Below are 54,849 nucleotides of genomic sequence, written 5' to 3' on the forward strand. Positions count from 1 at the left end.
GCCACCGCGGCCGCCGGCCGGCTGCTCGGCCTGGAGACGGTCGGCATCGTCCGGGGCGACGAGCTGGCCGGGCGCCCCCTCAACGACTCCCTGGCCCGCTGCGCCGCCGACGGCATGCGGCTGCACTTCGCCACCCGCTCCGAGTACCGCCGCAAGGCCGACCCGGACACCCGGGACCGCCTGCTGGCCGCCGCCGGGGCCGCGGGGGCGTACGTGGTCCCCGAGGGCGGCAGCAACGCCCTCGCCCTCACCGGCTGCGCGGAACTCGGCCGCGAGCTGCGCGGGGCGTCCGACGTGGTGGCGGTGGCCTGCGGTACGGGCGGCACCCTGGCCGGCCTCGCGGCCGGACTCGCCCCCGGCCAGCGGGCCCTGGGCGTGCCGGTCCTGGCCGGGGGCTTCCTCGGCGCGGAGATACGTTCCCTCCAGGCGGCGGCCTTCGGCGGCCCGGCCGGCGACTGGACCCTGGCGGAGGGCTTCGACCACGGGGGCTACGCCCGCGTCCCGGCCGCCCTCGACGCCTTCGCCGCCGACTTCGAGTCCCGGCACGGGCTCCCGGTGGAGCGGATCTACGTCGCCAAGCTCCTCTGGGCCCTGCACGCGCTCACCGCCGCCGGCGCCTTCCCCCGGGGCACGACCCTGACGGCGGTCGTCACGGGCCGCCCGTAGCCGGGCCTCAGGCCGACTCCTCCCGGTAGGCCGCGGCCTCCTCCAGGTCCAGGCGGCGCAGCAGGGCGCGGAGCATCTCGTCGTCGATGCGGCGGCGGTCGCGGAGCGAGACGAAGACCTCCCGTTCGGCCGCGATCATCTCCCGGGCCAGCCGCCGGTAGACGTCGTCCGCCGACTCCCCCGTCACCGGGTTGACCTCGCCCAGCCGCTCCCACACCGCGTTGCGGCGCCGTTCCAGGACCGTCCGCAGCCGGTCCGCCAGCGGCGGCGGCAGGGTGCTGTTCTCCGGCCGCTCCAACAGCTCCGTCAGCCGCTCCTCCGCCGCCCGCGAGGCCTCGCTCTGCGCCTGCGCCTCCGCGAGGGTCTCCGCCTGCACGTCCCGCTGCGGCAGCTTCAGCACCCTGATCAGGGGCGGCAGCGTCAGGCCCTGGACGACCAGCGTGCCGATGACGGTCGTGAAGGTGAGGAACAGGATCAGGTTCCGGTGCGGCACCTCCATCGGCACGGAGAACGCGATCGCCAGCGAGACGACACCGCGCATCCCGGCCCATCCCACGATCGCCGGGGACTTCCAGTCCGTCTCCGGCTCCCGGTGCCGGATCCGCTCCGACACCCACCTCGGCACGAAGGTCGCCGGGAACACCCACACGAACCGCGCCGCCACCACCGCGAGGAACACCGCGACGGCGTACCAGGCCGCGACCGCCCCCTCGTACTCCCCCAGCCCCTTCAGGACCACCGGCAGCTGGAGCCCGATCAGCGCGAAGACCACCGACTCCAGCACGAAGGCGACCACCTTCCACACGGCCTCCTCCTGGAGCCGCGTCGCGAAGTCGACCTGCCAGTTGTGGTGGCCGAGGTACAGCCCGACGACCACCACGGCCAGCACCCCCGACGCGTGCACCCGCTCCGCCGCCGCGTACGCCACGAACGGGATGAGCAGGGACAGGGTGTTCTGCAGCAGCGGCTCCCGCAGCCGCTTGCGCAGCCAGTGGATGGGGACCATCAGCAGCAGGCCCACCCCGACTCCGCCGACCGACGCCAGCAGGAACTCGGCGACCCCGCCCGCCCAGCCCGCGCCCACGCCGACCACCGCGGCCAGCGCGACCTTGTAGGCGGTGATGGCGGTGGCGTCGTTCACCAGGGACTCGCCCTGCAGGATCGTCGTGATCCGGTTCGGCAGGCCCAGCCGCCGGGCGATGGCCGTCGCCGCGACCGCGTCCGGCGGCGCGACGACCGCGCCCAGCACCAGCGCCACGGGCAGCGACAGCCCCGGCACCAGCAGGTAGGCGGCGTACCCCACGGCGAGCGTCGCGAAGAGCACGTAGCCCACCGACAGCAGCGCGATCGGCCGTACGTTGGCCCGCAGGTCCAGGTACGAGCTGTCCACCGCCGCCGTGTGCAGCAGCGGCGGGAGCAGCAGCGGCAGCACGATGTGCGGGTCGAGGGCGTACGAGGGCACCCCCGGCACGTAGGCGGCGACCAGGCCCGCGGCGACCAGCAGCAGCGGAGCCGGTACGGGCGTGCGCCGGGCGACACCCGCCACGGCGGCGCTCCCGGCGATCAGCGCCACCAGCGGCAATACCTCCATCGAAGATCCATCCCCATCCGTCGTCACCGTCGTCGCGCCCGCACCCCGGCCGTAACCTGGCCATCATGAGCGAGTGCACCCACGTTGCCGAACTGCCGCGCCCCGAACCGGTCCCGCATGCGTTGACCTGCCCTGAATGCGAAGTGCTCGGCAGCCATCCGGTACAGCTGCGCATGTGCCTCGGCTGCGGGTTCGTGGGGTGCTGCGACTCCTCCCCCCACCGGCACGCCACCGCCCACCACCGGGAGAGCGGCCATCCGGTGATGCGGAGCTTCGAACCGGGCGAAACCTGGCGCTGGTGTTTCGTCGACGGTTCCATCGTCTGAGGACCGCTCCTCGACCGTGAAAGGCCGAAGGTTCGATCGGCGGCAGCGGGGTAGGTCAACCCTCCGCCGGTTCCCCCGAATTGGGCCCGCAGACCCCTAGCCACTGTGCGTACTCATGGGCTTACCATCAGTCACCGCACGTGGCGGGGTCGGCCCGGTCGCTCCAAGCGGGCGCCATGAGGGGTGCCGCGACACGATCGCCCGGATCGCGATAGCGTCACCGGCGAACAGAGCTCGTACCACCTTGGAGGTGAGGGTGTCCCAGATCGCAGGCGAGCCCGGGACCCAGGACTTCGTGGAAGTCCGGCTGCCGGCTGCGGGTGCCTACCTGTCGGTGCTGCGAACGGCCACGGCCGGTCTCGCGGCACGTTTGGACTTCACCCTCGACGAGATCGAGGACCTCCGCATCGCGGTGGACGAGGCCTGCGCGATCCTGCTCCAGCAGGCCGTGCCGGGCTCCGTCCTCAGCTGCGTCTTCCGGCTGATCGACGATTCGCTGGAAGTGACCGTCTCCGCCCCGACCACGGACGGGCGGGCGCCCGAGCGCGACACCTTCGCGTGGACGGTCCTGTCGGCCCTGGCCGGCAAGGTCGAGGCGACGGTCGAGGACAACAAGACAGTGAGCATCAGCCTCTACAAACAGCGCGGCGCGGGGCCAGGCCCGGCGTGAGCGGCGGGGAGATCCCGGTGCGGGGCGGGGATCGGCCCCGGGTGAGGCACGAGGTCGACGGCGGCATCCCGGAGCAGCAGCACGCCCGGCCGCACCCGGCTGACGCGGATGCGGAAGACGGCTTTTTGGACTCGGCGGAGCGACGGGCGGGCCCTATGAGCGAGAACCAGCACGACCAACCACAGCCCCCGGAGGCAGCGGCCCCGGAGGTGCCGGAGGCGCCCCTGGCGGTTCCGGATCCGCGGGACCGCAGCGGCGCGCGGGCCCTGTTCTTCGAGCTGCGCCGGCTGCCCGAGGGATCACCCGAGCGGGCGGAGCTGCGCAACCGGCTGGTGCGGATGCACCTGCCGCTGGTCGAACACCTGGCGCGGCGGTTCCGCAACCGCGGCGAGCCGCTGGACGACCTGACCCAGGTCGCCACCATCGGCCTGATCAAGTCGGTGGACCGGTTCGACCCCGACCGCGGGGTCGAGTTCTCCACGTACGCCACGCCCACCGTGGTGGGCGAGATCAAGCGGCACTTCCGCGACAAGGGCTGGGCCGTGCGCGTGCCCCGGCGGCTGCAGGAGCTGCGGCTCTCGCTGACCACGGCCACGGCGGAGCTGTCCCAGCAGCACGGCCGGTCCCCGACGGTGCACGAGCTGGCCGAGCGGCTGGGGATCTCCGAGGAGGAGGTGCTGGAGGGGCTGGAGTCGGCCAATGCCTACAGCACGCTCTCCCTGGACGTGCCGGACACCGACGACGAGTCGCCGGCGGTCGCGGACACCCTCGGCTCGGAGGACGAGGCGCTGGAGGGCGTCGAGTACCGGGAGTCCCTCAAGCCGCTGCTGGAGGGACTGCCGCCGCGGGAGAAGCGGATCCTGCTGCTGCGCTTCTTCGGGAACATGACCCAGTCGCAGATCGCGCAGGAGGTCGGCATCTCGCAGATGCACGTGTCCCGGCTGCTGGCCCGCACCCTGGCCCAGCTCCGGGAGAAGCTCCTCGTCGAGGAGTAGGCGGAGAGGAGTAGGCGGAGGGGCCGCGCAGGAGGGCCCGGCCGGCGGCCGGGCCCCGGCTACCGGGCCTGGTCGCCCGGGCCGATGCCCAGGGCCTCGGTCGCCGTCGGGTTCACCAGCAGCGCGGCGACGGCCACCGCCGCCAGTGCCAGGGCCACGGCGGCGGCGGTCATCGCCCCGCCGGTGGTCCACAGAGTCCAGGCCACCGGCAGCGCCATCAGCTGGGTGATCAGCGCCGGTCCGCGGCTCCAGCGGCGGCCCAGGCGCAGCCCGCGCGCCGCGACCAGCGGGAGCGCGGCGAGGGCGAGCAGGGTGATCCCGCCGGTTTCGGCCTGCTGCGGGGAGTCGGGGTCGCCGGCGATGCCGACGAACAGCATGTAGACGCCGAGCCCGGCCAGGGCCAGTCCCTCCAGCGCGGTCAGCGCGGCGGCGGCGGTCAGCCGGCCCGGCAGCGCTGCGGGCTCGGGGGCGGCGGGGGCTCGGGGGGTCGGCTTCTTGCTCACCCCAGCAGGGTAGCCGCGCGTCGCGGAGCCCGGACGCTACGGCCGGTATGGGCCGCATATGGAGGGGTGGGTACTCTGGCGACCATGCGTGCTCTTCTCGTGGCCAACCCTGCAGCGACGACCACCAGTGCGCGCACGCGCGACGTCCTGACCCACGCCCTGGCCAGCGAGATGAAGCTGGAGGCGGTGACCACCGAGTACCGGGGGCACGCGCGCGACCTCGGGCGCAGGGCCGCCCGGGAGGGCTTCGACCTGGTGGTGGCGCTCGGCGGGGACGGCACCGTCAACGAAGTGGTCAACGGACTGCTGCACGAGGGCCCCGATCCGGAGCGGCTGCCGGGGCTGGCCGTGGTCCCGGGCGGTTCCACGAACGTGTTCGCCCGCGCGCTCGGGCTGCCGAACGACTCGGTCGAGGCGACGGGCGCCCTGCTGGACGCGCTGCGGGAGAAGCGCCGGCGGACGGTGGGCCTCGGCCTGGCGTCCGGCGTCCCGGGGACCGAGGACGAGTCGGTGCCGGAGCGCTGGTTCACGTTCTGCGCCGGCTTCGGATTCGACGCGGGCGTGGTGGGGCGGGTCGAGCAGCAGCGCGAGCGCGGCAAGCGTTCGACCCACGCGCTGTACGTGCGGCAGCTGATGCGCCAGTTCTGGGAAGAGCCCAACCGGCGGCACGGCACGATCACGCTGGAGCAGCCCGGCGTGGATCCGGTGACGGATCTGGTGCTGTCGATAGTCTGCAACACCTCGCCCTGGACGTATCTGGGGAACAAGCCCCTTTACGCCTCCCCGGAGGCGTCGTTCGATACCGCACTTGACGTATTGGCGCTCGACCGTTTGTCAACTCCGGCCGTGGCCAGGTACGCGACACAGCTCCTGACCTCGACTCCTGAGCGCGGCCCGCACGGCAAGCATGCGGTGTCTCTGCACGATCTGACGGACTTCACCTTGCATTCGAAGGTTCCGCTCCCATTCCAGATGGACGGAGATCACCTCGGACTGCGCACCAGCGTTCGGTTCACAGGCGTACGCCGTGCACTGCGTGTGATTGTGTGAGTGGAAGGGCCCAAAGTCCTTTCAGTCGAACGTTTACACGCCAGTCCACCCCCAGGAACTAGGGCTGTGACCTAGTAGACACCGACGAATCCAAAAAAACTTTCCGGAAGGGGTTGTATCCCCGTCCGAGGTTTGCGAATCTCTACATGGCGATCGGGACAGCCCGCAGAACCCGGCACCCACACAGACCGCCAGAACCCCACCACGAATCTTGGACCGCACCAGGCAACTGGGCGTCGGCCCTTCCCTCACGGGGGGATTCGTGAAAGCGTTCACATTCACAAGCAACCTGCCCGCAATACAAGGAGATGGAGCAGCCATGGACTGGCGTCACAACGCCGTTTGCCGCGAGGAAGACCCGGAACTCTTCTTCCCCATCGGCAACACCGGTCCTGCGCTGCTGCAGATCGAGGAAGCCAAGGCCGTCTGCCGCCGTTGCCCCGTCATGGAGCAGTGCCTGCAGTGGGCGCTCGAGTCCGGCCAGGACTCCGGCGTCTGGGGCGGTCTCAGCGAGGACGAGCGCCGCGCCATGAAGCGCCGCGCCGCTCGCAATCGGGCGCGTAACGCCACCGCCTGACATCGACTTTCGAGCCTCGAGCCGCAGCGCGTAGCACCCATACAAGCGCTCAGCAACGTGCTCTTGAGCCCCGGACCGGGAACCTCGGTCCGGGGCTCAGTGCTTTGCCGGCGCAGCACGGACGAACGGCCCGTCACTCTCGGTGACGGGCCGTTCGTCCTACTTCTGCGGGCTGGCGGGTATGTCGAGGACGACCCGGGTGCCGCGCGGCTCGGCCCGGACCATGTCGAAGGTGCCGCCGAGCTCGCCCTCCACGAGGGTCCGTACGATCTGCAGGCCGAGGTTGCCGGCCTTCTGGGGGTCGAAGCCCTCGGGCAGGCCGCAGCCGTCGTCGACGACGGTGATCAGCAGCCGGGAGTCGTTGCGGCCGCTGCCGGAGCGGCTGGCCGACACCTCCACGGTGCCGCCCTCCCCGTGCGTGAAGGCGTGCTCCAGGGCGTTCTGCAGGATCTCGGTCAGCACCATCGACAGCGGAGTGGCGACCTCCGCGTCCAGGATCCCGAACCGGCCGAGGCGCCGGCACTCCACCCGGCCGGGCGAGATCTCGGCGACCATCGCGATCACCCGGTCGGCGATCTCGTCGAACTCGACCCGCTCGTCGAGGTTCTGGGACAGGGTCTCGTGCACGATCGCGATCGAACCGACGCGGCGCACCGCCTCGTTGAGCGCCTCGCGCGCCTGGGGCGAATCCATTCGGCGGCCCTGGAGCCGCAAGAGCGCGGCCACGGTCTGGAGGTTGTTCTTCACCCGGTGGTGGATCTCCCGGATGGTGGCGTCCTTGGTGATCAGTTCACGTTCGCGACGGCGCAGTTCCGTGACGTCGCGGCACAGGACGAGGGAGCCGATGCGGGTCCCCTTGGGCTTGAGCGGGATGGCGCGCAGCTGGATGACGCCGCCGTTGCCCTCGACCTCGGTCTCGCGCGGCGCCCAGCCGCTGGCGAGCTTGACGAGGGCCTCGTCCACCGGGCCCCGGGAGGGGGCGAGTTCGGCGGTGGTGGTGCCCAGGTGCTGGCCGACCAGATCGGCGGCGAGGCCGAGGCGGTGGTAGGCGGAGAGCGCGTTCGGGGACGCGTACGTCACCACGCCCTCGGCGTCGAGGCGGATCAGGCCGTCCCCGACGCGCGGGGAGGCGTCCATGTCGACCTGCTGCCCCGGGAAGGGGAAGGCGCCCGCGGCGATCATCTGGGCGAGGTCGGAGGCGGACTGGAGGTAGGTCAGCTCCAGCCGGCTCGGTGTACGCACAGTGAGCAGGTTGGTGTTCCGGGCGATCACCCCGAGGACGCGCCCCTCGCGGCGGACGGGGATCGACTCGACGCGGACCGGCACCTCCTCGCGCCACTCCGGGTCGCCCTCGCGCACGATGCGGCCCTCGTCGAGGGCGGCGTCGAGCAGCGGGCGGCGGCCGCGCGGGACCAGGTGGCCGACCATGTCGTCCTGGTAGGAGGTGGGGCCGGTGTTGGGCCGCATCTGCGCCACGGAGACGTACCGGGTGCCGTCGAGGGTGGGGACCCAGAGCACGAGGTCGGCGAAGGAGAGGTCGGAGAGCAGCTGCCACTCCGAGACCAGCAGGTGCAACCACTCCAGGTCGGTTTCACTGAGAGCGGTGTGCTGGCGTACGAGGTCGTTCATGGAGGGCACCTTGCGAGCGTACCCCGGGTACGAGGATGACTTTCCCCACCACGAATACTCAGGAGTATCCAGGAAGGGCAGACTCCGCGTACTGTTGGAGGAAGTGACGGGTCGGTAGTCCCCGCACTTGGATGGACAGGACAGATTGGTCTAGTCCACAATTGGGTTTCATGCTTCCGCCCTCCCCGCACAGGAGGACGGATCGAGGTGGCCGCGCGTTCTGCCCTGACCGCGCGGGTTCACCTCCCAAACGGCCGCCGGGCACCGCACACCCTACGGCCGTGAGTACTCCGGGCTACGGTGCCGGGTGGGTTGAGGGTCCCGCCCTGCACCGTGGCCCAGAGGAAATGACCTCTCGTGCGGATTCCCCCCGGCGGATTCCCCCGCGCGGATTCCGCTTGCCTATCGCGGCCAGGCCAGCAGGGCCCGCTCCGCGACGGCCTCCAGCTCCTCGCGGCTCGCCCCGTCGCGCGACTGCTGCGACATCCCCTGGAGCACCGCCCCGGCGAAGCGGGCCAGCGCCCTCGCGTCCGTGCCGGCCGGCAGCTCGCCGCTCGCGATGTCGGCCTTGATGCGGCTCTCGAACATCTCCAGGTTGGCGTTGCGGCGCTCGCGCAGGGCCTCGGCCACCTCCTCCGAGGTGGTGTTGGCGGCCGCGCTGATCACCATGCAGCCCGGCGGGTGGGCGGGGTCGGTGTAGATCTCGGCGGCCTCCCGCAGGATGCGGCCGATGGCCGCGGCGGCGGTGGGCTCCTCGGCGAGCGCCACGCTCGCGAAGTCCCCGTACCGGCTGCCGTAGACCACCACGACCTCGTCGAAGAGCTTGCGCTTGTCGCCGAAGGCGGCGTAGAGGCTGGGCGCGCCGATGCCCAGGCTGCGGGTCAGGTCCGCGATGGACGTGGTCTCATAGCCCTGCTCCCAGAAGGTGAGCATCGCCTTGTCGAGGGCGGCGGCCCGGTCGAAGGAGCGGGGCCTGCCGCGCTGTCCTGTCACCATGGGCGTCATTCTATAGCGGCCGCTACGGAATCTGGTACGGTCCCTTTCTGTAGCGACCACTAGCGAATCATGGAGGGGGGCGCGTCATGGGCGTGCTCAAGGGGAAGACGGCACTGGTCACGGGCGGCAGCCGGGGCATCGGGAGGGCCGTCGCCGAACGGCTGGCGCGGGACGGGGCGCTGGTCGCGGTGCACTACGGGCACAACGAGGCCGCGGCGAAGGAGACCGTCGCGGCGATCGAGGCGGCCGGGGGCCGCGCCTTCGCCGTCGGGGCGGAGCTCGGGGTGCCGGGCGACGCGCAGGCGCTCTGGGCCGCGTACGAGGCCCACCCCGCGCACACCGAGCGGGTGGACGTGCTCGTGAACAACGCCGGGGCGGCGGCCTTCGCGGGCATCGGCGAGACGGACGAGGAGACCTTCCAGCGGATCCAGGCGCTGGGCGCCCAGGCACCGTTCTTCGTGATCAAGCACGGGCTGGAGCGGCTGGCGGACGGGGGCCGGATCGTGAACGTGACCGGCACCCCGGACATCGCCCTGCCGGCGATCCTCGCCACGATCATGACCAAGGGCGCGGTGAACGCGCTGACGGTGTCCCTGGCCGCCGCGCTCGCGCCGCGCGGGATCACCGTGAACTCGGTGGGCCCCGGCATCACGGAGACCGACCTGAACGCGGCCTGGCTGGCCGATCCGCAGGCCCGGGCGCACGCCGCGTCCCGGTCGGTCTTCAACCGGGTGGGCACGCCGGAGGAGGTCGCGGACGTGGTGGCCTTCCTGGCCTCCCCGGACTCCCGCTGGGTCACGGGCCAGCATCTCTCCGCCACGGGCGGCCTCCAGCTGGCCCTGCTGTAACCCTCCGGGCGCGGCGGGTGCCCTGCGGGGCTGGGTCCCCTACCCGCCCTTCCACCGTTCCCCGGGCTCGGCCCGGACCCGTTCCGGGCGCTTCGCGCCCGGTGCGCTCAATCGCCGCGCGGGCTGGAATTCGCGCAGCGAATTTCCAGCCCCGCCGGCGTTTGAGGCGCGGGGTCTGGGGCGGAGCCCCTGGGGGCACCTCCCAGCGGTAGCTGGGGGAGGAACGGGCGAAGGGCGGGTAGGGGACGGCCCCGCGCAGCGGCCCCCGCAAGCCGGGCGGGGTGGTGGGAACGGCGGGACGATGGATGTGCCGGAGGCCCGCCGGGGGCGGGCCCGCTCTGCTAGATTGGTCTATACCACAACCCCGCACCCCACTCAGATCGGCAGGCCCAGCGTGGAAGTTGTCATCGTCCCGGACGCCAAGGCAGGCGGCGAGCTCATCGCGGAGGCCATGGCCGCCCTGGTCCGCCGCAAGCCCGACGCCCTGCTCGGCGTGGCGACCGGCTCTACCCCGCTGCCCATCTACGAAGCCCTCGCGGCGAAGGTCGCGGCCGGCGAGGTCGACGCCTCCGCCGCCCGGATCTGCCAGCTCGACGAGTACGTCGGCCTGCCGGCCGGGCACCCGGAGTCCTACCGCGCGGTGGTGCTCCGCGAGGTCGTCGAGCCCCTCGGCCTGACCGAGGCCTCCTTCATGGGCCCCGACGGCTCCGCCGAGGACGTCCAGGCCGCCTGCGACGCGTACGACGCGGCCCTCGCCGCGGCCGGCGGGGTGGACCTCCAGCTGCTGGGCATCGGCACCGACGGGCACATCGGCTTCAACGAGCCCTGCTCCTCGCTGGCCTCCCGCACCCGCATCAAGACGCTGACGGAGCAGACCCGCGTGGACAACGCGCGCTTCTTCGACAACGACATCGACCAGGTGCCGCACCACGTCATCACCCAGGGCATAGGCACCATCCTCGACGCCCGCCACCTGGTCCTGCTGGCCACCGGCGAGGGCAAGGCCGAGGCCGTCGCGCAGACCGTCGAGGGCCCGCTGTCCGCCCTGGTCCCGGCCTCGGCGCTGCAGCTGCACCGGCACGCGACCGTCGTCGTCGACGAGGCGGCCGCCTCCAAGCTGAAGCTGGCCGACTACTTCCGCCAGACCTACGCCGCCAAGCCGTCCTGGCAGGGTCTGTAAGAACCCTCGCGCATACGAGAAGGCCGGGCCCCCCTCCACGGGGGCCCGGCCTTCTCGTGCATCAGGCGCGGCCGGCGATGACCTCGGCCGCGGCCCGCCCGCAGACGCGGGAGGCGCCGTGCGTGGCGACGTACAGCGCCCCGCGCGGCTCGGCGCGCGGCAGGCCCATCTCCACGACCACGGTGTCCGGCCTGGCCGCGACCAGGGCGTCGAGGACCTCCGTCATCCACGGGTGCCGGTGCGCGTCGCGGACCACCGCCACGACGGTGCGCTCCCCCGCGGCCGCCAGCACGTCGGCGGCGGCGGAGCCCTCGGGGTAGACGCCCGAGCCGGTCCCCGGGAGCAGCTCGGCGAGCTCCGCGGCGACCCCCCACGGGGTCTCGTCGCCGACCGCGATGTTCGCGACGGGCGCGAGGGTGGCGACGTACGGCTCGGAGACCGGAGCCGCCGTGCCGGACACGACGACCGCGCGGCGGGCCGCCGTCAGGCCGATGCCGGACGCGCCGCTCCCCTCCCGCGGCGCGTCCGGGCGGGACCGGAGGGTCCAGTCGGCGAGGGCGCGGACCCGGGCGGCGGCGTCGGCGAGCCGCTCCTCCGGGAGCACGCCCTCGCGTACGGCGGCGACCAGCGCGTCGCGCAGGCGCAGCACGGTCGCCTCGTCGGCGAGGCCCCCGCCGACGCAGATGGCGTCGGCGCCGGCCGCGATGGCGAGCACCGAGCCGCGTTCGATGCCGTACGTCCCGGCGATGGCGTTCATCTCCATGCCGTCGGTGACGATGAGGCCCTCGTAGCCCAGCTCCTTGCGCAGCAGGCCGGTGAGGACCTGCGGGCTGAGGGTGGCGGGGCGGGTCGGGTCGAGGGCGGGCACCAGGATGTGGGCGCTCATCACGGCCTTGGTGCCGGCCTCGATGGCCGCCTTGAACGGGATCAGCTCGCGGGCCTGGAGGGTGTCCAGGTCGACGTCGATGCGGGGCAGGGCGTGGTGCGAGTCGACGTTGGTGTCGCCGTGGCCCGGGAAGTGCTTGGTGCAGGCTGCGACGCCGGCGGCCTGGAGGCCCTCGACGTAGGCGGCGGTGTGCCGGGCGGCGAGCGCGGTGTCGGCTCCGAAGGAGCGGACACCGATGACCGGGTTGTCGGGGTTGGAGTTGACGTCCGCGGAGGGGGCCCAGTTGAGGTTGACCCCGCACTCGGCGAGGCGGCGGCCCAGCTCGCGGGCGACCTCGCGGGTCAGGGCGGTGTCGTCGACGGCGCCGAGGGCGAGGTTGCCGGGGAAGGACGAGCCGCCCCGGACCTCCAGGCGGGTGACGTCGCCGCCCTCCTCGTCGATGGCGACGAGCACGTCCTCCCGGACCTCCCGCAGCTGCGCGGTGAGCGCGGCGAGCTGCTCGGGCGAGGCGATGTTGCGGCCGAACAGGCCGACGGCGGTGAGGCCTTCGGCGACCTGGCGCAGCAGCCAGGCGGGGGCGGTGGTGCCCTCGAAGCCGGGCTGGAGGACGGCGAGGGCGTCGCGGGTGAGGCTGTCGACGCGGTGCGCAAGGATCGTCATGGTCCGTTATCCCTTCACGGCGCCGGAGGTCATGCCGCCGACGGCCTTGCGCTGGAGGAAGATGAAGATCACCAGGACGGGGATCGCGAAGATCGAGGACGCGGCCATGGTGGCGCCCCAGTCGTTGCCGAAGGCGGTCTTGAACTGGGTCAGCCACAGGGGCAGGGTCTGGGCGGTCTTGTCCTTGTTGAGGATCAGGACCATCGCGAACTCGTTCCAGGCGGTGATGAAGCCGAAGAGCGAGGTGGACATCAGGCCGGGGGCCAGCAGCGGGAAGATCACCTTGCGGAAGGCCTGGCCGCGGGTGCAGCCGTCGATCTGGGCGGCCTCCTCCAGGGTCACCGGGACGGCGGCGATGAAGCCGCGCAGGGTCCAGATGGTGAAGGGGAGGACCATCGCGTAGTAGATCGCGGTGAGCACGGCGAGGTTGTTCAGCATCTCGGCGTCGCGCATGATCATGTACATCGCGATGACCATGACCTCCCAGGGGGCCATCTGGGCCATCATCACGCCGAGGACGAGGCCCTTGCGGCCCTTGAACTTCATGCGGGCGATCGCGAAGCTCGCGGCGAGGGCGACCAGCAGGGCCAGCAGGACGGCGCCGACGGTGACCACGAGGCTGTTGGTGACGTACGTCCAGAAGTTCGTCACCCCGGTGGCCTTGGAGAAGTTGTCCAGCGTCGGGGTGAAGACGAAGACCGGGTCCTTGGTGAGGATCTCGCTGTTCGGCTTGAGGGCCGAGGAGAACATCCAGTAGACCGGGAAGACGAAGACCAGGGCCAGGAGCACCGCGCCGACGTTCTTGGCGACGGTCGCGGGGCGCAGCGGCTTGCGGGTGCGCAGCTGCTGGGCGGGCTTGTCCGGGGCGGTGGTGGTGCTCACTGCTCCTCCTCCTGCTTCAGGATCAGGCGGAAGTAGAAGGACATGACGACCAGCAGGATGACGATCGTCAGGACGGAGATCGCGGCGGCGAGGCCGTAGTGGGCCTGGCTCTGGCCCTCGACGTAGGCGAAGACCGGGAGGATCTCGGAGGCGCGGTCCGGGCCGCCCTTGTTCATCGCGTAGACCTGGGTGAAGGCCTTGAAGACCCAGATCACCTCAAGGAACGTGGTGACCATGAAGAAGGGCCGGAGGTTGGGGAAGACGACCTTCCAGAAGGTCTGCCACCCGTTGGCCCCGTCCATGCGGGCGGCCTCGTACAGCTCGCCGCCGACCGTGGTGAGGCCGGCGTACATGTTGAGCGCGACGAAGGGGATGGAGCCCCAGACGACCAGGAGCGTGACGATCGTCAGGGTGGAGAAGCCGGTCTCGAACCAGTTGTGCTGCTCGTAGCCGGAGAAGCCGAGGGTGCGCATCAGCCAGTTCATGACGCCGAACTGCTCGTCGAACAGCCAGTAGAAGACCTGGACGGAGGCGACGATCGGCATGGCCCAGGCCATCACCAGGGCCATGGACAGGACCAGGCGCATCCACTTGCCGAGGCGGTTGAGGAGGATCCCGATGAGGCTGCCGATCACCATGATCAGTACGACGTTGGCGAAGGTGAAGGCGAAGCTGCGGACGACGACGGTCCAGAAGTTCGAGTCGCCGAGCAGCTGGGTGTAGTTCTCGAACCCCGCGAAGGGGTACTTCCGCTGGATGAACTCGATCTTGTTGATGTCCTGGAAGGACAGGATCACGTTCTTGATCAGCGGGTACAGCAGCAGGAGCGCGAAGCTGGCCACGGCAGGCAGGACCAGCAGGTACGGCAGCCACCCCGAGGGGAGCGACCTTCTGCCCCCGCGAGGAGACGTATCACTGGGGCCGGTGGCGGCTGTGGGTGCCTTGGGCGGCCGTCCGGCGGACTTGCGTGGTGCGTCCTGTGGAGCGCTGGTCGCCGCTCCCTGGGAGTGCACGGTCATGGGCTTGGCTTCCTCGCGGTTGACTGTGGAGTCAAATGCGCGACCGGGGGCGCGGCGGGCGGCTGGCCGCCCGCCGCACCCCCCGGTGCGTTCACACTGCTGGGCTGTGCGGGTACTGCCGGGTGGGGCTGTTACTTGTTGATGCGGTTCGCGATTTCCTTGTCCGCTTCCGCGCCCGCCTTGGCGGCGTCCTCACCCTTCAGGACCTTGGTCATGAACTCCTTGATGGGGTTCGGCTCGGTCTCGACGTTCGCCCAGCCCGCGGTCACCGGGGTGATCTTGCCGTTGGCGCCGGCCTTGGCCATGGCCTCGGCGAAGGAGCCGGCGGCCGGGGCGAAGTTCGCGCCGGTCTGGTTCGGCAGCAGCGCGCCCTTGACCTCGGCGGCGTACTTGGTCATCTGGTCCTTGCCGGTGGCGAGGGCCAGCCACTCCTTGGCGAGCTCCTTGTTCTTGGAGCGCTCGGCCACGGCGAGGTTCGAGCCGCCGAGGAAGACGGTGCCGGACTTGTCGGCCGTCTTGCCGGGGATCGGGAAGTAGCCGAAGTCGGCTTCCTTGCCCGCGTCCTTGATGGCCTTCTCGGCACCGCCGGCCTCCCAGCCGAGACCGATCCAGGAGGAGACGCCGCCCTTGGGGACGATGTCGGTGGACTGCTGCGGGGTGGCCTCGTCCTTGTCCTTGGGAGCGGTGGAGAAGGACTGGAGCTTCTTGTAGAAGTCCATGGCGGAGGCGGCCTGCGGGGTGGCCAGCTGGCCCTTCCACTTGCCGCCGTCCTTGACCGCGAGCTCGCCGCCCTCGTCCCAGATGAAGCCGGCGAGGATGTACCAGCTCTGGCCGGGGAGGTAGATCGGCTGGGCGGACGGGTCGGACGCCTTCAGCTTCTCCAGGCCGGCGATCCACTCGTCGCGGGTCTTCGGCGGGGTGACACCGGCCTTCGCGTAGGCCTTCTTGTCGTAGACGACGACGCGGTTGGCGGCGTACCAGGGGGCGGAGTAGAGCTTGCCCTCGACCTCGGCGGAGGCGAGCATGCTCTTCTGCCAGGCGTCGGCGCCGAGCTTGGCCTTGTCCTTGGTCAGGTCGGCGAGGCCGCCGGTGACCGCGTAGCCGGCGGTCTGCGTGTTGCCGAGCTCAAGGACGTCCGGCGGGGTGTTCTCGGAGAGGGCGGTGGTGACCTTCTCCTGGATGCCCGTCCACTTCTGCTCCTCGACCTTGACCGTGACACCGGGGTGCTTGGCCGAGAACTCCTTGTTGACCTGCTCGATCCAGGCCTTGGGAGCGGAACCGTCCATGACCCAGACGGTGATCTCCTTGGCGCCACCCGACGCGTCGGACTCCGGCTTGTCGTCGCCGCCGTTGCCGCACGCCGCGACACCGACCATCATGCCCACGACACCGACCGCCGCAATGAGCTTGCGCTTCACGCCACCCTCCTCAGGGATGCTGCTGCTTTGCACCTTCCCTCGCCCGCCGCGGTGACGTACGTACCAAGTACTGCCGTGGGGCCGGGATCTGATCCACATTGGTTTAGACCAGTACCGGGAGCTTGGCCTAGACCTTTAGGGGTGTCAAGGGTCTAATGAGCGGGTGCTCGGTCCGTTACCGGACCGACACCTGGGGGAGGGGAGGAGGCCTGCCCTCCCGCCCGTGTCACCATGTGACCGCACATATCGGAGGAGCCGGTGACGGCAGCGAAACTGGAGTCGGGAAGGCGGGCGGCGATGGCCACCGAAGGGGCGACCACGGAGCCGGAAGGCGGGGCAGCCACTCGCACGGCGCGTGTGCCCAAGTACTACCGACTCAAGCGGCACTTGCTCGACATGACCGAAACGCTCCCCCCCGGCACCCCCGTGCCGCCCGAGCGTACTCTCGCGGCCGAGTTCGACACCTCCCGGACCACCGTCCGGCAGGCCCTGCAGGAGCTCGTCGTCGAGGGCCGGCTGGAGCGCATCCAGGGCAAGGGCACCTTCGTCGCCAAGCCCAAGGTCTCGCAGCCGCTGCAACTGTCCTCCTACACCGAGGACATGCGCGCCCAGGGCCTGGAGCCCACGTCCCAGCTCCTGGACATCGGGTACGTCACCGCCGACGACACCCTCGCGGGCCTGCTGAAGATCGCCACGGGCGGGCGGGTCCTGCGCATCGAGCGACTGCGCCTGGCCAGCGGCGAACCGATGGCCATCGAGACCACCCACCTCTCGGCCAAGCGCTTCCCGGCGCTGCGCCGCTCCCTCGTCAAGTACACCTCGCTCTACACCGCCCTCGCCGAGGTGTACGACGTCCGGCTGGCGGAGGCCGAGGAGACCATCGAGACCTCCCTCGCCACCCCGCGCGAGGCCGGGCTGCTCGGCACCGACGTGGGCCTGCCGATGCTGATGCTCTCCCGGCACTCCCTGGACGCCGACGGGGAACCGGTCGAATGGGTGCGATCGGTATATCGCGGCGACCGTTACAAATTCGTGGCCCGTCTCCAGCGACCCGCCACGTGATCAGCTGTTGACTGCCCACGGCCCTCGGTAGACGCTCGTACCGCTATGCGGACGGGGGCTTACTTTCACCGGTCAAGCCCCCGTAGATTCCGTGCGTTTACGCAGATGATCAACGAGGGGACGAGGATCATGCCGGAACCGGGAGCAACAGGGACAGAAGCGGCGGGTCAAGGCGGTAGTCCGGGCTCGCCCTCTTCTTCGGGGAAGGCCTCCCCGCAGTCGATCGCCGTCTGGGTGGGCGTGGCCCTCGTCGGGGCCCTCGGCTGGGGCGTGCTCGCGCTGTCCCGGGGCGAGGAGATCTCGGCCGCCTGGCTGCTCGCCGCCGCGCTGGGCTCTTACGCCATCGGCTACCGCTTCTACTCCCGCTTCATCGCCACCCGCGTCCTGCGGCTCGACAAGACGCGGGCCACCCCCGCCGAACGCCTCGACAACGGTGTCGACTTCCACCCCACCGACCGGCGCGTGCTCTTCGGCCACCACTTCGCCGCCGTCGCCGGCGCCGGCCCCCTGGTCGGCCCGGTGCTGGCCGCGCAGATGGGCTACCTGCCGGGCACCATCTGGATCGTCGCCGGCGTCATCTTCGCCGGCGCCGTCCAGGACATGGTGACCCTGTTCTTCTCCACCCGGCGCGACGGCCGCTCGCTCGGCCAGATGGCCCGGGACGAGATCGGCCCCGTCGGCGGCGCCGCCGCCCTCGTCGCCGTGTTCGTCATCATGGTCATCCTGCTGGCCGTGCTCGCGCTGGTCATCGTCAACGCCCTGGCGCACTCCCCCTGGGGCGTCTTCTCCATCGGCATGACCATCCCGATCGCCCTCTTCATGGGCGTCTACCTGCGCGTGCTGCGGCCGGGCCGGGTCACCGAGGTCTCCGTCATAGGCGTCGCGCTGCTGCTGCTCGCCATCGTCGCCGGCGGCTGGGTCGCCGACTCCTCCTGGGCGAGCACCTTCACCCTGGAGAAGGAGACGCTGGTCATCTGGATGGTCGTGTACGGCTTCATCGCCTCGGTGCTGCCGGTGTGGCTGCTGCTCGCGCCCCGCGACTACCTGTCCACCTTCATGAAGGTCGGCACCATCGCCCTGATGGCGGTCGGCGTCGTCATCGCGATGCCGACGCTGAAGATGCCCTCGGTCACCGACTTCGCCACGCGCGGCGACGGCCCCGTCTTCGCCGGGTCGATGTTCCCCTTCGTCTTCATCACCATCGCCTGCGGCGCCCTCTCCGGCTTCCACTCGCTGGTCGCCTCGGGCACCACCCCGAAGATGATCCAGAAGGAGACCCAGGTCCGGGTCATCGGCTACGGCGCCATGCTCACCGAGTCGTTCGTCGCCGTCATGGCGGTGATAGCGGCGAGCATCATCGAGCCCGGCCTCTTCTTCGCGGTGAACTCCCCCGGCGGCGTCATCGGCGCCACCGTCCAGACCGCCTCGAAGGCCGTCACCGACTTCGGCTTCGCCATCAGCCCCGAGGCCCTCGCGCAGGCCGCGAAGGACGTCGAGGAGGCCAGCCTGCTGTCCCGTACGGGCGGCGCGCCGACCTTCGCACTCGGGATGTCGGAGATCTTCTCGTCGGTCATAGGCGGCGCCGGGATGAAGGCCTTCTGGTACCACTTCGCCATCATGTTCGAGGCCCTGTTCATCCTGACCACGGTGGACGCGGGCACCCGCGTCGGCCGGTTCATGCTCCAGGACACCCTCGGCAACGTGCACAAGTCCTTCAAGGACGTCAGCTGGAAGCCGGGCGTGTGGCTCGCGAGCGCCATCGTCGTCGGCGGCTGGGGCTACTTCCTGTGGGTCGGCGTCAAGGACCCGCTGGGCGGCATCAACCAGCTCTTCCCGCTGTTCGGCATCGCGAACCAGCTGCTCGCGGCGGTCGCGCTGGCCGTCTGCACCACGCTGCTGGTCAAGTCCGGGCGGCTCAAGTGGGCCTGGGTCACCGGCGTTCCGCTGGCCTGGGACGTGGCCGTCACCCTCACCGCGAGCTACCAGAAGATCTTCTCCGACGACGTGAAGGTCGGCTTCTTCGCGCAGCGCGACAAGTACCAGACCGGCATCGACGCCGGGAAGGTGCTGCCGCCCGCCAAGAACATGGACGACATGCACACCGTGGTCACCAACGCCACGGTCGACGGGGTCCTGTCGGCGCTGTTCGCACTCCTGATCATCGTCGTGCTGGTGGACGCGGCCCGGGTCTGCCTCAAGGCCGTCCGGAACCCGGCTGCGGTCAGCCTGTCCGAGGTGCCGTGGACCGAGTCGAAGATCATCGCCCCGGCCGGGCTCATCGCCACCGCCGAGGAGAAGGCCGAGCTCGCGGCCGCCGGCCTCGACGGGAGCGGGGGCAAGGCCAAGGAGCCGGTCGCGTGAGCGGGGTGCGCGGGGCGCTGGCGAAGGCCCGGTTCTACGTACGGGAGTTCTCCGGCGAGGCCGCGTACGACCGCTACGTGGCGCACACCCGCTCGCACGACCCGGACGCCGAGGTCCTGACCCGGCGCGCCTTCGAGCGGGCCCGCACGGACGCCCGCGAGGCGGACCCCCGCGAGGGCTTCCGCTGCTGTTGAAGGACGACGAAGGGCCCCGCCGTATCGGCGGGGCCCTTCGTCGTGCGCGGGTCAGCGCACCCAGTCCTTGAGGACCTCGGTCTGGAGCGTGATGCCGACGGGGTCGGGAAGGGCGATCTCCATGCCGTAGGGCACGATGTGGATGCTCTCGTACCGGCGGCCGTTGGGCTGGCTGTAGACGGAGATCTCGCACTTCGCCCGGTCGATCAGCAGGTACACGGGGATACCCGTCTCCGCGTAGGCGCGCGGCTTCTCAACATGGTCCCGGCGCACCGTGTCGGAGTCCCAGGAGGTCACCTCGACGGCCATGAGGATCGGCTCGGGCTCTACCCAGTCCCCCTGCCCGACGAACGCCTGGGACGGCGCGAGCACTCCGTCTGGAATGGCCCGGCCCGTCCGGTACTCCTGGGCCTTGATGCACTGCCCCGCGTGCAGCCAGAGCTCCGGCCGATGTTGCAAGCAGATCCGGGTGAGCCACTGAATGATCATCTGGTGGTCGCCGTCCGGCATGGCCTTGCTCCTGATAACCCCGTCGATGAACTCCAGCCGTGTCCCCACCCGCTCGCGGGCCGCTATGCGCGCCACGGCTTCGAAGTCCTCGGTCGTCATGTGGGGATGGTCAGTCATGAGGGTCATGCCTCGCTCGCCTTCCTCGACGGTGCTGTCTCCGACGATAGCGCCGACCGCTGACACCCGTCCGGCACACTCGGCGGCATGGACTTCGAGATCAGGACGGCAAGGGAAGACGAATACGCCCGGCTCGGCGAGATCACCGGGCAGGCCTACACCGGGGACGGGCTGCTCGACCAGAACGAGGACGACCGCTACCTGAACGTCCTGCGCGACGTCGCCGGCCGGGCCGGTGACGGGGAGGTGCTCGTCGCCGTGGAGGACGGCCGGGTGCTCGGCGGGGTGACGTTCGCCGCACCCGGCAGCCGGCTCGCGGACGTGGCCGGACCCGGCGAGGCCGAGTTCCGGATGCTCGCGGTGGCCACCGAGGCGCGCGGCAAGGGCGTCGGGCAGGCCCTCGTGCGGGCCTGCGCCGAACGGGCCCGCGCCCTGGGCGTCACGGCCCTGGTGCTGTCCACCCAGCCGGCCATGCTGGGCGCCCAGCGGATCTACGAGCGGCTGGGCTTCGTACGCACTCCCGGGCTCGACTGGTCGCCCGTTCCGGCCCTGAAACTACTGACCTACCGTCTGGAGCTGTAGCCGCGCCGACACAACATGTGGTGGGTCGCGCACGGGCGGCCCCCCACATGTATGCTCATCCTCGCTGTCGCCGCAGGGGAATCCGGTGTGAATCCGGAACTGTCCCGCAACGGTATGAAAAGTCCGAGGACCTGCCGACAGTGCGCCCGGGTCGACCGAACCGGGTGCCGACACGTCCGGGCCTCGCGGTTGGGCCGGTGGACGCCATGCGGCGAGTACGCGACCCCGTCGCGCCCGCATGCGCCTCCCCGCGCCCCGATCCGCCGACGACCGGGCCGAGCGAGGGAGAGCTCCCGCCGTGACCATCGCGCCTTCCGCACCGCGCGCCGAGTCCGTTTCTGGCGACACCACCGAAGGCCCGGGGGCCGCGCTGCTGCGTACTCTCACCGAGCTGACCGCCGACCTCCCCGACACCGACCCCGGCCGGGTCGCCGCCGCCGCCCTGCGCGGCCGCAGCGCCTCCGCCGACGAGGCCGAGCTGCGCGGGCTGGCCACCGAGGCCGCGGCGGGCCTGATCTCCGAGGACCCCGCCTACTCCCGGCTCGCCGCCCGCCTGCTGACGCTGGCCGTGGCCGACGAGGCCGCCGGCCAGGGCTCGACCTCCTTCGCCGAGTCCGTCGCCGTCGGCCACCGCGAGGGCCTGATCGCCGACCGCACCGCCGAGTTCGTCGCCGCCCACGCCGCCCGCCTGAACGCGCTGGTCGAGCACGCGCTCGCCGAGGGCGCGGACGACCGCTTCGGCTTCTTCGGCCTGCGCACCCTGCACAGCCGCTACCTGCTGCGCCACCCGATCACCCGCCAGGTGATCGAGACCCCGCAGTACTTCATGCTGCGCGTGGCCTGCGGCCTGGCCGAGGACGAGAGCGTCCAGGCCGTCGAGGAAGTCGCCTCGCTCTACACCCTGATGAGCCGGCTCGACTACCTGCCGTCCTCCCCCACCCTCTTCAACTCCGGCACCCGCCACCCGCAGATGTCCTCCTGCTACCTGCTGGACTCCCCGCTGGACGAGCTGGACTCGATCTACGACCGCTACCACCAGGTGGCGCGCCTGTCCAAGCACGCCGGCGGCATCGGCCTCTCGTACTCCCGCATCCGCGCCCGCGGTTCGCTGATCCGCGGCACCAACGGCCACTCCAACGGCATCGTGCCGTTCCTGAAGACCCTCGACGCCTCCGTCGCCGCCGTGAACCAGGGCGGCCGCCGCAAGGGCGCCGCCGCCGTCTACCTGGAGACCTGGCACGCGGACATCGAGGAGTTCCTGGAGCTCCGCGACAACACCGGCGAGGACCAGCGCCGTACGCACAACCTCAACCTCGCGCACTGGATCCCGGACGAGTTCATGCGCCGCGTGAACGCCGACGCCGACTGGTCGCTGTTCTCCCCGGCCGACGTCCCCGAGCTGGTCGACCTCTACGGCGACGAGTTCGACGCCGCCTACGTCAAGGCGGAGGCGGCCGGCCTCGCCAAGAAGACCATGCCGGCCCGCGACCTGTACGGCCGCATGATGCGCACCCTCGCGCAGACCGGCCAGGGCTGGATGACCTTCAAGGACGCCTCCAACCGGACCGCGAACCAGACCGCGCTGCCCGGCACCGTCGTCCACTCCTCCAACCTCTGCACCGAGATCATCGAGGTCACCAACGACGCCGAGACGGCCGTCTGCAACCTCGGCTCGGTCAACCTCGGCGCGTTCGTCGCCGACGGGGAGATGGACTGGGCGCGCCTGGACGAGACCGTCCGCACCGCCGTGACCTTCCTCGACCGCGTCGTGGACATCAACTTCTACCCGACCGAGCAGGCCGGCCGCTCCAACGCCAAGTGGCGTCCGGTGGGCCTGGGCGCGATGGGTCTGCAGGACGTCTTCTTCAAGCTGCGCATGCCCTTCGACTCGGCCGAGGCGAAGGCCCTGTCCACGAAGATCTCCGAGCGGATCATGCTGGCCGCGTACGAGGCCTCCTGCGACCTCGCCGAGCGTTCCGGCCCGCTCCCGGCCTGGGCCGAGACCCGTACCGCCCAGGGCGTCCTGCACCCGGACCACTACGAGACCGAGCGCCACTGGCCCGAGCGCTGGGAGGCCCTGCGCGCCCGGATCGCGAAGAGCGGCATGCGCAACTCCCTGCTGCTGGCCATCGCCCCGACGGCGACGATCGCCTCGATCGCGGGCGTGTACGAGTGCATCGAGCCGCAGGTCTCCAACCTCTTCAAGCGCGAGACCCTCAGCGGCGAGTTCCTCCAGGTCAACGGCTACCTGGTGGAGGACCTCAAGCAGCTCGGCGTGTGGGACGCGCAGACCCGCGAGGCGCTGCGCGACTCCTCCGGCTCCGTCCAGGGCTTCGGCTGGATCCCGGCCGAGATCCGCGAGCTGTACCGCACGGCGTGGGAGATCCCGCAGCGCGGCCTGATCGACATGGCGGCGGCCCGTACGCCGTACCTGGACCAGAGCCAGTCGCTGAACCTGTTCCTGGAGACGCCCACCATCGGCAAGCTCAGCTCGATGTACGCGTACGCCTGGAAGCAGGGTCTGAAGACCACCTACTACCTGCGCTCCCGCCCGGCGACGAAGATCGCCCGCGCCGCGTCCGGCGCCGCCGCCGCCGTCCCGGCCGCCGCCACCCCGGCCCAGCTGCCCCAGGCCCTCGACGCCGAGGCGCTGGCCTGCTCCCTTGAGAACCCCGAGTCCTGCGAGGCCTGCCAGTAATGAGCTCCACCGAGAAGAAGAACCTCCTCGACCCGGGCTTCGAGCTCACGCTCCGCCCGATGCGCTACCCGGACTTCTACGAGCGCTACCGGGACGCGATCAAGAACACGTGGACGGTGGAGGAGGTCGACCTCCACTCCGACGTCGCCGACCTCGCGAAGCTGACGCCGGCCGAGCAGCACATGATCGGCCGTCTGGTCGCGTTCTTCGCGACGGGCGACTCGATCGTCTCGAACAACCTGGTCCTGACGCTGTACAAGCACATCAACTCCCCGGAGGCGCGCCTGTACCTGTCGCGCCAGCTGTTCGAGGAGGCCGTGCACGTCCAGTTCTACCTGACGCTGCTCGACACCTACCTGCCCGACCCGGACGACCGCGCGGCGGCCTTCGACGCGGTCGAGGAGATCCCGTCGATCCGCGAGAAGGCGCAGTTCTGCTTCAAGTGGATGGACTCGGTCGAGAAGATCGAGCGGCTGGAGACGGCCGCCGACCGGCGCCGCTTCCTGCTGAACCTGATCTGCTTCGCCGCGTGCATCGAGGGCCTGTTCTTCTACGGCGCCTTCGCGTACGTGTACTGGTTCCGCTCGCGCGGCCTGCTGCACGGTCTGGCGACCGGCACCAACTGGGTGTTCCGGGACGAGACCATGCACATGAACTTCGCGTTCGAGGTCGTGGACACGGTCCGCAAGGAGGAGCCGGAGCTCTTCGACGACGCGCTCCAGCAGCAGGTCACCGACATGCTGAAGGAGGCCGTCGAGGCGGAGCTGCAGTTCGGCCGCGACCTGTGCGGTGACGGCCTGCCGGGCATGAACACCGACTCGATGCGCGAGTACCTGGAGTGCGTCGCCGACCAGCGCCTGGTGCGTCTCGGCTTCCCGCCGGTGTACGGCTCGCAGAACCCGTTCTCCTTCATGGAGCTGCAGGGCGTCCAGGAGCTGACGAACTTCTTCGAGCGCCGCCCGTCGGCCTACCAGGTCGCCGTGGAGGGCACGGTCGACCTGGACGAGGACTTCTAGTCCCGGCCCGCCGTTCGACGTGACGACGTCCCCGCCCGTGGCTCAACGGGCGGGGACGTCGTGCTGCGGCGGTGCTACTTCTTGCAGGTCACATTGGCGGTGAACTGCTCCGACTTGCCCTTCGAGGGGCCGCTGTCGACCACGAACTTCTGGGTGAGGGTGGCCGTGGTGGCACCCGTCGGTATGGTGCCCAGGCTGATGGCGGTCCTGGGTGCGCCGTCGTCACCGAACGTAAGGGTCCCCGGCAGCTTTCCGGAGGGCCGGTCCCAGTGGAACCGGACCGTGCCGGCGCCGGAGGCCTGGACGGTGGCGCTGAACACGACGCCGAAGGAGCAGTCGATCTCGCCGCTCGACGGCTGCGCCTTCACCGCGATCGTCTCGATCGTCACGTTGCGGGAGGCGTTGCCCGTGCGCTGGTCCTCCTTGCCTTCCTTCTGGCCCTCCTTGGCACCCTTGGCCTGACCTTCCTTGAAGCCGGTGTCGTAGCCCCTGCCGTAGCCGTCCTGGAAGGCCTTGTGCGCGAACTCCTCGCACTGTTCCGCCGTGAGGCCCTGCTTCTTCTTGAACGCGTCGTCGTAGCTCTGCCGGTAGGCGTCGGCGTAGCCGTCGGCCCGGCCGTCGGCGAGTCCCTCCTTGTGGCCCAGGGCGAAGGCGTCCTTCTGCAGCTTCACCGGGTTACAGGCGGGGGGCGCGGCCCCCACCGTGCCGGAGATGGTCTTCTCGTCCTTGCCCACCCCGTTGATGTTGCGGGGAATGAGCTTCACGGTGATCGTTCTGGCGCCCGGCTTGGCGTCCTTGTCCATGACCATGACCCCGGCATGGGTCACCGAGGTTCCTGGAGCGCCGAGATTGAAGCAGGTGGTCGCCCCGCCGCCCTCGGTCTTTATCTCCGTGCACGACTCCTGGCCGGCCGGGGCCTTGATGTTCATCACGACGACGTTCACCGTCGCCCGTGCCCCCGGGGTCAGCGGGCCGGACACCTCGGCGGAGACGATGGACGCGTCACCGTCCGCCAGGGCCCGGGGGGCGTACGCCATTGCCAGCCCCACGGCCACCGGCAGGGTCACCGCCACGCGCATACAACGCTTCATGATGGGTCCTTCCGCGTACCCCTCCCCTTCGGCTGGTTCTCGGCCTGCCTCACTTCCATGCTGGCCCGCCCGGGGAGGCGTGTCGAACGCAGGAGGTTCGCGGTCAGTGCGCGACGCGGCCCCGGCGCCAGGCGGCGGGCCGGGCTCCGGCCGGGCGGGGTGCGGGCGCCGGGCGGGGCGTCGCCGCCGGGCGCCGGCGGGCCGCGGCCGCGAGCTCGCGGTCGGTGCGGCGCTCCCGGAGGGCGCCGTACAGGGCGGGGGCGAGGAGGAGGGCGGCCACGGCGAGGACGGTGAGGTAGTCGAGGAACGTGTTCATGACTCAAAGATCGCCCCGGCAGACGGAACCGGACAGTGGCAGGACTGTCATGGAAGAGCGAATTACTGCCACACTGGGCCCATGCTGAAAAACGTGGCGGTGGCCCTCGTCGACGGAGTGGCGCCCTTCGAGTTCGGGATCTTCTGCGAGGTCTTCGGGATCGACCGGAGCGAGCAGGGGCTGCCCGTGTACGACTTCGCGGTGTGCGCGGCCGAGGACGGGCCGCTGGCCATGGCGGACGTCGGCTTCACCATCGCGCCCTCCCACGGCCTGGAGCGGCTGGAGGAGGCGGACCTGATCTGCCTGCCCGCCGACCGCCAGGCCCCGGTACGGGACTACCCCGAGCCGTTCCTCGACGCCCTGCGCCGGGCCGTGGACCGGGGGGCGCGGGTGCTCAGCGTGTGCAGCGGCGCCTTCGTGCTCGGCGCAGCCGGGCTGCTGGACGGACGGCGCTGCACCACGCACTGGATGCACTCCGCGGCGCTGGCCCGCCGCTATCCGGCGGCCCGGGTCGATCCGGAGGTGCTCTACGTCGACGAGGGGCTGGTGATCACCTCCGCCGGCACCGCCTCGGGCATCGACGCCTGCCTGCACGTGGTCCGCCAGGAGCACGGAGCCGAGGTGGCCAACACCATCGCCCGGCGGATGGTCGTACCGCCCCACCGCGACGGCGGCCAGGCCCAGTTCATCCAGCGGCCGCTCCCCCGCACCTCCTGCGACACGGTCGGCGAGGTGATCGGCTGGATGACCCGGCACCTGGACGAGGAGATCACCGTCGAGCGGCTGGCGGAGCGGGCCCACATGTCGCCGCGGACCTTCGCCCGCCGCTTCCTCCAGGAGACGGGGACCACCCCGTACCAGTGGGTGCTGCGCCAGCGGGTGCTGCTGGCGCAGGAGTTGCTGGAGGCCACCGACGACACCGTGGACGCCATCGCCGGCCGCAGCGGCTTCGGCACCGCGGCCGCCCTGCGCCACCACTTCCTGCGGACCCTCGGCACCACCCCCAACGCCTTCCGCCGCGCCTTCCGGGGACCCCGCGCGGTGGCCTGACCCGAGCCCAACGGCCGGTAATCGACCGCGACTTGACATTCGGGACGGGCAGGTCTGGCCGGGCCCCGGCGGCGGTGATGTCATCCGAATGCGCCGACCGCGCCCCGCACCGCGCGCGCCGGCCACTCCCCCCACAGACGAAGGCCCCGCTCCGGAACCGGAGCGGGGCCTTCGTGCGCGTCGTGCGCGTACGGCGCGCGGGACGGGATCAGTCGTTCGGGACGACCTCGTAGCGCGGGGTGTTCTCCGCCATCTGGCGCAGCGCGTCCTTGCGGTCGCGCTTGGAGAGGCGGTCGATGTACAGGTAGCCGTACAGGTGGTCGGTCTCGTGCTGGAGGCAGCGCGCGAAGTAGCCGGTGCCGCGGACCTTGATCGGGTTGCCCTGGGCGTCCTGGCCGGTGACCTCGGCGTAGTCCGGGCGGGCCAGCGAGGCGTAGGCGGTCGGGACCGACAGGCAGCCCTCGTTCGAGTCGTCCAGCACGCGGTTCGCGGCGGGCAGCTCGACGAGCTTCGGGTTGACCACGACGCCGGTGTGGCGCACGCCGTCGTCGTCCGGGCAGTCGTAGACGAAGACCTTGGCGTCCACACCGATCTGGTTGGCGGCCAGGCCCACGCCCTCGGCGGTCTTCTGGCTGGCGAACATGTCGTCGATCAGCTGCGCCAGCTCGTCGCCGAACTCGGTGACGTCCTTGCACTCGCGGTGCAGCACCGGGTTGCCGACGACCGTGATCGGGCGGGACGTGCCGCGCTCGCGGTAGGCCAGCTCGCGCGCCTCACAGTCCTCGGTGTCCACGACGTAGCCCTCGTCGTCGATCGGGGTCACCTGGTTCTCCTGCTGCGCCATGTCCGCCGTACGCCTTCCCTCAAGTCCGTGGTGTGCCCGTACAGCCTACGGCCCAGGGTCAGCAGACTTCCTCCAGATCCCGCCACTCACGGCTGTCGGGGCTGTCGGCGACCCAGCTGTCCAGCAGCCCGCGCACCAGGCCGACCGGCGCCGCGATGCCGCACTCCCGCTCGGGCACCCACAGGGAGCCGGATCCGGCCGTGCGGTGGCCCAGCGGGCCGGGGTGGCCCGGTTCGCTGTGGTCGTGCGGGTCCAGGTGGTCGCCGTTGCCCTCGCCGCTGGGCATCGCGCTCTCCGAACAGGTCCGGCACAGCAGCCGCACCGAGGACGACCAGTCCTCGGCGGCGAAGCCGGCGTCCGAGGCCAGCTGCTCCAGGGCGTCGCGGTCGGCCTCGGTGGCCGCCTCCAGCAGCACCACCCAGGTCGGCACCGGCGAGGGCGCCCACAGCTCGATCTCGTCGAAGACCGGGTACGAGGGGCCCGCCGCGGTGATCCGCTCGCCGTGCGGCACCCCGTCGTGCAGGACGACCTCGCCCCAGCGCCGTCCCGAGGAGGGCAGCGGGATGGACAGGACCTCCATCCGGGCTGGATCGAGCCTGCGGCCCCACACGACCTCGGCCTCGCCCTCGGGCGACAGCCGTACGGCCGCGCTGCCCAGTTCCATGCCCACCGGCTCGCCCGTGCCGGCCGTGCTGTGCGGGTCCCCGGGCACCTTCAGCCCGTACGCCTGCCAGGCCCGGCGGGCCAGCGGCCAGTCCTGCAGGGCGGTCGCGGCGATGCCCACGTTCCACCAGTCCGGGGCGCCGGTCTCCCGGTCGAGGAGGGCCACGGCGCGCAGTCCGGCGGCCCTGGCCTGCTCCCAGTCGTGCCGGAACTTGTGGAGGAGTGCCAGGTTGAACCAGGACTCGGACAGCCAGGGCTCCAGGTCGGCAGCCCTGGTCAGCAGCGCGCCGGCGTCCTCGTACCGACCGTCGCCGATCAGCGTGAACGCGCGGTCGGTGGCCTGCCGCCACGAGGCGGAGGGCCGATGCCGTACCTTCCCGAAGATCCTCACGATTCCCGCCTGCTTGGGGGCACCCCCAGCGGTGGCTGGGGGACAGGTGCAGCTCTGCGCACACCCTCACGGACACTCCTACTGCATCCAACCATGCCCGCTCGGACGGCCGCTCATTACCCATGGGTTACCCCGGCGGAACGGGTACGACTCTGCCGCGTCCGCCCCTGGCCAGAACCCTCGCCAGGGACTCCACGACCTCCGGCTGGTAGTCGCGCCCGGTACCCAGGCGCAGCTGTTCGAGGGCGGCCAGTGAGCCGCCCGGGTGACGGCCGCCGCCCGCCAGGTCGTCGTACGCGTTGACCGCGCGCACGATCCGGGCGGCGACGGGCTGCTCGCGGTACGGGTCCGCCTGGCGTTCCACGATCACCGCGACCTCCGCCGGCACCCCGGTCTGGCGGGCCACCTCGCCGCCCAGCTCGGCGATCCGGCGGGCCTCGGCGGCGGGCAGGGCGGCGGTGGCACCGGCGGGGACGGGGTCGACGAGCGAGAGCTGGCCGATGTCGTGCATCAGCGCGGCGTACTCCAGGACCGTGAGCTCCCGCTCCGACAGGCCCAGCTCGCGGCCGACGGCGCAGCTGAGGGCGGCGACCCGGCGGGCGTGCCCGGGGGCGGTGTAGCCGGCGATCTCGGTGGCCCGGGCGAGGGAGGTGATGGTCTGGCGGTAGGTGGTGCGGACGGCGGCGATCCGGTGGAAGGACATCTGGGTCAGCAGCAGCGGCACGCAGAAGACCGGCAGGGCCCACAGGCCCGCCACGGCCACCCCGAGGGCCATCACGACGCCGGTGGCGCAGATCGCCGAGCCGGCGCCGGGCAGGGCGCGCAGCTCGTCGCGGAGCAGGGGCGCGTACGGCCAGCCGGTGCGGGCCCCGGCGGTGGCGGCGGCGAGCGCGGCGTCGCACAGGGCGGTGAGGCCGAGCAGGAGCAGCAGGAACAGGACGAGGTACGGGCCCTGCCCGAGCCGTTCGGCGAGCCGCCCGGAGTTGTGCAGGGGCCGGAAGCAGGCGGCGGCGAAGGCCACCGTGAGGACCCGGCGGGCCACGTGGTCCAGGGCCGGGCCGTGGCCCCGGGCGATGTGCGGGACGGTGCCGGCGAGGGCGGCCGCGACGACGACGGCGACGGTCTGGAGCACCCCGTGGTGGGTGGGGTGCCCGGCGTTCTGGCCGAGCAGGGCGTACGCGAGGGCCCCGGCGGAGCCGAGCGGTGCGGGCCGGCCGTACCCGTCGGGCCCGGCGCCCCCGCCGGCGCGGGCCGGGTGGTGGTCGCGGCGGGCGAGTTCGCCGAGGGCGACCAGGGCGGCGAAGGCGAGGGCGGTGCCGGGCTCGACGACGCCGGTCCACAGGGTGTGACCCAGCGCGGCGGCGGTGAGCACGCCCGCGGCGGCGCGGACGGCCCAGCCGGCGAGGGCCCTCACCGGCCGCCACCGGCCCGCCCGGCGGGATCGCGCCCGGCGGGACGGGCGGCCCGCGGCCCGGCGGCCCCGTCCGCGGCGCCCCGGCCGGCGCCCTCCCCTGCCGCCTCCCCGGCGCCTGGCGCGGCCTCCTGCCGCGGCGGACCCGGGGCGGCCGGGATGACCTGGAGGTCCTCGTCGGAGGTGACCACGGGGTGCCAGCCGTGCCGGCCGATGGCGGCCACCAGGGCCCGCACCATCGCCGGGTCGAACTGCGCCCCCGCGCAGCGCTCCAGCTCCGCGAGGGCGGTGGCCACCGGCCGGGCCCGGCTGTAGGAGCGCGTGGAGGTCATGGCGTCGAAGGAGTCGGCCACCGCCACCACGCGGGCCAGGACCGGGATCTGCTCGCCGCTGAGCCCGTACGGGTAGCCGGAGCCGTCGACCCGCTCGTGGTGGTGCAGGATCGCGGACCGGGCCTCCCCGAGGAATCCGATGCCCCGCACCATCTCGTGCCCGTACTCGGGGTGCAGTTCGATGGTCCGCCGCTCCTCCGGGGTGAGCGGCCCGTCCTTGCGCAGCAGCCGGGTCGGCACGCCGAGCTTGCCGACGTCGTGCAGGATCCCGGCGATCCGGACCACTTCGAGGCGGTCGTCGCGCATGCCCAGCTCGCGGGCGATCATGGCGGAGGCCTGCCCCACCCGTTCGCTGTGCCCGCGCGTGTAGCGGTCCTTGATGTCGACGGCCTGGACGAGGGCGCGGATCGTGGCCCGGTGCGCGGCGCGTTCGCGGTGGTACTGGGCGAAGACCCAGCAGGAGATGTACATCGGCAGCAGGACGAGCAGCGCGGCCGGAACCCCGTACGGGCTGCGCCACATGACGGCCATCATCAGGCCGGCGAGCCCGTGCACGCAGTGCGGGGCGAGGGAGCCGGTGGCGGGTCCGCGCCAGGCGGTGGCGGCGGGCCGGCCCTCGGCGGCGGCGAGGACGGCACCGTCGAGGGCGGTGAGCACCAGGCAGAAGACGACGGCCGCGACGGCGGCGGGCAGCATCACGTACGGGAAGTCGGCCACCCAGGCGGTGGGGTCGGCGCCGGGCGGTCCCGCGGGAGCGCCGCCCCGGCCGGCGAGGGCCTCGCGGCCGCCGAGGAGTCCGTACGCCTGCCCGGCCGCCCACGCGGCGGTCGCCTGCTGGGCGGCGTGCCAGATCCGGCGGACCCCGGCGGGCCGCCGCACGACGCTCTGCGCGAGTCCGCCGGGCACGGCCACGAGAGCGGCGGCCGACGGCGGCAGCAGGAAGACGGCGGCCATCACCACCGGGAAGAAGGAGCCGATGCCCTCGGGGACCCGACGGCCCAGGAAGGGGAGGTTCCGCGCCGACTCGCAGCCGAGGTAGAGGAGGGCCAGCAGGGTCACGGCGGGCCAGGGCGTCGCGGAGCCCGCGAGGAGGGCCGGGGCCGCGCAGGCCGAGGCCGCGAGGACGGCGGCGAGGACGCAGGCGCGCGCCATCGGCGGAAGTACCCGCATGGCGCTCTCCTCCCCCAGGGGCCGGGAAAACCGGGTACCGGAAGTGAGCGGTACCGCGAGGGGAGAATAGGTCGGCCCCCGAACGGAGCGGGGCACATTTTCGCATTGCGCCGTACGGGCGCCCCCGGATTAGCACCTTCGAGTGAACGAAGTGGGCTTCCGGGGGCGGCGGTTCAGCCGGTCGCGGGCCCGGCGGTGATGTCACCCTCGGGCACGGCCTGACCCGAACGGATCAGTTCGATCCGGCCCATGACCTTGGAGCGGAGATCGCTCGGCACGTCGTCCGATCCGCAGCAGCGCTTGACCAGCTTCTTCACGGCCTGTTCCAGGCCGTACTTCTCCAGACAGGGATTGCATTCGCCGAAGTGCGTCTCGAACTTCGTGCAGTCACTGTCGGGCATCTCGTGGTCCAGGAACTCGTATAGATGATCCAGGACCTCGGCGCACTCCGTCTCGTGCGGCTCTCCGCAGCTCATGAGCCCGAGCCTTTCAGGTCGTTCGACTCTCCCGCGCCGGCGGGGACCAGCCCGCGCTCACGGGCATAGTCCTCCAGCATTCCGCGGAGTTGACGGCGCCCACGGTGCAGCCGCGACATGACCGTACCGATGGGTGTACCCATGATGTCCGCGATCTCCTTGTACGCAAAGCCCTCTACGTCGGCAAGATAGACCGCGATGCGGAACTCCTCGGGAATGGCCTGGAGCGCTTCCTTCACGTCCGAATCGGGCAGGTGGTCGAGCGCCTGCGATTCGGCGGAACGCAGACCGGTCGACATGTGCGACTCGGCGCGCGCCAGCTGCCAGTCCTCGATCTCCTCGGCGGCGCTGCGCTGCGGCTCGCGCTGCTTCTTGCGGTAGGAGTTGATGAACGTGTTGGTCAGAATGCGGTAGAGCCACGCCTTGAGGTTGGTGCCCTCGCGGAACTGGTGGAAGGACGCGTACGCCTTGGCGTAGGTCTCCTGGACCAGGTCCTCGGCGTCGGCCGGGTTGCGCGTCATGCGCAGCGCGGCGGAGTACATCTGGTCGAGGTAGCCGAGGGCGTCCCGCTCGAAACGCGCGTTGCGCTCAGCGGTCGTCTCCTGTGCCTGGCCTTCGTCGGTCCCAGCGACAGGACCCACCTCCTCCGACAGCGTGGCGGCTCCGAAAGCGGATCCGCTCGAATCGGAGAATAGTCGACCTTCCCGGCCCTCCGCCGCCCGAAGCGAGTCGCGCTTGGGGGCGGGCAGCACCGTCCATTCCAGGTCAGCGGCCTGCGGGCGGTTCTGGCTGATGACCTGGGTCATGCGCTCCCTCTCCTCCGAAGTCTTTCTCCTGCGTTCCGACATTCCCCACAACAGGCGGCCGGGGCGGCGCATTCCCGGGCGTGCCAAGGGTTTTCGCCGGATTCCGGGGGCCGGGCGGGGCGGGTGAGCGGGGTCACGCCGGAATCTGTCAGGTCCGGACCACGGAGGGACCCGCCCGGGCCCCGGCGCGCACCGCGCCCAAACCCGCTCCGGACCCCCTCCAGCCCCGCTCCGAACCCCCTCCAGCCCCTCTCCGGGCTGCGTGCGGGGCCATTCCGGTGAGGGGCCGACCCCCTCCGGGGCGCCGGGTCAGGGCGTGAGGCGGGTGAGCCAGGGCGCCGCGGCGGACGTGATGACCGCCAGGGCCTCGTCCTGCGTCAGGTCCGCCTTCTTCGGCACGGCGAAGCCGTGGTCCCCGAACGGCACCTCCACCAGCTCGTACTCCCCCGCGGGGAACTCCTCCGGCCGCCCGAACGGGTCCCGGCCGCCCTGCACCACCAGGACCGGCCGCCCCGCGCCCAGCAGCTCCTCGGCCCGGGACTTCTCCGGCTTGCCGGGCGGGTGCAGCGGGAAGGACAGCGCGAGCACGCCGGCCGCGCCCAGCTCGGCCGCGGTCCGGCAGGCCACCCGGGCCCCGGCGCTGCGCCCGCCGGCCACCACGGGGAGGCCGGGCCGCTCCAGCGCCGGCCACACGGCCCGCCAGCCCTCGTCCAGCACCTTGGGCGCGGCGGCGACCTTCTTGCCCGCGACCCGCCAGGGCTGCTCGACCAGGGCGACGCTGACGCCCCGCGCGGGCAGTGCCGCGGCCAGGGCCTGGAGGTCGCGGGCCTCGATGCCGCCGCCGGCGCCGTGGCCCAGCGCCAGCACCAGCTTCGCGGCGCGGGCGGTGTGCCAGGTGATCCGGGCCTCGCCGGCGGGGGCGTCCACGCTCTCGGTACGGGTGCTCATGGGCCCCATCCTGCCGGGCGGCACCCCCGGAGCCCGGCAAGGGCACCCCCTAGAAGAGCGTCGCCTCCTCCGGGCCCTCCAGCTCCCTCAGCAGCTCCGGGCCGTTGTTGCGGACGCTGCTCACGGCCGTGGCCACCGGGTAGGCCCGCATCAGCCCGCCGGGCGGGGGCGCCAGCAGGTCCCGCAGCACGTGCTCGTCGGTCCGGGCGGGGTCCAGCCAGGCGTCCCAGCGGTCCGGGGTCAGCATCAGCGGCATCCGGGGGTGGATCTCGGAGAGCGAGCGCGGCCCCTCGGCGGGCGCCACCCCCAGCGGGGTGGTCTCGGCCTCGGCGGTGATCACCGAGCAGGTGGCCCACCAGGCGCGGGGGTGGTCGGCGGGCAGGGTCCCGTCGCGCCAGAACTCGTAGATCCCGGCCATCGCGAAGACCGAGCCGTCGGCGGGGAGCACGAAGTACGGCTGCTTGCGGGCCCGCTTGCGCTTCCCCTCGACCTCCAGCTCCCGCTCGTCGTGCGCGGTGACCCACTCGTAGTACCCGTCGGCGGGCACGATGCAGCGGCGCTGCGCGAAGGGGCGGCGGAAGGACGGCTTCTCGTGCAGGGTCTCCGACCGGGCGTTGATCATCCGGGCCGCGCCCTCGGGGTTCTGCGCCCAGGAGGGGACCAGGCCCCACTTCAGGACCCTCAGCTGGCGAACCGGACGGGGGTCCCGCGCGTCTTTCAGGGGGCGGTCGAGGACGACGTGGACCTCCTTGGTCGGCGCCACGTTCCAGTCGGGGGCCAGGGTCTCGCTCGGCTCCCACCTCTCGATCCCGAATATCCCCGCCAGTTCCCGGGGCGTCCGACTCGCCGCAAACCTTCCGCACATGGCTGACACACTGCCACGGACCCGACCCCCGACCGCAAGGAGTCCGCCACTCCATGGACAGCACCACGACCGCCGGCCTCTGGGACCGGCTCACCGGAATACAGGCCGAGCCCGCCTTCTGGCTGGTGGCGGCGACGGGACTGGCCGCCCTCGCGGTCGTGGCGCCCCGGCCGGTGTGGCTGGTGGCCCGGAACGCGATCACCATCGCGCACGAGGGCGGCCACGGGCTGCTCGCCCTGCTGACCGGGCGCCGGCTCACCGGTATCCGGCTGCACTCCGACACCAGCGGGGTCACCCTCAGCTGGGGCAAGCCGACCGGGATCGGCATGGTCCTGATGCTCGCCGCCGGCTACACGGCGCCCGCCCTGCTGGGCCTGGGCGGGGCGGCCCTGCTGGCGGCGCACCGGATCACCCTGCTGCTGTGGGCGGCGACCGCCCTGCTGCTGGTGATGCTGGTGATGATCCGGAACGCGTACGGGCTGCTGACGGTGGTGCTGACCGGCGGGACGTTCCTGCTGGTGTCCTGGAAGGCCCCGGAGGCGGTGCAGGCGGCGTTCGCGTACGGGGTGGTGTGGTTCCTGCTGCTGGGCTCGGTGCGGCCGGTGTTCGAGCTCCAGGCGCAGCGCCGGGGCGGCGCGGCGCCGGAGTCCGACGCGGACCAGCTGGGCCGGCTCACGCACCTCCATCCCGTCGCCTGGCTGCTCATGTTCCACACGGTCACGCTGTGCTGCCTCATCGGCGGCGGGCGCTGGCTGCTCGCCCTCTGAGACGGGGCCGCCATCCAGATCGGGGGCCGTGCGAAGCCACTAAAGTAAGGGCCATGACCGAGACCCCCGCGCTCCACGACCTCTGGCCCGCTCCGTTCGCGGAGCAGGCCGTCCACGCCACCGTCACCGTGCCTGGGTCCAAATCGGTCACCAACCGCGCCCTCGTGCTCGCCGCCCTCGCCGCCGAGCCGGGCTGGGTGCGCCGCCCGCTGCGCTCGCGCGACTCCCAGCTGATGTCGGACGCCCTGCGGGCGCTCGGTGTCGGCATCGAGGAGACCGTCTCCTCCAGCTCCGCCGACGGCGGCAGCGGCGAGGCCTGGCGGATCATCCCGGCGGCCCTGCACGGTCCCGCCACCGTCGACGTCGGCAACGCGGGCACGGTCATGCGCTTCCTGCCGCCCGTCGCCACCCTGGCCGACGGCGACATCCGCTTCGACGGCGACCCCCGCTCCTACGAGCGCCCCCTCGGCCAGGTCATCACCGCGCTGCGCGCCCTCGGCGCCCGGATCGACGACGGCGGCCGGGGCGCGCTGCCCATGACCGTCCAGGGCGGCGGGGCCCTGGAGGGCGGCACGGTCGAGATCGACGCCTCCAACTCCTCGCAGTTCGTCTCGGCGCTGCTGCTGTCCGCGCCGCGCTTCAACCAGGGCGTCGAGGTCCGGCACGTGGGCGGCCGGCTGCCGTCGATGCCGCACATCCGGATGACCGTGGACATGCTGCGCGCGGCGGGCGCCCAGGTCGACACCCCCGAGGCCGGCGGCGAGAAGGACGTGTGGCGGGTGGCGCCGGGCGCGCTCCTCGGCCGCGACATGGTCGTCGAGCCGGACCTGTCCAACGCCCAGCCCTTCATGGCCGCGGCGCTGATCACCGGCGGCACGGTCACCATCCCGGACTGGCCGCTGCGCACCACGCAGCCCGGCGACGCGCTGCGCGAGATCTTCACCGCGATGGGCGGCTCCTGCGAGCTGACCGAGGCGGGCCTGGTCTTCACCGGCACCGGCAAGATCCACGGCATCGACGTGGACCTGGGCGAGGTCGGCGAGCTGACCCCGGGCATCGCGGCCGTGGCCGCGCTCGCGGACTCGGAGTCCGTCCTGCGCGGGGTCGCGCACCTGCGGCTGCACGAGACGGACCGGCTGGCGGCGCTGACCGCGGAGATCAACGGTCTCGGCGGCGACGTCACCGAGACCGAGGACGGCCTGCGCATCCGCCCGCGCAAGCTGCACGGCGGTGTGTTCCACACCTACGACGACCACCGCATGGCCACGGCCGGCGCGGTGATCGGCCTGGCCGTGCCGGGCGTGGAGATCGAGAACGTGGCGACGACCGCGAAGACCCTGCCGGACTTCCCGAAGATGTGGGCCGACATGCTCGGTCGAGCTACGCGAGGCACTACGGGAGCGGGAGCGTAGGGGCCCGGTCATGCGCAGGTACGGCAAGCACACCGACGAGGACGACATCCGCCAGCGCCCGAATCCCAAGGGCAACCGGGCCAGGACGAACATCCGGCCCAAGCACGAGGACGCCTCCGACGGCTTCGTCCTCACCGTGGACCGCGGCCGGCTGACCTGCCTGGTCGAGGACCGCAAGGTCATCGCCATGAAGGCCCGCGAACTGGGCCGCAAGGCGGCGGTGGTCGGCGACCGGGTGTCGCTCGTCGGTGACCTGTCCGGCAAGAAGGACACCCTCGCGCGGATCGTGCGGATCCAGGAGCGCAAGTCCGTCCTGCGGCGCACCGCGGATGACGACGACCCGTACGAGCGGGTGGTCGTCGCCAACGCCGACCAGCTGGCCATCGTCACGGCGCTGGCCGACCCGGAGCCGCGGCCCCGGATGATCGACCGCTGTCTGGTGGCCGCGTACGACGCCGGGCTGGAGCCGCTGCTGGTGCTCACCAAGTCCGACCTGACCTCCGCGGACAAGATCCTGGAGGTGTACTCGACCTTCGGGCTGAACTACGTGGTCACCAACCGCGAGGAGCTGGCGACGGGCGACGCGGCCGAGCGGGTGCGCGAGCGCCTGGAGGGCCGGATCACCGCCTTCGTCGGCCACTCCGGCGTCGGCAAGACGACCCTGGTGAACTCGCTGGTCGGCGAGGGCCGCCAGCGGGCCACCGGCCACGTCAACGCCGTCACCGGCCGCGGCCGGCACACCACCACCTCGGCGCTCGCCCTGCCGCTGCCCTCCGGGGACGGCTGGGTCATCGACACCCCGGGCGTGCGCTCCTTCGGCCTGCACCACGTGGACCCGTCCCGGGTGGTCCTGGCCTTCCCGGAGCTGGTGCCGGGCACGGAGGAGTGCCCGCGCGCGTGCAGCCACGACGAGCCGGACTGCGCGCTGGACCGGTGGGTGGAGGAGGGCCACGCGGACCCCGCACGGCTGTACTCGCTGCGGCGGCTGCTGCAGACCCGCGAGCGCCGCGAGGGCGACTGACCGCGGTCCGGCGCCGGGCCGTCCGGCGCCGGGTTGACCGTCCGGCGGGGTTTGCCACCTGCCATGTCTGGTAAATGCATAATCGCACCAAGTGACGCCGAGTCACCTGACGCGGGGAGGCGTACGCCATGGCGTGGCTGCTGGTCGTGGTCGCCGGGATCCTGGAGACGGGCTTCGCGGTCTGCCTCAAGCTGTCCCACGGTTTCACCCGGCTGTGGCCGACGATCGCCTTCGCGTGCTTCGCCCTCGGCAGCTTCGGGCTGCTGACCCTCGCGCTGAAGAAGCTGGACGTGGGTCCGGCGTACGCGGTGTGGACGGGCATCGGGGCGGCCGGGACGGCGATCTACGGCATGGTCTTCCTGGGCGACCTGGTCTCCACCCTCAAACTCGTCTCGATCACCCTGGTGATCCTCGGGGTCATCGGCCTCCAGCTCTCGGGTTCGGCGCACTGAGCAGCCGCAGCAGCTCCACCGCCGCCGGCTCCTGGCCGGGCTCCCCCGGTGCGACCACGTAGGACAGCGCGAGCCGCACCGCGAGCTCGCAGCGGCGGGCCGGCTCCTGCGGCAGCGCGGCCGCGGCCCGGTCGCGGGCCGCGCGGGTCAGCTCCCCCGGCCCGAGCGCCTGCCGTCCCCCGGCCGGGGGCGGCGAGGGCAGGCCCGGCCCCCAGGATCCGGTCAGCAGGGCCCGTACGAGGACCCGTGCGCGGGCCGCCCGTACGGTCCAGTCGGCGACGGCGGCGAGCCGCTCGGCGGAGCCGCGCGCGGCGGGGGCGGCCAGCGCCCGTTCCACCCCGTCGAGGTACCAGTCGGCGGCGCGGCGCACCAGGGCCCGGCCCAGGCCCGCCTTGCCGCCGAACTCGTTGTAGAGGGTCTGGCGCGACACCCCGGCGGCGGCCGCGACCTCGACCATGCGCACGGCCGGCCAGGGCCGGGCGGCCAGTGCGGCCTCGGCCGCTTGCAGCAGGGACTCACGGGCCGTCGGCATCGCCACCTCCCCGCTGGGTTCGCCGGCCGCGCTTCTCCACCAGGGTTGACGGGTCGCCAGATCCCGTCAAGGGCGCGTCCCGGCCGCACTGTGGACTCCGCCCACCGGGCCCGGCAAGTCTCGATACTGTTCGGTCATGTCCACATATGCCGATGACCTGCGCCTCGCCCTCGAACTCGCCGACGCGGCGGACGCCACCACGATGCAGCGCTTCCGCGCCCTCGACCTCCAGGTCGAGACGAAGCCGGACATGACGCCGGTGACCGAGGCCGACAAGGCCGCCGAGGAGGTCGTCCGGGCCGGCATCCAGGCCGCGCGCCCGGACGACGCGATCCTCGGCGAGGAGTACGGGCTGAAGGGCGGCGGGCCGCGCCGATGGGTCGTGGACCCGATCGACGGCACGAAGAACTACGTGCGCGGGGTGCCGGTCTGGGCGACGCTGATCTCCTTGATGGAGGAGGGCGCGGACGGGGTGTTCCGCCCGGTCGTCGGCGTGGTGTCGGCCCCGGCGCTGGGCCGCCGCTGGTGGGCCTCGGCGGGCGGCGGCGCCTTCGCGGGCGGCGCGCTGGGCGAGCCGGCCGGGCCGGTCTCGGTGTCGAAGGTGGCCTCCCTGGGCGACGCCTCGTTCGCGTACTCCTCGCTGGGCGGCTGGGAGGAGCAGGGCCGGCTCGCGGGCTTCCTGGACCTGACGCGCGCGTGCTGGCGTACGCGGGCGTACGGCGATTTCTGGCCGTACATGATGGTCGCGGAGGGCTCGCTCGACCTGTGCGCCGAGCCGGAGCTGAACCTGTGGGACATGGCCGCCGTCGCGGTCGTGGTCCAGGAGGCGGGCGGCCGGTTCACCAGCCTGGACGGGGTGGACGGGGTGGACGGCGGCAACGCGGTGGCCTCGAACGGCCTGCTGCACGACGAGATGCTGGGCTTCCTGAACCGCAAGGCCTGAACGGGAGGGGCCGCCCGGCGCGCTCGCGCGCTGTGCGTGCCCCCTTGATGACTTTCCGTGTCCGTGGGAATCTGAGCATCCCCCCGCTTGTGCGCTTGTGAACGGCTTCTCTAAGTGGAGGACCTTCACTCGCCGCACCCCACCCAGGCGGGGGCTCACCCAGGAGGTGGCTCTCTCCATGCTCGTCCGCGACGCCATGAGCACCGTGATCCTCACCCTCGGACCCGCGCACTCCCTCCGGCAGGCGGCCTGCCTGATGTCCGGCCGGCGCGTCGGCGCGGCCGTCGTCCTCGACCCCGACCACAGCGGCATCGGCATCCTGACCGAGCGCGACATCCTGAACTCGATCGGCGCCGGCCACGACCCCGACCGGGAGTCCGTGGGCGCGCACACCACGAACAACGTCGTCTTCTGCACCCCCGACGCGACCGTGCAGGAGGCCGCGGAGGCCATGGTCCACGGCGGGTTCCGGCACCTGATCGTGCTGGAGGACGGCGGCCCGGTCGGCATCGTCTCCGTCCGCGACGTGATCCGCTGCTGGGTGCCGGCCCGCCGGGCCGTGCCCGCGTAACCGGGGCAGGTACGGGAACGACAGCGGGCCGGAACCCCGGCGAAGGGGTTCCGGCCCGCCGTCCTGCTACGGCAAGCGGTCGGCGTCAGCCGCGAAGGGCCTGGACCGCGGCTTCGAGCCGCTTGCCGAAGTCGGCGTCCGCCTGGCGGAAGTTGCCGATGGCGCGCTCGACGATGTCGTCACGGGAGACCTTGGCGATGAAGCCGGACAGGTTCTCGATCAGACGCGACTTCTCGTCCTCCGAGAAGAGGCGGTAGAGGTTGCCCGCCTGGACGAAGTCGTCGTCCTCGGAGTGCGAGGGGGTGGCGTGGTTGCCGGTGCCGCCGGTGACGGGGGTGGACTCCCACAGCGGGCGGCCGGTCTGGGCGGGGCCGCCGAAGCTGTTGGGCTCGTAGTTCTTGGAGCCCTTGTGGCGGCCGTCGTACAGGTAGCCGTCGCGGGAGTTGGTGCGCGCCTCGGTGGCGTGCGGGCGGTTCACCGGGAGGTGGTCGGCGTTGATGCCGACGCGGTAGCGGTGGGCGTCGCCGTACGCGAAGAGGCGGCCCTGGAGCATCTTGTCCGGGGACGGACCGATGCCGGGGACGAAGTGCGCCGGGGAGAAGATGGACTGCTCGACCTCGGCGAAGACGTTCTCCGGGTTGCGGTTGAGCTCCAGCTTGCCGATCTCGATCGGCGGGTAGTCCTCGTGCGGCCACACCTTGGTGAGGTCGAACGGGTTGAAGCGGTACTCCGCCGCCTCGGCCGCCGGCATGATCTGGACCTGCACGGTCCAGGTCGGGAAGTCGCCGCGCTCGATGGACTCGCGCAGGTCGCGCTGGTGGGAGTCCGGGTCCTCACCGGCGAGCCGGTTGGCCTCGGCCTGGGTGAGGTTCTCGATGCCCTGGTCGGTCTTGAAGTGGTACTTGACCCAGAAGACCTCGCCGGCCTCGTTGTTCCACTGGAACGTGTGCGAGCCGTAGCCGTTCATGTGGCGGTAGGACGCCGGTATGCCGCGGTCGCCGAACAGCCAGGTCACCTGGTGGGTGGACTCGGGCGACAGGCCCCAGAAGTCCCAGACGTTGTCCGCCTCCTGCGAGCCCGTGTACGGGTCGCGCTTCTGGGTGTGGATGAAGTCGGGGAACTTGATGGCGTCCCGGATGAAGAAGACCGGGGTGTTGTTGCCGACGAGGTCGTAGTTGCCCTCTTCGGTGTAGAACTTCAGCGCCCAGCCGCGCGGGTCGCGGCGCGCGTCGGCACCGCCGAGGCTGTCCGCGACGGTGGAGAAGCGCAGGAACGTTTCGGTCTGCTTGCCGACCTCGGAGAGGAACTTGGCGCGGGTGTACTGCGTGACGTCCGCCGTCACGGTGAAGGTGCCGTAGGCGCCGGCGCCGCGGGCGTGCACCACGCGCTCCGGGATGCGCTCGCGGTTGAAGTGCGCGAGCTTCTCCAGCAGGAGCTGGTCCTGGACCAGGACCGGACCACCGACACCGGCCGTCTCGCTGTTCTGGTTGTCGGCAACCGGAGCCCCGGCCTCCGTGGTGAGCGGTCCCTGTGTCACGTGCGCCTCCTGCGTCATTCGCGCCTGTCCTGTCCTCGGCGTTTGTCGTAATCGATCCTACGATGGACTTTGTCTAAGTCAAGTAAGCATCCAAGTCCGCACCGGTTCGGGACCTGTACGGATTCCCCACTGTTAGGCTGGCCTGTATGAGTGACCTGCTGGAACGACTTCGCGGACGCGGCTGGCGCATGACCGCGCAGCGCCGCGTCGTGGCCGAGGTGCTCGACGGTGACCACGTTCACCTGACGGCAGACGAGGTGCACGCACGCGCTGTGACCAAACTGCCCGAGATCTCTCGCGCGACGGTCTACAACACCTTGGGCGAGCTCGTGTCGATCGGCGAGGTCCTCGAAGTCTCGACGGACCGGCGGGCCAAGCGGTACGACCCGAACGCCCACCGCCCCCACCACCACCTGGTCTGCGCCCAGTGCGGCGCCATCCGGGACGTCCACCCGGCGGGCGACCCGCTGGCCGACCTGCCCGACGGCGAGCGCTTCGGCTTCGTGGTCTCGGCGGTCGAGGTGACGTACCGCGGGGTGTGCCCGAACTGCGCGGGCGCCTGACGCGTCACGGAAGAAGGCCGGGAGCCTCGGGCTCCCGGCCTTCTTCGCGTTCTTCCGTTCTTCGCGTTCAGGAACGACCCGGAAACGACTCGAGGCCCGGATCCATGGGATCCGGGCCTCGGGCCTTCAGTAGCGGGGACAGGATTTGAACCTGCGACCTCTGGGTTATGAGCCCAGCGAGCTACCGAGCTGCTCCACCCCGCGTCGGTAAACACGACTCTACGGGAGGCCACCCGGCAGATGCAAATCACTTGTACGGGACCTACGCCGACAGCTCCTCCGCCAGGGCGTCGCGCAGCCGGGCGGCGCGCTCGGCCACCTCGGCCGGGCCCAGCTCCATGGCCCGGACGCACCACTTCTGCCCCTCGGTAAGGTCCCCGTGCCGGGCCGCGAGCAGCCCGAGCCGGAGGGCGGCCCGGCCGTGCCCGGCCACCGCCGCGCGGGTCCACCACAGGGCCGCCTCGGGTTCGTTGCCCTCGCGGGCCAGCAGCAGCCCCAGGTTGAAGGCGCCGTTGCGCGAGCCGGCCTCGGCCGCCTCCCGGTACCAGCGGGCGGCCACCGCGAGGTCGCCCCGGGCGGCGGCGAGCATGCCGACCCGCACCTGGGCCCGGCGGTGGCCCTGCTCGGCGGCGCGGGCGTACCACTCCTCGCTCTCCGTGCGGGCGGCGCCGCCGACGGGCTCGCCGAGGGCCACCGGCTCCGGCGGCGGGGCCAGCGACTCCAGCAGGGCGGCCAGCCGGAAGGCGGCCTCCGCGCTGCCGCCGCCCGCCGCGCAGCGCAGGTGCCGCTCGGCGGCGCGCTCCTCGCCGTCGCGCACGAGGGCGATCCCGACCTGGAGCGCCGCGTCGGTGTGCCCGGCGGCGGCGGCCCGCTCGTACCACTTCAGGGCGGAGCGGTCTTCGTCGCGGCTGGCGAAGAGGATCCCGAGGTTGAACGCGGCGTCGACGCTGCCCGCCTCCGCGGCCTTGGAGAACCACGGCTCGGCGCCGGCCGCGTCCCCGGCCTGCAGCAGCATGATGGCCAGCGCGTTGGCGGCCTCGCGGTGGCCCGCGTACGCGGCGCGGCGGTACCACTGCTCGGCCTGCGCGGTCCGCTCCTGGGCGGCGCAGAGCAGGGCGAGGTTGTAGGCGCCGTTGTGGTCGCCGGCGTCCATGGCGACCCGGTACCACTTCTCGGCGGTCTGGGTCTCGCCGCGGGCGGCGTGCAGCGCGCCGAGGGCGTTCGCGGCGTTGCCGTCGCCGTCCTGGGCCGCGCGGTGCCACCAGGCGGCCGCGCTGTCCTCGTCGCCGGCGTCGCGCAGCAGGAAGCCGAGGGCGCAGGCGGCCCGGGCCTCCCCCTGCTTGGCCGAGCTCAGGTACCAGCGGCCGGCCTCCTTCAGCTCGCCGCGCGCCTCCAGCAGGGCACCCAGGTGCAGGCCGGCGCGGCGGTGCCCGCGCGCGGCGGCCTGGCGGTACCACTGCTCGGCCTCCGCGGGGTCGCCCTTGCGCAGGTGGCGGGCGAGCCGGTACGCGGCCTCGCGGTGCCCCTGCTCGGCGGCGGCCCGGAACCAGCGCTCGATGCCCTTGTCCCCACGGTGTTCCAGCAGGTCGGCCAGCCCGTACGCGCCCAGGGCGTGCCCGGACTCGGCCGCCTGGCGCAGCCAGTACTCGGCGGCGGGCTCGTCCCCGCGCTCGCGGTAGTGGCGACCGAGGGCGTGCGCCGCGGGGGCGGATCCCGCGACGGCGGCCACCCGCCACCAGCCGGCGGCCTCGTCGGGGTAGCCGCGCTGGAGGAGCAGGACCCCGAGGTTGTTGGCGGCGGCACGGTCGCCGGCGCCGGTGGCGCCCCGGAGGTAGGGCTCGGCCCCGGCCAGGTCGCCGCGGCGCAGCAGCAGCGCGCCGAGCACGCTCATGGCGCCGGGGTCGCCCTTGTCGGCGGCCACGCGGTGGCGGGCCTCCAGCTCGGCGTCGGTGGCGCCCTCGGCGTCCCCGAAGGCTTCTGCCGCGCTGTGCTTGTCCAAGAAATCCGCATCGGTCAGCGCGGTCTGCGCGTTAACAGTCGGAGCGGCCTCGCCCGTTCCCGCGCCCGACTCGGCCTCCGCCCTCACAAACCGCCCTGTCTCCAGCAGAGTTGACCTGTCCCCCATAAATCCCATCGTCGCATCACCTGCTACCCGCGTACACCTGGTATGTCGCAGCCAGTGAGGTCACTACAGCGTTTTGTCGACATGCCCACAGAGAGACAAGTCAAACACGCTCGCCCCCCAACTCACCCGCCCCAGTGACCCCGTGTCTCACAACAGCACCTTTTCGGTGCTCCGGGCATGACGAAGGCCCGGATCCCATTGGATCCGGGCCTTCGTCTTCAGTAGCGGGGACAGGATTTGAACCTGCGACCTCTGGGTTATGAGCCCAGCGAGCTACCGAGCTGCTCCACCCCGCGTCGGTGAAACAACAGTACCACGACGCGGGACGGAACCATTACGCGGTTTCCTCGCCGCCTAGCCTCCCGGCTTGGGCGCCGTCAGCTTCGCCTCCGCGTCGATCGCCCGCTTCAGCGCCGCCTGCAGGTCGTTCTGCGCCTTGCCGTACGCGGCCCAGTCACCCGCCTTCATCGCCTTGTCGGCCTCCTCGACCGCCTTCTGGGCGTCGGCGAGGGCCGCCTTGACCGTCGGGTCCTGCGCGGTCGGCGGGGTGTTCGGGTTCGTCGGCGTGGTCGGGTTCGTCGGCGTGGTCGGCGGCACCGGCGTGGTCGGGGCCTCGGCCCCGAAGACCACGTTCAGCGCCTTCTCCAGGGTGTCCTCGAAGGCCGTCTGGCCGCCGTAGGTCACCAGCACCTTGCGCAGCAGCGGGTACTTCAGTCCGGAGCTGCGCACGTACACCGGCTCCACGTAGAGCATTCCGCCGTCCATCGGGACCGCGAGCAGGTTGCCGTACTCGATCTCCGAGTCGCCGCCGCGCAGCAGCCGGATCGACTCGGCGATCTTCGGTTCCGACTGGAACTTGCTCTGGACCTGGCCGGGGCCGTCCGGCGGCTTGCTCGTCGGCATCTTCAGGATTCGGATCTTGCCGTAGTCCGGGGTCCCCGGATCGGCGTTCACCGCCATGAAGGCGCTCAGGTTGGGCCGCTCGTTCGGCGTGAAGGTCGTCGTGAGCGAGAAGACCTGGTCCTTCTCCGGCTGGCCCGGCATCTTCATCGACAGGTAGTACGGCGGGACCGCCGTGCCGGCCTTGGTCGTCGGGTCGTCCGGGACGGCCCAGGCCTCACTGCCGCTGAGGAAGGTCTGCGGGTCCGTGACGTGGTACCGGGTCAGCAGCTCGCGCTGGACCTTGAAGAGGTCCTGCGGGTAGCGCATGTGGTCCATGAGCGGCTTGGAGATCTCGCTCTTGGGCTTCACGGTGCCCGGGAACGCCTTCATCCAGGTCTTCAGGACCGGGTCCTTCGTGTCCCACTGGTACAGGTCGACCGTGCCGTCGTACGCGTCGACGGTGGCCTTGACCGAGTTGCGGATGTAGTTGACCTGGTTCTCCTGGGCGACCACCGCGCGCTGGCTGTTGGTCAGCGAGTCCGCGGTGCTCTGGCCCAGCGTGGTGCGCGAGGCGTACGGGTAGCCGTTGGTCGTCGTGTAGGCGTCGACGATCCACTTGATCCGGCCGTCGACGACGGCCGGGTACGGGGCGCCGTCGATGGTCAGCCAGGGCGCGACGGCCTCGACGCGGTCCTTGGGGGTGCGGTTGTACAGGATCCGCGAGCCGTCGCCGATGGCGCCGGAGTAGAGGATCTGCGGCTCGCTGAAGGCGAGCGCGTACGCGGCGCGGTTGACCGGGTTGTCCAGGTTGACCCCGGAGTTGCCCTTGTAGCTGGTCTCCTTCTCGCCCTTGTCGTCCGAGTAGTCGAGCTCCTTCTGCGGGCCGCCGACGATCGAGTACTGCTTCGTCTGCTCGCCGTAGTAGATGCGCTGCTCGAAGTCCGTGCCGAACATGCCCTTGGAGGGCAGGTCCGACTGCGTGAAGTCCGGGGCGCCGTCCTTGACGGTGGTGCCCTTGGCCGCGACCACGCCGTAGCCGTGCGTGTACTTGAAGTGGTCGTTGATCCAGTTGTTCTTCGGGATGCCGCCGATGTTCAGCTCGCGCAGCCCGATGACCGTGTCCTGGCCGGCGTACCGGTCGACCGCCAGCGTGGACGGGAAGCCGTAGTAGCCCTTGACCTGCTGGAGCTGCTGGAAGGCCGGCGAGACGATGTTCGGGTCGAGCAGGCGCAGGCTGGCCGTGGTGTCGGCCACGGACCGCAGCTTGGTGCGGTCCTCGGTCTGCGGGACGCCCGGGTAGTCCTTCACGTCGGCCCCGTCGATGCCGTAGGCGTCGCGCGTGGCCTTGATGTTCTTCTCGACGTACGGCGATTCCTTGGCCTGCTCGTTCGGCTGGACCTGGAACTTCTGGACGATCGCCGGGTACAGCCCGCCGATCAGGATCGCCGAGAGGACCATCAGGCCGAAGCCGATGACCGGCAGCTGCCAGGTGCGCCGCCACAGGGTGGCGAAGAACAGCACCGCGCAGATCGCCGCGATGGCGACGAGGATCGTCTTCGCCGGCAGGTAGGCGTTGGCGTCGACGTAGCGCAGGCCGGTCCAGTTGTCGGCGGCCTTGAAGTCACTGGACTTCACGGCGAGGCCGTACCGGTCGAGCCAGTACGCGACGGCCTTGAAGGTGACGAACAGGCCGAGCAGCACCGACAGGTGCCCGGTCGCCGCGGCGGTGGCCCGGGCACCCGGGCTGGTCACGCGCAGGCCGCCGTACAGGTAGTGCACGACGACGGCGGCGATCACGGAGAGCACGACGGCCGCGAACCCGAAGCCGAGGAGGAAGCGGTACCAGGGCAGGTCGAAGGTGTAGAACGACACGTCCAGGTGGAACTGGGGGTCCTTCTTCCCGAAGGGCACCCCGTTCACGTACATCAGCCAGGTCTTCCACTGGCCGGCCGCTGAGGCGCCCGCGATCAGACCGACGATCGCCGCGATGGCCAGGAGCAGCCACTTCTTGTACGGGGCGACGCTCATCCGGTAGCGGTCGAGGCTCTGCTGCTCCATCGACATCGCGCTGAGCGGCGGCCGCAGCCGGTACGCCAGCCAGATGTTCAGCCCGACCGCACCGGCCATCAGCAGGCCGAAGACGGCGAAGAGGCCGATCTTGGTCCACAGGGTGGTGGTGAAGACGGAGGAGTACTTGACGGAGCGGAACCAGAGCCAGTCCGTCCAGAACCCGGCGAACATGATGAACGCCATGGCCAGGACGGCAAGGACGCCCAATGTCGTCAGAAGAGTCCGGGCGCGCCGGGAGGGGCGGCCGACTCTCATCCGTGGCCCGGAGGGGCCTCCGCCGCGGTCCGGCATCTGGAAAGCCAAGGTGCGCACCTCGAAAGTCGCTGTGTCTGGTCCTGGGCCCACGATCGTAGGGCCCACCCATGCAACTTACTGAGGCTTTAGTCAGTTCCCGGTATCGGGGGGAAAGGAGGCAGGATGTTGTCCATGTCCAACCTTTCGCCCTCCCCCGGCACCCCTATGGCGGCCAGTCCGCTGACCCGCGCCGTCCTCGAGATCGACGAGTACGCCTCCACCCTCGGCTGGGACAAGCCGGCCCGCCTCTTCGCCCTGGTCGACACGGCCCGGCTGCGCCGGCAGGAGCCCCGGCTCGCCGGACAGCTCGGCCTGGACCAGGACGACGCCGGCAAGAGCCAGCTCACCCCGATCGAGCAGGACGAGGTGCCGGCCGGGACCCCGCTGGACAAGTTCCTGGGCACCATCGCCTGGCCCGATGCGGTCGTCGGCTGCGCCCTGACGGTGGAGCGGCTGATGCTGCCGCCGTCCGCGGAGGCCTCCGTGCCGGAGGGGCTGAACGACAAGCAGCTGGCCAAGTGGGTCGCCGGCCACCCCGAGCGGCAGGAGGTGCGCCTCACGGTGGGCGTCCTGCGCGACGGCTCGCGCGAGTCGGCCGTACGCCTGCGGGACAAGGACTCCTCCAGCGAGGTGCTGACAGGCGCGGGCCTGGTGCCGGGCCTGGCCGACGCGCTGGCGGCGACCTTCTCCTAGGCCGGGGAGGGGGGCGCGGTCAGGACGCGGTGCACTTCGGCAGTCCGGCCGTGTCCCCCTTGCCGATCTTCTCCAGTGCCTTGGCGGCGTCCCCGATGGTGGCGACCTTCACCAGGGTCAGGCCGTCGGGGGTGTGCTGGGCCGCCGACGCGCAGTTCTCGGCCGGGGTCAGGAAGTACTCGGCCCCGGCCTTGCGGGCGCCGATGGTCTTCATCTGGATGCCGCCGATGGGGCCGACCTTGCCCTCGTCGTCGATGGTGCCGGTGCCCGCGATGAACTTGCCGCCCGTGAGGTTCTCGGGGGTGAGCTTGTCGACGATGCCGAGGGCGAACATCAGGCCGGCGCTCGGGCCGCCGACGTCGGCGAGCTTGATGTCGATCGGGAACGGGAAGGTGTGGTCGGTCCCGGCCCGGATGCCGACGATGGCGTGGCCGTCGTCCTCCGCCTTGCCCGCGGTGATGGTGACCTTCGCACTGCCGGTGGGCTCGCGGTTCGCCTTCTCGGCCTCGGCCGCCTCGGCGGCGGGCACGATGGTGAACTCGACGGGCTCGCCGGGCTTGTGCTTGGTCACGAGCTTGGCGACGTCCCCGGGGACGGTGACGGGGGTGCCGTCCACCGCCTTGACCACGTCCCCGGCGTGCAGCCGGCCCTCGGAGGGGCTGCCCTTGACGACGGTGGAGACGACGACGCGGGCGGTGACCGGGATGCCGAGCTGCTTGAGGGCGGCCACCTTGGCGCTCTCCTGCGACTGGCTGAACTCCTCGGCGTTCTCCTGCGTCGATTCCTTGTCCGTCTTGCCGTTCGGGTAGAGGTTCTCGTGCGGTACGACGATGTTGTCGCCGGCCACCCAGCCGTAGACCGCTTCCAGCAGGTTCATGTCGTAGTCGGCGCCGGTGACGCGGACCGTGGTCATGTTGAGGTGGCCGCTGGTCGGGTACGTCTGGTGCCCCGAGATGCTCAGCACCGGCTCACCGCGCGAGTCGCCCAGCGTGTTCACGGTCGGGCCCGGGCTCATCTCGGAGTACGGGACCTTGATGAAGACGCCCGCGCAGAGCAGCGCGAACAGCACGAGGAAGGAAGCGAGCATCGTCGCGGTGCGGCGTGGCATGGATCGACAGTACGGGACGGCCCGACCGGGCGGCCCGTGGGGCCGGTCCGTACGGGGCGCGCGGGCGGAACTCTCACCGGATTCTCAGCCGGGTCCTGGTCGGAGCCCTTCGGGCACGTTCCCGAGGGTGCGGGCGGGGGGGAGGGGGCTCTCGGAACGGTTCCCGGGACGCGTCAGACGGCGTCGGAACCGGAGTGCGCCTTGTCGTCCGTCCTCGCCCGGTCGGCCCGGTCCATGGCCTCGCGGAACCTGGCGTAGCCGGCCAGCTCGGATATGTCGCCCTGCGTGCGGTCGCGGGCCGCCCAGCTGCCCCATATCGCCGCCCCGATCGCGGCGAACAGCGGAATCAGCAACCACACCAGTGATGCCATGAACGTGCCTCCCTGCCCCGAAAGTGCGTGTCGTTGGTGGCTTCAACGCTCGTGCCCGGAGGGGGGTTACGCAAATCGAGGGCGTGTTGCGCGGCCGAACGGGGGTGAGGCTACCGCCCGCCCGTGAGGCCCCCGCGCCCGGCCCCCGCCCACCTGCGTCAGCAGGCGCCGACCCACTCCTCGGTGCCGTCCGAGAAGGTCTGGTGCTTCCAGATGGGTACCTCGTGCTTGAGGTCGTCGATCAGCATCCGGCAGGCCTCGAAGGCCTCGCCGCGGTGCGGGCAGGAGACGGCGACGATCACGGCCAGGTCGCCCACGGCGAGGTCGCCGACGCGGTGCACGGCGGCCAGCGCGCGGACCGGGTACTTCGCCACGACGCGGTCCGCGACGCGGCGCATCTCGGCCTCCGCCGTCGGGTGGCAGGAGTAGCCGAGCGAGTCGACGTCGGCTCCGCTGTCGTGGTTGCGCACCGTCCCGACGAAGAGGGTGGTGCCTCCGGTGGCGTCGTCGCCGACGGCCTTGAAGACCTCGTCGATGGAGAGCGGGGTCTCACGGATCTCGAGCAGCCGGATGGGGTCCTGAGCGGCCTGCTCGCCGGGGTGGTCGAAGTGCGGTGCCATGTTCTCATCGTGCCCTAGCCGCCGACCCGGTGGAATAGCCGTTTCGCCCGGGGCGCGGCGCGTCGGTTGGGAGCCTCCTACAGGAGACCGGCCCCGCCCCGGACCGGGCCGGTCCGGGGCCGTGTCCCGCAGGTCAGAGCCCGCGGCGGCGGCGGGCGCGGCGTACGGCGGCGGCCGCGCCGAGCAGGGCGACCGTCGCGCCGGCGGCGCCGGCGGCCGTGGCGGCGTCCTTGCGGCCGAGGCGGCGTCCGGCGACGGTGTGCCGGCCCGCGACCTCCTGGAGCAGCTCGGCCAGCACCTCCTCGTTGGTCCAGCGCGGCCGCCAGCCGGCCGCGTGCAGCCCGCTGACGCTGACCACCCACGGGTGCATGGTGTACGCGAGGTCCCCGGCCGGGGACGGGGTCAGGCCGATCCGGTGGAGCCGGGCCGCGGCGCCGAGCGCGACGGCGGAGGGCAGCTCCATGCGGCGGATCCCGCTGAGCTCCTCGACCTCCTCCTGCTCCAGCCAGCCCTCGCAGCCGACGGCGAGCTCGCCCTCGGCCTTCTCCAGGGCGGCGTACTCCAGGGCGCTGACCAGGTCCTCCACGTGGCAGAACTGCCAGGTGGGCCGGGATCCGGCGACGACGAGCAGGCGCGGGGACTCGAAGTAGCGGGTCAGGGCGGTGTCCGTGCCGCCGACCAGGACCGCGGGGCGGACGACGGTCACGTTCAGGCCGGGGTGGGCGCGGGGGGCGCGGCGGCCCAGCCGCTCGATCTCCAGCAGGTCGCCGACGCCGGTGGCCTCGGCGGTCGCGCGCAGCTCGGAGTCCTCCGAGAGCGGGATGTCGTTGTCCGGCAGGGCCCCGTAGACCATCGCCGAGGTGCACAGCACGACCCGGTGCACGCCGGCCGCCGCGGCGGCGGTCAGGACGGTCTGGGTGCCGCGCACGTTGTAGGCGGTGCGGGCCGCCGGGTCCGTCTCCAGGTCGAGGTCCAGCGCGAGGTGGACGACGACGTCCGCGCCGCGCAGCTTCTCGGCGATGGCGGGGTCCCGGACGTCCAGGACGTGCCACTGGGCGGCGGCGCAGTCCCCGCGCCGCTCGTCGATGGCCACGACCTGCTTGACCTCGTCGGATTCGACGAGGCGGCTCACCAGGGCGGCGCCGACCCCCGACGCGGCGCCGGTCACCGCGATCACGGGGCTCCGTCGGCGCGGACCGGCCTGGTTTCGCGGCTGGCGAACGCCGGGGGCGCTGTCGTCGTGCTCGGGGCGGTTTTCGGCGTCGTGCGGCGCGCGAGCCTGCGGATCTGGGGAACTCACCGGGCGTCTCCAGCGGTTGTCTTCAGTGGGGACGCGCTGTGACGCGTACCCACCAGGTGATGTCCATCCTGCCGCAGCCCAGGACCCGGCGGAGCACCGAGCCCGGAAGCGGGAGTGGTGTCTAGGCTGGGTGGTGTTGTCGGACCATCGCCCGTCGGCACCCGCCGGCGGCCCTACGAGCCGAGGAAACCCGTGAGCGACACCCCATTTGGATTCGGCCTTCCGCCGGAGGAGCCGGAGGACGGCGACAAAGGCAAGAAGGGCGGCCAGGGAGGTCCCGCCAACCCCTTCGGGTTCGGCCCGGGCGGCCTCCCCGGCGGCTTCCCCGGCGGTGCGGAGAATCCGTTCGCCGCGATGTTCGGCTCGATGAACCCGAACGACCTCGGTGCCGCCTTCCAGCAGCTCGGCCAGATGCTGAGCTACGAGGGCGGTCCCGTGAACTGGGACATGGCCAAGGACATCGCCCGCCAGACCGTCGCGCAGGGCACCGCGGACGGGGTCAAGGACGCGAGCGTCGGCGTCGCGGAGAAGTCCGCGGTCGAGGAGGCCGTGCGCCTGGCCGACCTGTGGCTCGACGGCGTGACCTCCCTGCCGTCGGGTGCGAACGCGGCCGTCGCGTGGAGCCGCGCCGAGTGGGTCGAGGAGACCCTGCCGGTGTGGAAGGAGCTCGTGGACCCGGTCGCCGAGCGCGTGGGCGCGGCCATGGGCGGCGTGCTGCCCGAGGAGATGCAGGCCATGGCGGGCCCGCTGCTCGGGATGATGCGCTCCATGGGCGGGGCCATGTTCGGCCAGCAGATCGGCCAGGCCGTGGGCACGCTCGCGGGCGAGGTCGTCGGCTCGACGGACATCGGGCTGCCGCTGGGGCCGGCCGGGCGGGCGGCGCTGCTGCCGCTGAACATCGAGGCCTTCGGCAAGGACCTGAGCGTCCCCTCGGACGAGGTGCGGCTGTACCTGGCGCTGCGCGAGGCGGCGCACGCCCGTCTCTTCGCGCACGTGCCGTGGCTGCGCTCGCACCTGTTCGGTGCGGTCGAGGGCTACGCGCGGGGCATCAAGGTGGACACGTCGAAGCTGGAGGACGTGGTCGGCCAGCTCGACCCGTCGAACCCGGAGCAGCTCCAGGAGGCGCTGCAGGGCGGCATGTTCCAGCCGCAGGACACCCCTGAGCAGAAGGCCGCCCTGGCCCGCCTGGAGACGGCGCTCGCGCTGGTCGAGGGATGGGTGGACGCGGTCGTGCACGAGGCGGCGAAGCCCCGTCTGACCTCGGCGGACGCGATGCGCGAGACCATGCGCCGGCGGCGTGCCTCGGGCGGTCCGGCGGAGCAGACCTTCGCGACGCTGATCGGACTGGAGCTGCGTCCGCGGCGGCTGCGGGACGCCTCGCGGCTGTGGGCCTCGCTCACCGACGCGCGCGGCGTGGACGGCCGCGACGGGCTGTGGGAGCACCCGGACATGCTGCCGACGGCTTCCGACCTGGACGACCCGGACGGGTTCGTGCACCGCGAGCAGCTGGACTTCTCGGAGATCGACAAGATGCTCGGCGAGGCCGCCCAGCAGCGTGACGAAGAGGGCGACGACAAGAAGTGAACCTGTACGACGACGCGGTCCGGGTCCTGAAGGAGTTCGAGGGTCCGGACGCGGAGCAGGACGCGCTGCGCGGGGTCTACCTGGACCACCTGGCCGCCCACCCGGACGGGATGTACAAGCCCTGCACGGCCGGGCACGTCACGGGCAGCGCGCTGGTGATCGACCCGGCCGGCGGCCGGGTGCTGCTGACCCTGCACAAGAAGCTCGGCATGTGGCTCCAGATGGGCGGGCACTGCGAGCCCGGCGACACCACCCTCGCGGGGGCGGCGATGCGCGAGGCCGTCGAGGAGTCGGGCATCGCCGCGGGGCTGACCCTGGTGGAGGGCGGGCCGGTGCGCCTGGACCGGCATCCGATCCCCGCGCCGTGCAACTGGCACCTGGACGTGCAGTACGCGGTGCTGGCCCCGGCCGGTGTGGAGGCGGAGATCAGCGACGAGTCCCTGGACCTGCGCTGGTTCCCGTACGCGGAGGTGGCGGCGGTCGCCGACACCTCGGTGGTGCGGCTGCTGGAGGCCACCCGGGCGCGGCTGGGCGTGTGAGCTGAGGTGACGGGGAAGGGGCGGACCCGTGCGGGTCCGCCCCTTCCCCGTGTTCCGGGCCGGTTCTGCGGTGCCTCAGTTCCAGGCGTTGTTCTGGTTCTGGGCGTGCGCGCCGTGCTGGCCCATGCCGTACTGGGCGGCGACGCCCTGGCCGAGCTGGGCGTTCTGCGGGGGCAGCACCTCGCTGGGCTGCACCAGGGCGAACCCGGTGCCGAGGAAGCTGAGCTCCCAGCCCTCGCCGGTGTTGCCGCGGCGCCGCCACACGCCGGTGGAGTGCGTCTGGGCCTGCATCTGCACGCGCAGCGAGGTGGACCAGGCGACGATGGCGTCGGCGTCGGCGTTGACGTACTTGTCGGGGGTGACCTGCATCATCAGCGGCTGGCCGGAGGTCATGAGGGCGACCTTGCCGCGGCCGGAGATGTTGAGCTGGTACTTGCCGGAGCCGGAGATCCCGTACTGGCTGTCGACGGCGATGACCTCGGTGTGCAGGGTGGAGTCCATGGCGAGGACGTAGCCGCTGTCGACGGTGAGGCCGTCGTGGTCCACGTCGACGACGTGGACGTACTGGGCGAGGTTGGCGAAGTAGACGGTGCCCTGGCCGGAGCAGCGCATCAGGTCGAGGCCCTCGCCGGTGCGGCGGCGGGCGCCCCGCTGGTTGCTGCTCTG

At 71.8% G+C, this 54,849-nt stretch carries 53 protein-coding genes, 2 tRNA genes and 1 riboswitch (2 of these 56 cut by a window edge); of the genes, 25 read left to right on the top strand and 30 right to left on the bottom strand.

All coding sequences use genetic code 11. The features are described from left to right. A protein-coding gene (locus ACQKM2_RS16560; RefSeq protein WP_427710327.1) for a 1-aminocyclopropane-1-carboxylate deaminase/D-cysteine desulfhydrase crosses the window boundary here: on the top strand, positions 1 to 666 show its 3' portion. It extends 228 nt beyond the left edge of the window; the window shows 666 of its 894 coding nt (coding positions 229–894); its start codon lies beyond the left edge, outside the window; the stop codon is at positions 664 to 666. A gap of 7 nt (positions 667 to 673) precedes the next feature. On the opposite strand, the gene ACQKM2_RS16565 is transcribed toward ACQKM2_RS16560, so the two are convergent. Further along, entirely contained in the window at positions 674 to 2,257 is a 1,584-nt protein-coding gene (locus tag ACQKM2_RS16565) for a Na+/H+ antiporter (RefSeq protein ID WP_427710329.1), read from the bottom strand. A 65-nt stretch (positions 2,258 to 2,322) separates the two neighbouring features. Here ACQKM2_RS16565 and ACQKM2_RS16570 point away from each other — a divergent pair, with 65 nt between their 5' ends. The 3 genes from ACQKM2_RS16570 (at position 2,323) to ACQKM2_RS16580 (ending at position 4,248) form a co-directional block, all read left to right on the top strand. Further along, positions 2,323 to 2,583 (top strand): UBP-type zinc finger domain-containing protein, encoded by a 261-nt coding sequence (locus tag ACQKM2_RS16570; RefSeq protein WP_125604345.1) that lies wholly within the window; start codon positions 2,323 to 2,325, stop codon positions 2,581 to 2,583. Between the two features lie 256 nt (positions 2,584 to 2,839). Further along, the gene (locus tag ACQKM2_RS16575) at positions 2,840 to 3,253 is read left to right on the top strand and encodes an anti-sigma regulatory factor (protein WP_007266463.1); all 414 of its coding nucleotides are present in this window, start codon (positions 2,840 to 2,842) and stop codon (positions 3,251 to 3,253) included. A 17-nt stretch (positions 3,254 to 3,270) separates the two neighbouring features. After that, on the top strand, positions 3,271 to 4,248 hold the full coding sequence (locus tag ACQKM2_RS16580) for an RNA polymerase sigma factor SigF (RefSeq protein WP_427710332.1): 978 nt from the start codon (positions 3,271 to 3,273) through the stop codon (positions 4,246 to 4,248). Positions 4,249 to 4,307: 59 nt separating this feature from the next. On the opposite strand, the gene ACQKM2_RS16585 is transcribed toward ACQKM2_RS16580, so the two are convergent. Beyond that, positions 4,308 to 4,751 (bottom strand): hypothetical protein, encoded by a 444-nt coding sequence (locus ACQKM2_RS16585; protein ID WP_285345407.1) that lies wholly within the window; start codon positions 4,749 to 4,751, stop codon positions 4,308 to 4,310. A gap of 84 nt (positions 4,752 to 4,835) precedes the next feature. Between ACQKM2_RS16585 and ACQKM2_RS16590 the strand changes: the two genes are divergently transcribed. Next, positions 4,836 to 5,801, top strand: coding sequence for a diacylglycerol/lipid kinase family protein (locus ACQKM2_RS16590; protein ID WP_427710334.1), 966 nt, complete (start codon positions 4,836 to 4,838; stop codon positions 5,799 to 5,801). 319 nt (positions 5,802 to 6,120) lie between these two features. Further along, complete coding sequence (locus ACQKM2_RS16595; protein WP_004937597.1) at positions 6,121 to 6,378, top strand: WhiB family transcriptional regulator; 258 nt, start codon at positions 6,121 to 6,123, stop codon at positions 6,376 to 6,378. Positions 6,379 to 6,537: 159 nt separating this feature from the next. Here ACQKM2_RS16595 and ACQKM2_RS16600 read toward each other — a convergent pair whose 3' ends face one another. Together ACQKM2_RS16600 and ACQKM2_RS16605 are read right to left on the bottom strand one after the other, a co-directional pair. Continuing rightward, positions 6,538 to 8,007 carry a sensor histidine kinase gene (locus ACQKM2_RS16600; RefSeq protein ID WP_427710338.1) on the bottom strand — a complete coding sequence of 490 codons (1,470 nt, stop codon included), beginning with the start codon at positions 8,005 to 8,007 and terminating at the stop codon, positions 6,538 to 6,540. 402 nt (positions 8,008 to 8,409) lie between these two features. Continuing rightward, positions 8,410 to 9,003, bottom strand: coding sequence for a TetR/AcrR family transcriptional regulator (locus tag ACQKM2_RS16605; protein WP_427710340.1), 594 nt, complete (start codon positions 9,001 to 9,003; stop codon positions 8,410 to 8,412). An 86-nt stretch (positions 9,004 to 9,089) separates the two neighbouring features. Here ACQKM2_RS16605 and ACQKM2_RS16610 point away from each other — a divergent pair, with 86 nt between their 5' ends. Both ACQKM2_RS16610 and nagB read left to right on the top strand, forming a co-directional pair. Then, on the top strand, positions 9,090 to 9,851 hold the full coding sequence (locus ACQKM2_RS16610) for an SDR family oxidoreductase (RefSeq protein WP_427710342.1): 762 nt from the start codon (positions 9,090 to 9,092) through the stop codon (positions 9,849 to 9,851). A gap of 394 nt (positions 9,852 to 10,245) precedes the next feature. Further along, positions 10,246 to 11,031 (top strand): glucosamine-6-phosphate deaminase, encoded by a 786-nt coding sequence (gene nagB, locus ACQKM2_RS16615; RefSeq protein WP_427710344.1) that lies wholly within the window; start codon positions 10,246 to 10,248, stop codon positions 11,029 to 11,031. Between the two features lie 61 nt (positions 11,032 to 11,092). Here the strand turns inward: nagB and ACQKM2_RS16620 are convergent, their stop codons facing one another. From ACQKM2_RS16620 to ACQKM2_RS16635, 4 genes are all read right to left on the bottom strand, one after another. Further along, positions 11,093 to 12,577 (bottom strand): glycoside hydrolase family 3 protein, encoded by a 1,485-nt coding sequence (locus tag ACQKM2_RS16620; RefSeq protein WP_427710346.1) that lies wholly within the window; start codon positions 12,575 to 12,577, stop codon positions 11,093 to 11,095. A 6-nt stretch (positions 12,578 to 12,583) separates the two neighbouring features. Then, a complete protein-coding gene (locus tag ACQKM2_RS16625) occupies positions 12,584 to 13,420 on the bottom strand; it encodes a carbohydrate ABC transporter permease (protein WP_427710489.1) in 837 nt (278 codons plus the stop codon). Positions 13,421 to 13,455: 35 nt separating this feature from the next. Further along, a complete protein-coding gene (locus ACQKM2_RS16630) occupies positions 13,456 to 14,478 on the bottom strand; it encodes a carbohydrate ABC transporter permease (RefSeq protein WP_427710348.1) in 1,023 nt (340 codons plus the stop codon). A 131-nt stretch (positions 14,479 to 14,609) separates the two neighbouring features. Next, complete coding sequence (locus ACQKM2_RS16635) at positions 14,610 to 15,896, bottom strand: extracellular solute-binding protein (RefSeq protein WP_427710350.1); 1,287 nt, start codon at positions 15,894 to 15,896, stop codon at positions 14,610 to 14,612. Between the two features lie 297 nt (positions 15,897 to 16,193). On the opposite strand from ACQKM2_RS16635, the gene ACQKM2_RS16640 reads away from it, so the two are divergent. The 3 genes from ACQKM2_RS16640 (at position 16,194) to ACQKM2_RS16650 (ending at position 19,513) form a co-directional block, all read left to right on the top strand. Next, entirely contained in the window at positions 16,194 to 16,958 is a 765-nt protein-coding gene (locus ACQKM2_RS16640) for a GntR family transcriptional regulator (protein WP_362465995.1), read from the top strand. A gap of 129 nt (positions 16,959 to 17,087) precedes the next feature. Continuing rightward, the gene (locus tag ACQKM2_RS16645) at positions 17,088 to 19,319 is read left to right on the top strand and encodes a carbon starvation CstA family protein (RefSeq protein WP_427710352.1); all 2,232 of its coding nucleotides are present in this window, start codon (positions 17,088 to 17,090) and stop codon (positions 19,317 to 19,319) included. Beyond that, positions 19,316 to 19,513, top strand: a complete 198-nt coding sequence (locus ACQKM2_RS16650) for a YbdD/YjiX family protein (RefSeq protein ID WP_427710354.1) — start codon at positions 19,316 to 19,318, stop codon at positions 19,511 to 19,513. The genes ACQKM2_RS16645 and ACQKM2_RS16650 overlap by 4 nt, the downstream gene beginning before the upstream one ends. Before the next feature lie 51 nt (positions 19,514 to 19,564). Here ACQKM2_RS16650 and ACQKM2_RS16655 read toward each other — a convergent pair whose 3' ends face one another. Beyond that, positions 19,565 to 20,149 carry a Uma2 family endonuclease gene (locus ACQKM2_RS16655; RefSeq protein WP_427710356.1) on the bottom strand — a complete coding sequence of 195 codons (585 nt, stop codon included), beginning with the start codon at positions 20,147 to 20,149 and terminating at the stop codon, positions 19,565 to 19,567. Positions 20,150 to 20,227: 78 nt separating this feature from the next. Between ACQKM2_RS16655 and ACQKM2_RS16660 the strand changes: the two genes are divergently transcribed. The 3 genes from ACQKM2_RS16660 (at position 20,228) to ACQKM2_RS16670 (ending at position 24,436) form a co-directional block, all read left to right on the top strand. Further along, positions 20,228 to 20,722 carry a GNAT family N-acetyltransferase gene (locus ACQKM2_RS16660; RefSeq protein WP_427710357.1) on the top strand — a complete coding sequence of 165 codons (495 nt, stop codon included), beginning with the start codon at positions 20,228 to 20,230 and terminating at the stop codon, positions 20,720 to 20,722. Between the two features lie 64 nt (positions 20,723 to 20,786). Continuing rightward, a riboswitch (adenosylcobalamin-variant (AdoCbl-variant) riboswitch) is annotated at positions 20,787 to 20,863 on the top strand. Between the two features lie 157 nt (positions 20,864 to 21,020). Continuing rightward, positions 21,021 to 23,420: a ribonucleoside-diphosphate reductase subunit alpha gene (locus ACQKM2_RS16665; protein WP_427710359.1), complete on the top strand. Its 2,400-nt coding sequence runs from the start codon at positions 21,021 to 21,023 to the stop codon at positions 23,418 to 23,420. Beyond that, the gene (locus ACQKM2_RS16670; protein WP_358899304.1) at positions 23,420 to 24,436 is read left to right on the top strand and encodes a ribonucleotide-diphosphate reductase subunit beta; all 1,017 of its coding nucleotides are present in this window, start codon (positions 23,420 to 23,422) and stop codon (positions 24,434 to 24,436) included. Before ACQKM2_RS16665 ends, ACQKM2_RS16670 begins: the two co-directional genes overlap by 1 nt. Before the next feature lie 74 nt (positions 24,437 to 24,510). Here the strand turns inward: ACQKM2_RS16670 and ACQKM2_RS16675 are convergent, their stop codons facing one another. Further along, on the bottom strand, positions 24,511 to 25,527 hold the full coding sequence (locus ACQKM2_RS16675) for a hypothetical protein (protein ID WP_427710361.1): 1,017 nt from the start codon (positions 25,525 to 25,527) through the stop codon (positions 24,511 to 24,513). Between the two features lie 103 nt (positions 25,528 to 25,630). Then, the gene (locus ACQKM2_RS16680; RefSeq protein WP_427710363.1) at positions 25,631 to 25,843 is read right to left on the bottom strand and encodes a hypothetical protein; all 213 of its coding nucleotides are present in this window, start codon (positions 25,841 to 25,843) and stop codon (positions 25,631 to 25,633) included. An 81-nt stretch (positions 25,844 to 25,924) separates the two neighbouring features. Here ACQKM2_RS16680 and ACQKM2_RS16685 point away from each other — a divergent pair, with 81 nt between their 5' ends. After that, the gene (locus ACQKM2_RS16685) at positions 25,925 to 26,893 is read left to right on the top strand and encodes a helix-turn-helix domain-containing protein (protein WP_427710365.1); all 969 of its coding nucleotides are present in this window, start codon (positions 25,925 to 25,927) and stop codon (positions 26,891 to 26,893) included. 208 nt (positions 26,894 to 27,101) lie between these two features. Here ACQKM2_RS16685 and def read toward each other — a convergent pair whose 3' ends face one another. The 8 genes from def to ACQKM2_RS16725 form a co-directional block, all read right to left on the bottom strand. Next, entirely contained in the window at positions 27,102 to 27,737 is a 636-nt protein-coding gene (gene def, locus ACQKM2_RS16690; protein ID WP_427710367.1) for a peptide deformylase, read from the bottom strand. A gap of 58 nt (positions 27,738 to 27,795) precedes the next feature. Continuing rightward, positions 27,796 to 28,791 (bottom strand): tetratricopeptide repeat protein, encoded by a 996-nt coding sequence (locus ACQKM2_RS16695; protein ID WP_427710369.1) that lies wholly within the window; start codon positions 28,789 to 28,791, stop codon positions 27,796 to 27,798. 127 nt (positions 28,792 to 28,918) lie between these two features. Continuing rightward, on the bottom strand, positions 28,919 to 30,205 hold the full coding sequence (locus ACQKM2_RS16700; protein WP_427710371.1) for an HD-GYP domain-containing protein: 1,287 nt from the start codon (positions 30,203 to 30,205) through the stop codon (positions 28,919 to 28,921). Further along, positions 30,202 to 31,704: an HD-GYP domain-containing protein gene (locus tag ACQKM2_RS16705; RefSeq protein ID WP_427710373.1), complete on the bottom strand. Its 1,503-nt coding sequence runs from the start codon at positions 31,702 to 31,704 to the stop codon at positions 30,202 to 30,204. The genes ACQKM2_RS16700 and ACQKM2_RS16705 overlap by 4 nt, the downstream gene beginning before the upstream one ends. A 173-nt stretch (positions 31,705 to 31,877) precedes the next feature. After that, positions 31,878 to 32,180: a mycothiol system anti-sigma-R factor gene (rsrA, locus tag ACQKM2_RS16710; RefSeq protein WP_007266439.1), complete on the bottom strand. Its 303-nt coding sequence runs from the start codon at positions 32,178 to 32,180 to the stop codon at positions 31,878 to 31,880. Then, positions 32,177 to 32,821 carry a sigma-70 family RNA polymerase sigma factor gene (locus ACQKM2_RS16715; protein WP_007266438.1) on the bottom strand — a complete coding sequence of 215 codons (645 nt, stop codon included), beginning with the start codon at positions 32,819 to 32,821 and terminating at the stop codon, positions 32,177 to 32,179. The genes rsrA and ACQKM2_RS16715 overlap by 4 nt, the downstream gene beginning before the upstream one ends. 474 nt (positions 32,822 to 33,295) lie before the next feature. Further along, positions 33,296 to 33,934 (bottom strand): alpha/beta family hydrolase, encoded by a 639-nt coding sequence (locus ACQKM2_RS16720; RefSeq protein WP_427710375.1) that lies wholly within the window; start codon positions 33,932 to 33,934, stop codon positions 33,296 to 33,298. Positions 33,935 to 33,983: 49 nt separating this feature from the next. Further along, positions 33,984 to 34,799 (bottom strand): SOS response-associated peptidase, encoded by an 816-nt coding sequence (locus ACQKM2_RS16725; protein WP_427710377.1) that lies wholly within the window; start codon positions 34,797 to 34,799, stop codon positions 33,984 to 33,986. Between the two features lie 53 nt (positions 34,800 to 34,852). Between ACQKM2_RS16725 and ACQKM2_RS16730 the strand changes: the two genes are divergently transcribed. The 4 genes from ACQKM2_RS16730 (at position 34,853) to ACQKM2_RS16745 (ending at position 38,451) form a co-directional block, all read left to right on the top strand. Beyond that, positions 34,853 to 35,566, top strand: coding sequence for a M50 family metallopeptidase (locus ACQKM2_RS16730; protein ID WP_427710379.1), 714 nt, complete (start codon positions 34,853 to 34,855; stop codon positions 35,564 to 35,566). A gap of 53 nt (positions 35,567 to 35,619) precedes the next feature. Next, positions 35,620 to 36,978, top strand: coding sequence for a 3-phosphoshikimate 1-carboxyvinyltransferase (aroA, locus tag ACQKM2_RS16735; RefSeq protein ID WP_427710381.1), 1,359 nt, complete (start codon positions 35,620 to 35,622; stop codon positions 36,976 to 36,978). 10 nt (positions 36,979 to 36,988) lie between these two features. Beyond that, on the top strand, positions 36,989 to 37,999 hold the full coding sequence (gene rsgA, locus ACQKM2_RS16740) for a ribosome small subunit-dependent GTPase A (protein ID WP_427710382.1): 1,011 nt from the start codon (positions 36,989 to 36,991) through the stop codon (positions 37,997 to 37,999). 128 nt (positions 38,000 to 38,127) lie between these two features. Beyond that, on the top strand, positions 38,128 to 38,451 hold the full coding sequence (locus ACQKM2_RS16745; RefSeq protein ID WP_007266432.1) for a DMT family transporter: 324 nt from the start codon (positions 38,128 to 38,130) through the stop codon (positions 38,449 to 38,451). On the opposite strand, the gene ACQKM2_RS16750 is transcribed toward ACQKM2_RS16745, so the two are convergent. Beyond that, entirely contained in the window at positions 38,417 to 38,983 is a 567-nt protein-coding gene (locus ACQKM2_RS16750) for a TetR/AcrR family transcriptional regulator (RefSeq protein ID WP_427710385.1), read from the bottom strand. The two genes, ACQKM2_RS16745 and ACQKM2_RS16750, sit on opposite strands and share 35 nt — an antisense overlap. A gap of 136 nt (positions 38,984 to 39,119) precedes the next feature. Here ACQKM2_RS16750 and hisN point away from each other — a divergent pair, with 136 nt between their 5' ends. Next, positions 39,120 to 39,926, top strand: coding sequence for a histidinol-phosphatase (gene hisN / locus ACQKM2_RS16755; RefSeq protein WP_427710387.1), 807 nt, complete (start codon positions 39,120 to 39,122; stop codon positions 39,924 to 39,926). A 178-nt stretch (positions 39,927 to 40,104) separates the two neighbouring features. Next, positions 40,105 to 40,497, top strand: coding sequence for a CBS domain-containing protein (locus ACQKM2_RS16760; RefSeq protein WP_427710389.1), 393 nt, complete (start codon positions 40,105 to 40,107; stop codon positions 40,495 to 40,497). 85 nt (positions 40,498 to 40,582) lie between these two features. Here ACQKM2_RS16760 and ACQKM2_RS16765 read toward each other — a convergent pair whose 3' ends face one another. Next, positions 40,583 to 42,052 carry a catalase gene (locus ACQKM2_RS16765; protein ID WP_427710391.1) on the bottom strand — a complete coding sequence of 490 codons (1,470 nt, stop codon included), beginning with the start codon at positions 42,050 to 42,052 and terminating at the stop codon, positions 40,583 to 40,585. 128 nt (positions 42,053 to 42,180) lie between these two features. Here ACQKM2_RS16765 and ACQKM2_RS16770 point away from each other — a divergent pair, with 128 nt between their 5' ends. Beyond that, a complete protein-coding gene (locus ACQKM2_RS16770; RefSeq protein ID WP_007266427.1) occupies positions 42,181 to 42,597 on the top strand; it encodes a Fur family transcriptional regulator in 417 nt (138 codons plus the stop codon). 130 nt (positions 42,598 to 42,727) lie between these two features. Here ACQKM2_RS16770 and ACQKM2_RS16775 read toward each other — a convergent pair. The 4 genes from ACQKM2_RS16775 to ACQKM2_RS16790 form a co-directional block, all read right to left on the bottom strand. Then, a tRNA-Met gene (locus tag ACQKM2_RS16775) sits at positions 42,728 to 42,801 on the bottom strand. Between the two features lie 58 nt (positions 42,802 to 42,859). After that, positions 42,860 to 44,731, bottom strand: a complete 1,872-nt coding sequence (locus ACQKM2_RS16780) for a tetratricopeptide repeat protein (RefSeq protein WP_427710393.1) — start codon at positions 44,729 to 44,731, stop codon at positions 42,860 to 42,862. 213 nt (positions 44,732 to 44,944) lie between these two features. Further along, a tRNA-Met gene (locus tag ACQKM2_RS16785) sits at positions 44,945 to 45,018 on the bottom strand. 58 nt (positions 45,019 to 45,076) lie between these two features. After that, on the bottom strand, positions 45,077 to 47,965 hold the full coding sequence (locus ACQKM2_RS16790) for a UPF0182 family protein (protein ID WP_427710492.1): 2,889 nt from the start codon (positions 47,963 to 47,965) through the stop codon (positions 45,077 to 45,079). 126 nt (positions 47,966 to 48,091) lie between these two features. Between ACQKM2_RS16790 and ACQKM2_RS16795 the strand changes: the two genes are divergently transcribed. Beyond that, positions 48,092 to 48,661 (top strand): PPA1309 family protein, encoded by a 570-nt coding sequence (locus ACQKM2_RS16795; RefSeq protein ID WP_427710395.1) that lies wholly within the window; start codon positions 48,092 to 48,094, stop codon positions 48,659 to 48,661. 19 nt (positions 48,662 to 48,680) lie between these two features. Here the strand turns inward: ACQKM2_RS16795 and ACQKM2_RS16800 are convergent, their stop codons facing one another. The 4 genes from ACQKM2_RS16800 to ACQKM2_RS16815 all read right to left on the bottom strand — a co-directional run bounded on the left by ACQKM2_RS16800 (position 48,681) and on the right by ACQKM2_RS16815 (position 52,060). Continuing rightward, a complete protein-coding gene (locus ACQKM2_RS16800; protein WP_427710397.1) occupies positions 48,681 to 49,769 on the bottom strand; it encodes a YlbL family protein in 1,089 nt (362 codons plus the stop codon). A gap of 173 nt (positions 49,770 to 49,942) precedes the next feature. Beyond that, positions 49,943 to 50,140: a hypothetical protein gene (locus tag ACQKM2_RS16805; protein WP_427710399.1), complete on the bottom strand. Its 198-nt coding sequence runs from the start codon at positions 50,138 to 50,140 to the stop codon at positions 49,943 to 49,945. Positions 50,141 to 50,298: 158 nt separating this feature from the next. Beyond that, complete coding sequence (locus ACQKM2_RS16810) at positions 50,299 to 50,760, bottom strand: molybdenum cofactor biosynthesis protein MoaE (RefSeq protein WP_427710401.1); 462 nt, start codon at positions 50,758 to 50,760, stop codon at positions 50,299 to 50,301. 133 nt (positions 50,761 to 50,893) lie between these two features. Then, positions 50,894 to 52,060 (bottom strand): SDR family oxidoreductase, encoded by a 1,167-nt coding sequence (locus tag ACQKM2_RS16815; RefSeq protein WP_427710403.1) that lies wholly within the window; start codon positions 52,058 to 52,060, stop codon positions 50,894 to 50,896. A gap of 192 nt (positions 52,061 to 52,252) precedes the next feature. Between ACQKM2_RS16815 and ACQKM2_RS16820 the strand changes: the two genes are divergently transcribed. Together ACQKM2_RS16820 and ACQKM2_RS16825 are read left to right on the top strand one after the other, a co-directional pair. Further along, a complete protein-coding gene (locus tag ACQKM2_RS16820) occupies positions 52,253 to 53,644 on the top strand; it encodes a zinc-dependent metalloprotease (RefSeq protein WP_427710405.1) in 1,392 nt (463 codons plus the stop codon). After that, the gene (locus ACQKM2_RS16825) at positions 53,641 to 54,183 is read left to right on the top strand and encodes an NUDIX hydrolase (protein WP_427710407.1); all 543 of its coding nucleotides are present in this window, start codon (positions 53,641 to 53,643) and stop codon (positions 54,181 to 54,183) included. The genes ACQKM2_RS16820 and ACQKM2_RS16825 overlap by 4 nt, the downstream gene beginning before the upstream one ends. A gap of 75 nt (positions 54,184 to 54,258) precedes the next feature. Here ACQKM2_RS16825 and ACQKM2_RS16830 read toward each other — a convergent pair whose 3' ends face one another. Further along, a protein-coding gene (locus ACQKM2_RS16830; RefSeq protein WP_385767797.1) for an AIM24 family protein crosses the window boundary here: on the bottom strand, positions 54,259 to 54,849 show its 3' portion. Its footprint extends 165 nt past the window's final position; 591 of the gene's 756 nt are visible here — the last part of the coding sequence; the start codon falls outside the window, past its right edge; its stop codon occupies positions 54,259 to 54,261.

Source organism: Streptomyces sp. NPDC004126, assembly GCF_050275515.1.
Lineage (GTDB): Bacteria > Actinomycetota > Actinomycetes > Streptomycetales > Streptomycetaceae > Streptomyces.

Bases quoted from the DNA above. Each gene is read 5' to 3' on its own strand.
- hisN (WP_427710387.1), top strand. From the start codon at position 39,120: ATGTCCACATATGCCGATGACCTGCGCCTCGCCCTCGAACTCGCCGAC.
- ACQKM2_RS16745 (WP_007266432.1), top strand. From the start codon at position 38,128: ATGGCGTGGCTGCTGGTCGTGGTCGCCGGGATCCTGGAGACGGGCTTC.
- ACQKM2_RS16750 (WP_427710385.1), bottom strand. From the start codon at position 38,983: ATGCCGACGGCCCGTGAGTCCCTGCTGCAAGCGGCCGAGGCCGCACTG.
- ACQKM2_RS16795 (WP_427710395.1), top strand. From the start codon at position 48,092: ATGTTGTCCATGTCCAACCTTTCGCCCTCCCCCGGCACCCCTATGGCG.
- ACQKM2_RS16765 (WP_427710391.1), bottom strand. From the start codon at position 42,052: ATGACGCAGGAGGCGCACGTGACACAGGGACCGCTCACCACGGAGGCC.
- ACQKM2_RS16680 (WP_427710363.1), bottom strand. From the start codon at position 25,843: ATGAACACGTTCCTCGACTACCTCACCGTCCTCGCCGTGGCCGCCCTC.
- ACQKM2_RS16605 (WP_427710340.1), bottom strand. From the start codon at position 9,003: ATGGTGACAGGACAGCGCGGCAGGCCCCGCTCCTTCGACCGGGCCGCC.
- ACQKM2_RS16595 (WP_004937597.1), top strand. From the start codon at position 6,121: ATGGACTGGCGTCACAACGCCGTTTGCCGCGAGGAAGACCCGGAACTC.
- ACQKM2_RS16760 (WP_427710389.1), top strand. From the start codon at position 40,105: ATGCTCGTCCGCGACGCCATGAGCACCGTGATCCTCACCCTCGGACCC.
- ACQKM2_RS16725 (WP_427710377.1), bottom strand. From the start codon at position 34,799: ATGTGCGGAAGGTTTGCGGCGAGTCGGACGCCCCGGGAACTGGCGGGG.
- ACQKM2_RS16810 (WP_427710401.1), bottom strand. From the start codon at position 50,760: ATGGCACCGCACTTCGACCACCCCGGCGAGCAGGCCGCTCAGGACCCC.
- ACQKM2_RS16780 (WP_427710393.1), bottom strand. From the start codon at position 44,731: ATGGGATTTATGGGGGACAGGTCAACTCTGCTGGAGACAGGGCGGTTT.
- ACQKM2_RS16805 (WP_427710399.1), bottom strand. From the start codon at position 50,140: ATGGCATCACTGGTGTGGTTGCTGATTCCGCTGTTCGCCGCGATCGGG.
- ACQKM2_RS16660 (WP_427710357.1), top strand. From the start codon at position 20,228: ATGGACTTCGAGATCAGGACGGCAAGGGAAGACGAATACGCCCGGCTC.
- ACQKM2_RS16655 (WP_427710356.1), bottom strand. From the start codon at position 20,149: ATGACCCTCATGACTGACCATCCCCACATGACGACCGAGGACTTCGAA.
- ACQKM2_RS16640 (WP_362465995.1), top strand. From the start codon at position 16,194: ATGGCCACCGAAGGGGCGACCACGGAGCCGGAAGGCGGGGCAGCCACT.
- ACQKM2_RS16790 (WP_427710492.1), bottom strand. From the start codon at position 47,965: ATGCCGGACCGCGGCGGAGGCCCCTCCGGGCCACGGATGAGAGTCGGC.
- aroA (WP_427710381.1), top strand. From the start codon at position 35,620: ATGACCGAGACCCCCGCGCTCCACGACCTCTGGCCCGCTCCGTTCGCG.
- ACQKM2_RS16565 (WP_427710329.1), bottom strand. From the start codon at position 2,257: ATGGAGGTATTGCCGCTGGTGGCGCTGATCGCCGGGAGCGCCGCCGTG.
- ACQKM2_RS16600 (WP_427710338.1), bottom strand. From the start codon at position 8,007: ATGAACGACCTCGTACGCCAGCACACCGCTCTCAGTGAAACCGACCTG.
- ACQKM2_RS16685 (WP_427710365.1), top strand. From the start codon at position 25,925: ATGCTGAAAAACGTGGCGGTGGCCCTCGTCGACGGAGTGGCGCCCTTC.
- ACQKM2_RS16720 (WP_427710375.1), bottom strand. From the start codon at position 33,934: ATGAGCACCCGTACCGAGAGCGTGGACGCCCCCGCCGGCGAGGCCCGG.
- ACQKM2_RS16675 (WP_427710361.1), bottom strand. From the start codon at position 25,527: ATGAAGCGTTGTATGCGCGTGGCGGTGACCCTGCCGGTGGCCGTGGGG.
- ACQKM2_RS16705 (WP_427710373.1), bottom strand. From the start codon at position 31,704: ATGCGGGTACTTCCGCCGATGGCGCGCGCCTGCGTCCTCGCCGCCGTC.
- ACQKM2_RS16730 (WP_427710379.1), top strand. From the start codon at position 34,853: ATGGACAGCACCACGACCGCCGGCCTCTGGGACCGGCTCACCGGAATA.
- ACQKM2_RS16770 (WP_007266427.1), top strand. From the start codon at position 42,181: ATGAGTGACCTGCTGGAACGACTTCGCGGACGCGGCTGGCGCATGACC.
- ACQKM2_RS16800 (WP_427710397.1), bottom strand. From the start codon at position 49,769: ATGCCACGCCGCACCGCGACGATGCTCGCTTCCTTCCTCGTGCTGTTC.
- ACQKM2_RS16570 (WP_125604345.1), top strand. From the start codon at position 2,323: ATGAGCGAGTGCACCCACGTTGCCGAACTGCCGCGCCCCGAACCGGTC.
- ACQKM2_RS16670 (WP_358899304.1), top strand. From the start codon at position 23,420: ATGAGCTCCACCGAGAAGAAGAACCTCCTCGACCCGGGCTTCGAGCTC.
- ACQKM2_RS16590 (WP_427710334.1), top strand. From the start codon at position 4,836: ATGCGTGCTCTTCTCGTGGCCAACCCTGCAGCGACGACCACCAGTGCG.
- ACQKM2_RS16620 (WP_427710346.1), bottom strand. From the start codon at position 12,577: ATGACGATCCTTGCGCACCGCGTCGACAGCCTCACCCGCGACGCCCTC.
- ACQKM2_RS16645 (WP_427710352.1), top strand. From the start codon at position 17,088: ATGCCGGAACCGGGAGCAACAGGGACAGAAGCGGCGGGTCAAGGCGGT.
- rsrA (WP_007266439.1), bottom strand. From the start codon at position 32,180: ATGAGCTGCGGAGAGCCGCACGAGACGGAGTGCGCCGAGGTCCTGGAT.
- ACQKM2_RS16610 (WP_427710342.1), top strand. From the start codon at position 9,090: ATGGGCGTGCTCAAGGGGAAGACGGCACTGGTCACGGGCGGCAGCCGG.
- def (WP_427710367.1), bottom strand. From the start codon at position 27,737: ATGGCGCAGCAGGAGAACCAGGTGACCCCGATCGACGACGAGGGCTAC.
- rsgA (WP_427710382.1), top strand. From the start codon at position 36,989: ATGCGCAGGTACGGCAAGCACACCGACGAGGACGACATCCGCCAGCGC.
- ACQKM2_RS16630 (WP_427710348.1), bottom strand. From the start codon at position 14,478: ATGACCGTGCACTCCCAGGGAGCGGCGACCAGCGCTCCACAGGACGCA.